At 36.7% G+C, this 57,671-nt stretch carries 52 protein-coding genes, 1 pseudogene and 1 other annotated feature (2 of these 54 running past the window's edge); of the genes and pseudogenes, 50 read left to right on the top strand and 3 right to left on the bottom strand.

The window, feature by feature from the left end; all coding sequences use genetic code 11:
- From ftsZ to ACTXGU_RS10515, 26 genes are all read left to right on the top strand, one after another.
- Positions 1-1,126: the 3' portion of a cell division protein FtsZ gene (ftsZ, locus tag ACTXGU_RS10640; protein ID WP_443481490.1), read on the top strand. The gene continues 35 nt to the left of window position 1, outside the view; 1,126 of the gene's 1,161 nt are visible here — the last part of the coding sequence; its start codon lies off the left edge, out of view; its stop codon occupies positions 1,124-1,126.
- Positions 1,127-1,601: 475 nt separating this feature from the next.
- Positions 1,602-2,537 (top strand): sigma-E processing peptidase SpoIIGA, encoded by a 936-nt coding sequence (gene spoIIGA, locus ACTXGU_RS10635; protein ID WP_443481489.1) that lies wholly within the window; start codon positions 1,602-1,604, stop codon positions 2,535-2,537.
- Between the two features lie 43 nt (positions 2,538-2,580).
- Positions 2,581-3,300: an RNA polymerase sporulation sigma factor SigE gene (sigE, locus tag ACTXGU_RS10630; protein ID WP_443481488.1), complete on the top strand. Its 720-nt coding sequence runs from the start codon at positions 2,581-2,583 to the stop codon at positions 3,298-3,300.
- A 142-nt stretch (positions 3,301-3,442) separates the two neighbouring features.
- Entirely contained in the window at positions 3,443-4,222 is a 780-nt protein-coding gene (gene sigG, locus ACTXGU_RS10625; RefSeq protein ID WP_443481487.1) for an RNA polymerase sporulation sigma factor SigG, read from the top strand.
- Between the two features lie 157 nt (positions 4,223-4,379).
- Positions 4,380-4,643 carry a YlmC/YmxH family sporulation protein gene (locus tag ACTXGU_RS10620; protein ID WP_443481486.1) on the top strand — a complete coding sequence of 88 codons (264 nt, stop codon included), beginning with the start codon at positions 4,380-4,382 and terminating at the stop codon, positions 4,641-4,643.
- An 88-nt stretch (positions 4,644-4,731) separates the two neighbouring features.
- The gene (pgeF, locus tag ACTXGU_RS10615) at positions 4,732-5,559 is read left to right on the top strand and encodes a peptidoglycan editing factor PgeF (RefSeq protein WP_443481485.1); all 828 of its coding nucleotides are present in this window, start codon (positions 4,732-4,734) and stop codon (positions 5,557-5,559) included.
- 1 nt (position 5,560) lies between these two features.
- A complete protein-coding gene (locus ACTXGU_RS10610) occupies positions 5,561-6,238 on the top strand; it encodes a YggS family pyridoxal phosphate-dependent enzyme (RefSeq protein WP_443481513.1) in 678 nt (225 codons plus the stop codon).
- A 10-nt stretch (positions 6,239-6,248) separates the two neighbouring features.
- Positions 6,249-6,722 carry a cell division protein SepF gene (locus ACTXGU_RS10605; RefSeq protein WP_443481484.1) on the top strand — a complete coding sequence of 158 codons (474 nt, stop codon included), beginning with the start codon at positions 6,249-6,251 and terminating at the stop codon, positions 6,720-6,722.
- Between the two features lie 6 nt (positions 6,723-6,728).
- The gene (locus ACTXGU_RS10600) at positions 6,729-6,992 is read left to right on the top strand and encodes a YggT family protein (RefSeq protein WP_443481483.1); all 264 of its coding nucleotides are present in this window, start codon (positions 6,729-6,731) and stop codon (positions 6,990-6,992) included.
- 290 nt (positions 6,993-7,282) lie between these two features.
- A complete protein-coding gene (locus ACTXGU_RS10595; protein WP_443481482.1) occupies positions 7,283-8,056 on the top strand; it encodes a YlmH family RNA-binding protein in 774 nt (257 codons plus the stop codon).
- Between the two features lie 238 nt (positions 8,057-8,294).
- Positions 8,295-8,792 (top strand): DivIVA domain-containing protein, encoded by a 498-nt coding sequence (locus ACTXGU_RS10590; protein WP_443481481.1) that lies wholly within the window; start codon positions 8,295-8,297, stop codon positions 8,790-8,792.
- A 61-nt stretch (positions 8,793-8,853) separates the two neighbouring features.
- Positions 8,854-9,088: a binding site (T-box leader), on the top strand.
- A gap of 135 nt (positions 9,089-9,223) precedes the next feature.
- Positions 9,224-11,995 (top strand): isoleucine--tRNA ligase, encoded by a 2,772-nt coding sequence (ileS, locus tag ACTXGU_RS10585; protein ID WP_443481480.1) that lies wholly within the window; start codon positions 9,224-9,226, stop codon positions 11,993-11,995.
- A gap of 266 nt (positions 11,996-12,261) precedes the next feature.
- The gene (locus tag ACTXGU_RS10580) at positions 12,262-12,543 is read left to right on the top strand and encodes a hypothetical protein (RefSeq protein WP_443481479.1); all 282 of its coding nucleotides are present in this window, start codon (positions 12,262-12,264) and stop codon (positions 12,541-12,543) included.
- A 232-nt stretch (positions 12,544-12,775) separates the two neighbouring features.
- Positions 12,776-13,288, top strand: a complete 513-nt coding sequence (lspA, locus tag ACTXGU_RS10575) for a signal peptidase II (RefSeq protein ID WP_443481478.1) — start codon at positions 12,776-12,778, stop codon at positions 13,286-13,288.
- Positions 13,257-14,168: an RluA family pseudouridine synthase gene (locus ACTXGU_RS10570; protein WP_443481477.1), complete on the top strand. Its 912-nt coding sequence runs from the start codon at positions 13,257-13,259 to the stop codon at positions 14,166-14,168. Before lspA ends, ACTXGU_RS10570 begins: the two co-directional genes overlap by 32 nt.
- A gap of 170 nt (positions 14,169-14,338) precedes the next feature.
- Entirely contained in the window at positions 14,339-14,881 is a 543-nt protein-coding gene (pyrR, locus tag ACTXGU_RS10565; protein ID WP_443481476.1) for a bifunctional pyr operon transcriptional regulator/uracil phosphoribosyltransferase PyrR, read from the top strand.
- 172 nt (positions 14,882-15,053) lie between these two features.
- Positions 15,054-16,361 (top strand): solute carrier family 23 protein, encoded by a 1,308-nt coding sequence (locus ACTXGU_RS10560; protein WP_443481475.1) that lies wholly within the window; start codon positions 15,054-15,056, stop codon positions 16,359-16,361.
- Between the two features lie 342 nt (positions 16,362-16,703).
- Entirely contained in the window at positions 16,704-17,645 is a 942-nt protein-coding gene (locus ACTXGU_RS10555) for an aspartate carbamoyltransferase catalytic subunit (RefSeq protein ID WP_443481474.1), read from the top strand.
- Positions 17,608-18,894, top strand: a complete 1,287-nt coding sequence (locus ACTXGU_RS10550) for a dihydroorotase (RefSeq protein WP_443481473.1) — start codon at positions 17,608-17,610, stop codon at positions 18,892-18,894. Before ACTXGU_RS10555 ends, ACTXGU_RS10550 begins: the two co-directional genes overlap by 38 nt.
- On the top strand, positions 18,891-19,988 hold the full coding sequence (locus ACTXGU_RS10545) for a carbamoyl phosphate synthase small subunit (protein WP_443481472.1): 1,098 nt from the start codon (positions 18,891-18,893) through the stop codon (positions 19,986-19,988). The genes ACTXGU_RS10550 and ACTXGU_RS10545 overlap by 4 nt, the downstream gene beginning before the upstream one ends.
- Positions 19,975-23,187, top strand: a complete 3,213-nt coding sequence (carB, locus tag ACTXGU_RS10540; protein ID WP_443481471.1) for a carbamoyl-phosphate synthase large subunit — start codon at positions 19,975-19,977, stop codon at positions 23,185-23,187. Before ACTXGU_RS10545 ends, carB begins: the two co-directional genes overlap by 14 nt.
- Positions 23,187-23,963 carry a dihydroorotate dehydrogenase electron transfer subunit gene (locus tag ACTXGU_RS10535; protein WP_443481512.1) on the top strand — a complete coding sequence of 259 codons (777 nt, stop codon included), beginning with the start codon at positions 23,187-23,189 and terminating at the stop codon, positions 23,961-23,963. Before carB ends, ACTXGU_RS10535 begins: the two co-directional genes overlap by 1 nt.
- Complete coding sequence (locus ACTXGU_RS10530; RefSeq protein WP_443481470.1) at positions 23,960-24,901, top strand: dihydroorotate dehydrogenase; 942 nt, start codon at positions 23,960-23,962, stop codon at positions 24,899-24,901. The genes ACTXGU_RS10535 and ACTXGU_RS10530 overlap by 4 nt, the downstream gene beginning before the upstream one ends.
- Positions 24,873-25,589 (top strand): orotidine-5'-phosphate decarboxylase, encoded by a 717-nt coding sequence (gene pyrF / locus ACTXGU_RS10525; protein ID WP_443481469.1) that lies wholly within the window; start codon positions 24,873-24,875, stop codon positions 25,587-25,589. Before ACTXGU_RS10530 ends, pyrF begins: the two co-directional genes overlap by 29 nt.
- Complete coding sequence (gene pyrE / locus ACTXGU_RS10520) at positions 25,586-26,212, top strand: orotate phosphoribosyltransferase (protein WP_443481468.1); 627 nt, start codon at positions 25,586-25,588, stop codon at positions 26,210-26,212. Before pyrF ends, pyrE begins: the two co-directional genes overlap by 4 nt.
- A 108-nt stretch (positions 26,213-26,320) precedes the next feature.
- Positions 26,321-27,226: a nuclease-related domain-containing protein gene (locus tag ACTXGU_RS10515; RefSeq protein WP_443481511.1), complete on the top strand. Its 906-nt coding sequence runs from the start codon at positions 26,321-26,323 to the stop codon at positions 27,224-27,226.
- A gap of 697 nt (positions 27,227-27,923) precedes the next feature.
- On the opposite strand, the gene ACTXGU_RS10510 is transcribed toward ACTXGU_RS10515, so the two are convergent.
- Together ACTXGU_RS10510 and ACTXGU_RS10505 are read right to left on the bottom strand one after the other, a co-directional pair.
- Entirely contained in the window at positions 27,924-28,832 is a 909-nt protein-coding gene (locus ACTXGU_RS10510) for a DMT family transporter (RefSeq protein WP_443481467.1), read from the bottom strand.
- Between the two features lie 79 nt (positions 28,833-28,911).
- Positions 28,912-30,627, bottom strand: coding sequence for an Rqc2 family fibronectin-binding protein (locus tag ACTXGU_RS10505; RefSeq protein WP_443481466.1), 1,716 nt, complete (start codon positions 30,625-30,627; stop codon positions 28,912-28,914).
- 644 nt (positions 30,628-31,271) lie between these two features.
- Between ACTXGU_RS10505 and ACTXGU_RS10500 the strand changes: the two genes are divergently transcribed.
- The 16 genes from ACTXGU_RS10500 to spoVM all read left to right on the top strand — a co-directional run bounded on the left by ACTXGU_RS10500 (position 31,272) and on the right by spoVM (position 49,139).
- A complete protein-coding gene (locus ACTXGU_RS10500; RefSeq protein WP_443481465.1) occupies positions 31,272-33,950 on the top strand; it encodes a calcium-translocating P-type ATPase, SERCA-type in 2,679 nt (892 codons plus the stop codon).
- Positions 33,951-34,341: 391 nt separating this feature from the next.
- Positions 34,342-35,217 carry a YicC/YloC family endoribonuclease gene (locus ACTXGU_RS10495; RefSeq protein ID WP_443481464.1) on the top strand — a complete coding sequence of 292 codons (876 nt, stop codon included), beginning with the start codon at positions 34,342-34,344 and terminating at the stop codon, positions 35,215-35,217.
- Positions 35,218-35,491: 274 nt separating this feature from the next.
- A complete protein-coding gene (remA, locus tag ACTXGU_RS10490; protein WP_443481463.1) occupies positions 35,492-35,755 on the top strand; it encodes an extracellular matrix/biofilm regulator RemA in 264 nt (87 codons plus the stop codon).
- 9 nt (positions 35,756-35,764) lie between these two features.
- The gene (gene gmk / locus ACTXGU_RS10485; protein WP_443481462.1) at positions 35,765-36,379 is read left to right on the top strand and encodes a guanylate kinase; all 615 of its coding nucleotides are present in this window, start codon (positions 35,765-35,767) and stop codon (positions 36,377-36,379) included.
- Between the two features lie 2 nt (positions 36,380-36,381).
- Positions 36,382-36,600 (top strand): DNA-directed RNA polymerase subunit omega, encoded by a 219-nt coding sequence (rpoZ, locus tag ACTXGU_RS10480; protein WP_443481461.1) that lies wholly within the window; start codon positions 36,382-36,384, stop codon positions 36,598-36,600.
- Positions 36,601-36,800: 200 nt separating this feature from the next.
- Positions 36,801-38,009 (top strand): bifunctional phosphopantothenoylcysteine decarboxylase/phosphopantothenate--cysteine ligase CoaBC, encoded by a 1,209-nt coding sequence (gene coaBC, locus ACTXGU_RS10475; RefSeq protein ID WP_443481460.1) that lies wholly within the window; start codon positions 36,801-36,803, stop codon positions 38,007-38,009.
- A complete protein-coding gene (gene priA, locus ACTXGU_RS10470) occupies positions 38,006-40,420 on the top strand; it encodes a primosomal protein N' (RefSeq protein ID WP_443481459.1) in 2,415 nt (804 codons plus the stop codon). The genes coaBC and priA overlap by 4 nt, the downstream gene beginning before the upstream one ends.
- An 88-nt stretch (positions 40,421-40,508) precedes the next feature.
- Positions 40,509-40,994, top strand: a complete 486-nt coding sequence (gene def / locus ACTXGU_RS10465; protein WP_443481458.1) for a peptide deformylase — start codon at positions 40,509-40,511, stop codon at positions 40,992-40,994.
- A complete protein-coding gene (gene fmt, locus ACTXGU_RS10460; protein WP_443481457.1) occupies positions 40,991-41,947 on the top strand; it encodes a methionyl-tRNA formyltransferase in 957 nt (318 codons plus the stop codon). The genes def and fmt overlap by 4 nt, the downstream gene beginning before the upstream one ends.
- Positions 41,937-43,283 carry a 16S rRNA (cytosine(967)-C(5))-methyltransferase RsmB gene (rsmB, locus tag ACTXGU_RS10455; protein ID WP_443481456.1) on the top strand — a complete coding sequence of 449 codons (1,347 nt, stop codon included), beginning with the start codon at positions 41,937-41,939 and terminating at the stop codon, positions 43,281-43,283. The genes fmt and rsmB overlap by 11 nt, the downstream gene beginning before the upstream one ends.
- 2 nt (positions 43,284-43,285) lie before the next feature.
- Positions 43,286-44,374 (top strand): 23S rRNA (adenine(2503)-C(2))-methyltransferase RlmN, encoded by a 1,089-nt coding sequence (gene rlmN, locus ACTXGU_RS10450; protein WP_443481455.1) that lies wholly within the window; start codon positions 43,286-43,288, stop codon positions 44,372-44,374.
- Positions 44,375-44,379: 5 nt separating this feature from the next.
- Positions 44,380-45,138 carry a Stp1/IreP family PP2C-type Ser/Thr phosphatase gene (locus tag ACTXGU_RS10445; RefSeq protein ID WP_443481510.1) on the top strand — a complete coding sequence of 253 codons (759 nt, stop codon included), beginning with the start codon at positions 44,380-44,382 and terminating at the stop codon, positions 45,136-45,138.
- Positions 45,135-47,114 (top strand): Stk1 family PASTA domain-containing Ser/Thr kinase, encoded by a 1,980-nt coding sequence (gene pknB / locus ACTXGU_RS10440; RefSeq protein ID WP_443481454.1) that lies wholly within the window; start codon positions 45,135-45,137, stop codon positions 47,112-47,114. The genes ACTXGU_RS10445 and pknB overlap by 4 nt, the downstream gene beginning before the upstream one ends.
- Before the next feature lie 15 nt (positions 47,115-47,129).
- Positions 47,130-48,011 (top strand): ribosome small subunit-dependent GTPase A, encoded by an 882-nt coding sequence (rsgA, locus tag ACTXGU_RS10435; protein ID WP_443481453.1) that lies wholly within the window; start codon positions 47,130-47,132, stop codon positions 48,009-48,011.
- A 304-nt stretch (positions 48,012-48,315) separates the two neighbouring features.
- On the top strand, positions 48,316-48,963 hold the full coding sequence (locus ACTXGU_RS10430) for a thiamine diphosphokinase (protein ID WP_443481452.1): 648 nt from the start codon (positions 48,316-48,318) through the stop codon (positions 48,961-48,963).
- A 95-nt stretch (positions 48,964-49,058) separates the two neighbouring features.
- Positions 49,059-49,139, top strand: a complete 81-nt coding sequence (gene spoVM, locus ACTXGU_RS10425) for a stage V sporulation protein SpoVM (protein ID WP_032088878.1) — start codon at positions 49,059-49,061, stop codon at positions 49,137-49,139.
- A 300-nt stretch (positions 49,140-49,439) separates the two neighbouring features.
- Here spoVM and rpmB read toward each other — a convergent pair whose 3' ends face one another.
- Entirely contained in the window at positions 49,440-49,628 is a 189-nt protein-coding gene (gene rpmB, locus ACTXGU_RS10420; protein WP_066393509.1) for a 50S ribosomal protein L28, read from the bottom strand.
- A 521-nt stretch (positions 49,629-50,149) separates the two neighbouring features.
- On the opposite strand from rpmB, the gene ACTXGU_RS10415 reads away from it, so the two are divergent.
- The 8 genes and pseudogenes from ACTXGU_RS10415 to fabG all read left to right on the top strand — a co-directional run.
- The gene (locus ACTXGU_RS10415) at positions 50,150-50,512 is read left to right on the top strand and encodes an Asp23/Gls24 family envelope stress response protein (protein WP_443481451.1); all 363 of its coding nucleotides are present in this window, start codon (positions 50,150-50,152) and stop codon (positions 50,510-50,512) included.
- A gap of 19 nt (positions 50,513-50,531) precedes the next feature.
- Positions 50,532-52,217, top strand: coding sequence for a DAK2 domain-containing protein (locus tag ACTXGU_RS10410; protein ID WP_443481450.1), 1,686 nt, complete (start codon positions 50,532-50,534; stop codon positions 52,215-52,217).
- 303 nt (positions 52,218-52,520) lie between these two features.
- A pseudogene (locus ACTXGU_RS10405) lies at positions 52,521-52,646 on the top strand (L-serine ammonia-lyase, iron-sulfur-dependent, subunit alpha); the annotation flags it as partial.
- A 1-nt stretch (position 52,647) separates the two neighbouring features.
- Positions 52,648-54,696, top strand: coding sequence for an ATP-dependent DNA helicase RecG (recG, locus tag ACTXGU_RS10400; protein WP_443481509.1), 2,049 nt, complete (start codon positions 52,648-52,650; stop codon positions 54,694-54,696).
- A 92-nt stretch (positions 54,697-54,788) separates the two neighbouring features.
- Positions 54,789-55,376, top strand: coding sequence for a transcription factor FapR (gene fapR, locus ACTXGU_RS10395; RefSeq protein WP_443481449.1), 588 nt, complete (start codon positions 54,789-54,791; stop codon positions 55,374-55,376).
- A complete protein-coding gene (gene plsX / locus ACTXGU_RS10390; RefSeq protein ID WP_443481448.1) occupies positions 55,373-56,365 on the top strand; it encodes a phosphate acyltransferase PlsX in 993 nt (330 codons plus the stop codon). The genes fapR and plsX overlap by 4 nt, the downstream gene beginning before the upstream one ends.
- 221 nt (positions 56,366-56,586) lie before the next feature.
- Positions 56,587-57,531, top strand: coding sequence for an ACP S-malonyltransferase (gene fabD / locus ACTXGU_RS10385; RefSeq protein WP_443481447.1), 945 nt, complete (start codon positions 56,587-56,589; stop codon positions 57,529-57,531).
- A 2-nt stretch (positions 57,532-57,533) separates the two neighbouring features.
- Positions 57,534-57,671, top strand: partial view of a 3-oxoacyl-[acyl-carrier-protein] reductase gene (gene fabG, locus ACTXGU_RS10380; RefSeq protein WP_443481446.1) — the start only. The gene runs 606 nt beyond the window's last position; 138 of the gene's 744 nt are visible here — the first part of the coding sequence; its start codon is at positions 57,534-57,536; the stop codon falls past the right edge of the window.

Below are 57,671 nucleotides of genomic sequence, written 5' to 3'. Positions count from 1 at the left end.
AACGATAAAAGTCATTGGGGTTGGCGGCGGCGGAAACAATGCTGTTAATAGAATGATTGAACACGGTGTTCAAGGTGTAGAATTTATTGCTGTTAATACAGATGCACAAGCATTAAATTTATCTAAAGCAGAAGTTAGAATGCAAATTGGCGGTAAATTAACAAGAGGATTAGGTGCTGGTGCTAATCCGGAAGTTGGAAAAAAAGCAGCTGAAGAAAGCAAAGAACAAATTGAAGAAGCACTAAAGGGCTCTGATATGGTGTTTGTTACTGCTGGAATGGGTGGAGGAACAGGAACTGGTGCTGCTCCTGTTATTGCCCAAATAGCACGTGACTTAGGAGCATTGACAGTTGGTGTTGTGACAAGGCCATTTACATTTGAAGGAAGAAAACGCTCTAATCAAGCATCAGGCGGAATTTCTGCAATGAAAGAAGCGGTTGATACGTTAATCGTTATTCCAAATGATCGTTTGCTTGAAATAGTAGATAAAAGCACACCGATGCTTGAGGCGTTTAGAGAAGCAGATAACGTATTGCGTCAAGGTGTACAAGGTATCTCTGATTTAATTGCAACACCTGGTTTAATCAACTTAGACTTTGCTGATGTGAAAACAATTATGGCTAATAAAGGATCTGCATTAATGGGCATTGGTGTTGCCTCAGGTGAAAACCGTGCTTCTGAAGCAGCGAAAAAAGCTATTTCGTCGCCATTGTTGGAAAAGTCGATTGATGGAGCACAAGGTGTATTAATGAATATTACTGGCGGTACAAATTTAAGTTTATATGAAGTGCAAGAGGCGGCTGATATTGTTGCATCTGCATCAGATCAAGAAGTAAATATGATTTTCGGTTCTGTTATTAATGAAGATTTAAAAGACGAAATTGTCGTAACTGTAATTGCAACAGGATTTAATGCAGATGCAGTCTCACCACCAACAGCAAGATCTTCATTTGGTGGTGTAAAACCTAATAATGCGCCAACTCATACACGTGAAGTAAATAGAGAAGAGCAGCAACATCAGCAGCATACGAATACGAAAGAAACAACTAGAAGGGATTCTATTCCACAAGGCGAAGAGACCCTTGATATTCCAACTTTTCTTCGTAACAGAAATCGTCGTAGATAAAACGAAAAGCGGAAGCGCCTTGGTCAGCCCCGAAGAAAAAATGTTCTCTTGTCTCAAAAAGTGTTTTTTACTTTTAGAGACAAGAGGTTATTTTTCACAGGGGCTAGGCGTTGGAGCTAGATAACCATCTACTTTCAGAAAAAATACACTTTGTTATCTTAAAAAAAGCAACAAAAAAGTCTAGGAGAAATCCTAGGCTTTTTTGTTTTAACAAAAAATAGCGCTTTATCTGTTTGAAAAAAACTGATAATTAAAGATTAGAATAAGAAATAGTGGCATGCGATAAATAATGACAAAATCTGTTCCTAATAGAGAAAATTTCTGTTTTTTTGATTACAGAAAGTGACACACTTCCATATCCATTGTAGGTTATACTTTTTCGTAACAGATTAATAGAGGAAGGGTTGGCCCTCTCACATCGCTTTTTTTTGAGAGTAAAAACTCATGCTAGTTTTTAGAGAGGAGGCAATGATGGTTGGCCATTTATTTAGATGTAATATGGCTATTAAATTTTTTATTTGACAGTCTGCTACTCTACTTAACCGCCATTGTGTTAAAAAGAAATGCTCGTCTTTGGAGAATCATTTTAAGTGGTTTTATAGGAAGCCTTGTTATTTTATTTGCTGTTAGCCCTTTTCACGAATACACAAGTCATCCTATATCGAAATTATTATTTTCGGTTGTAATGATTTTAACGGCTTTTGGCTATAAAAAATTTCGTTACTTTATTAGTGGGCTGATGACATTTTATTTTGCCACTTTCTTAATTGGCGGCACCTTAATCGGTGTTCATTATTTTATACAATTTGATTTTCAATTATCTTCTTCCGTTTTGCAAGAAAGTGTAAAAGGATTTGGAGATCCTATCAGCTGGTTGTTTGTGTTGCTTGGATTTCCGCTTGCTTGGCATTTTTCGAAAAAGAATGTAGACGGTATTGAAATTACAAAAATAAAGTATGATCAAATGGTGCAAGTCACCTTTCAGCTTGCGAATCAACATTTTTATGTAAGGGGGTTAGTGGATAGTGGAAATCAAGTATATGATCCCATTACGAAAGTACCTGTCATGTTTGTGTCTTTAAATAGCTTAAATGGAGAGATTCCAGAAGATATATTTGCCTTTGCTGAGAATGCGGACGCTATTATTTATGGTGAAAAAAATGTTGCGGAAGAGTGGGAATCGAAAATGCGGATTATTCCATATAAAGTGGTGGGAAAGGAACATCAATTAATTATAGCGATTAAACCGGATAATCTTTTTATAACGGTAAATCAAGAATTAATATTAGTAGAAAAAGGTCTTATTTCTTTTACGAAACAGCAGCTGTCTTCCGATGATTCATTTGATTGTATTGTGCATCCAAAAATGTTAACAGGTAAAAAGATCGTAAATAGTGAAAAGGTTAGTTAATATACTATACTCTTAACATTCATCAATTAGAAGGAGGACAATTATGAAAAAATTAAAGCTTCGCCTCACTTATTACTGGTATAAATTATTAATCAAATTAGGGATAAAATCAGATGAAGTATTTTATATTGGCGGAAGTGAAGCATTGCCACCACCGTTAAGCAAAGAAGAAGAAGAAGAACTATTAAAAAAGCTTCCAAAAGGCGATCAAGCAGCACGATCGATGCTGATTGAAAGGAATTTGCGATTGGTTGTTTATATTGCAAGGAAATTTGAAAATACAGGTATAAATATTGAAGATCTTATTAGCATTGGGACGATTGGCTTAATCAAAGCAGTTAATACATTTAATCCCGAAAAAAAAATTAAATTAGCTACATATGCGTCTAGATGTATAGAAAATGAAATATTAATGTATTTAAGAAGAAATAATAAAATTCGTTCAGAGGTTTCTTTTGATGAACCGTTAAATATTGATTGGGATGGAAATGAGTTATTATTATCCGATGTAATGGGAACGGAAGATGATATAATTACAAAAGATTTAGATGCAAGTGTGGATAAAAAGTTATTAATTAAAGCGTTGCATCAGCTTTCAAAAAGAGAAAAACAAATTATGGAACTGCGGTTTGGGTTAGGAACTGGTGAAGAAAAAACGCAAAAAGATGTCGCAGATATGTTAGGAATTTCACAATCCTATATTTCCCGTTTAGAAAAAAGGATTATCAAAAGACTAAAAAAAGAATTTAATAAAATGGTGTAAAAAAATATTTTTTAGAAAAAAACCCTTGTTTACAAGGGTTTTTTTGATGGGCAAAAAGATTGCAAAATTCGTGCATGCATATTTTTCCTTCGCAAGGAGATACTGTTTTTTGAACAGCAGCTCCTGTAAGGAGGGAAATAGATTGACTCGAAATAAAGTAGAAATTTGCGGTGTGGATACATCTAAGCTTCCAGTATTAAAAAACGAAGAAATGAGACAGCTCTTCAAGCAAATGCATCTGGGTGATATAACCGCGAGAGAAAGTCTAGTAAATGGAAATCTTCGCCTCGTTTTAAGTGTTATTCAGCGGTTTAATAATAGAGGCGAATTCGTGGACGACTTATTTCAAGTTGGTTGTATTGGTCTAATGAAATCTATTGATAATTTTGATTTAAGTCAAAACGTAAAGTTTTCCACCTATGCTGTCCCGATGATTATTGGAGAAATTCGTCGTTACTTGCGGGATAATAATCCGATTCGGGTATCAAGGTCTCTAAGAGATATCGCTTATAAAGCATTGCAAGTAAGAGAGCGTTTGATGAGTAAAACATCAAAGGAACCGACAGCTGAGGAAATAGCAAAAGAGCTGGATATTCCTCATGAGGATATTGTATTTGCTTTAGATGCAATCCAAGATCCAGTTTCCCTTTTTGAACCAATCTATAATGATGGTGGAGATCCAATCTATGTGATGGATCAGTTAAGTGATGAAAAAAACAAGGATATTCAATGGGTAGAAGAACTTGCATTAAAAGAAGGTATGAGAAGATTAAATGATCGAGAGAAGCTAATATTACGAAAACGGTTTTTTCAAGGGAAAACACAGATGGAAGTTGCTGATGAAATTGGTATCTCACAAGCGCAAGTATCACGATTAGAAAAAGCTGCTATTAAACAAATGAATAAGAATATACAAAGTTAATGGTATTTGTATAAATTGGACAAAGATTACTGAATCAACAAAAAAGACTACTTTCAAGGTAGTCTTTTTTGTTGTACTAATTTTTCAGCTATGCATCATATACTTACTATACGATGGTTTTTACTTATCGGGTAAACAGATGGTAGGGGTGAAAATAGTGATGAAAATATCTGACTTTCAAATAAAAGATGTTGTAAATGTTGCCAACGGGAAAAAACTTGGTAATATTGGGGATATTGATATAAATTTACAAACTGGAAAAATCGAATCGATCATAATAGGAGGTCCTGGCAGAGTGCTTGGTTTTTTCGGACGAGATGCAGATATTGTCATTCCGTGGAGCAATATATTAAAAATTGGTGAAGACGTTATATTAGTACGCTACAATAATCATCTCGCATTGGCAGATCAGGAAGAATAACAGCTTCTCTAACAGGTAAATAATGATTTTTTTATGACCAAATTATCATGAGTATGGTACACTATAAAAAAACAATGAGGTTAGAAAAATGGAGCCATTTATTTTACAGGAACAAGAGTTTTTTACGATCGCTGATTGGTGTAAAGCATATCCTAATTTGCTTGCTGGATTTTCCACGAAAAATGGCGGCAAAAGTGAAAAAGAATTACAAAGTTTAAATCTTGCTTTTCACGTGAATGATTTAAAAGAAACGGTTTGTGCTAATCGTAAAATTGTTGCAGACAAATTGGATTTTCCGTTAGAAAAATGGGTGGGAGCAGAACAAACGCATCAAACGAATATTGAAATCGTGACAAAGGAGCATGCTGGCAAAGGAGCCTTTGATTATGAAAGTGCCTGCACAGATACAGACGGTTTTTTTACAATGGAAAAAGGAGTGCTATTAACATTATGCTATGCTGATTGTGTGCCGTTATACTTCTTCCATCCCGCAACAGGTGCAATTGGAATTGCTCATGCAGGCTGGAAAGGAACCGTACAGAATATTGCTAAAGAAATGATTGCCGTATTTAATTCACATCACATTAAAGCAAATGAAATAATGGCTGTGATTGGTCCTTCTATTTCCGAGCGGAGGTATATTGTCGATGATCGCGTAATTGCCGAAGTAGAAAAGATATTGTCAGCAGATGAGGCAAAACCATATTATTTAGTTTCGCCCAATCAATATGCGTTAAATTTACAGCAGCTTAATAAGCAAATTCTAATAAAAGCAGGGGTTTCCGAAAAAAATATACAACTTACAAATTATTGTACCAGCCATCATGAGGACTACTTCTTTTCACATCGCCGAGATAATGGGAAAACAGGAAGAATGATGAGTTTTATCGGTTGGAGAGAGGATGTTACCGTTTAAAATGTTTGTAAAAAATAATTTATTAGAAATAGAAAAGAATATTGAAGAAGCTTGTCAAAAAGCACATCGCTCAAAGGATGATATTACCGTAATTGCGGTGACAAAATATGTTACAATAGAAAGAGCCCAAGAAGCACTTGAGACAGGTGTGAGTCATTTAGGAGAAAATCGGGAAGATGGACTTCTATCTAAATATGAAACATTAAAGGACAAGCCTGTATGGCATTTTATCGGCTCCTTGCAAACGAGAAAAGTAAAAAGTATTATTGATTATGTCGATTATATCCATTCACTTGATCGTTTGAGTTTAGCAAAAGAGATACATAAACGTGCTGATAGAACAATAAAATGTTTTGTACAAGTGAATACTTCACAAGAAGAATCCAAACATGGATTGGCATCTGAAGAAACAATCAGCTTTATAAAAAATTTATCTGAGTATACGAATATTCAAATTGTCGGATTAATGACGATGGCGCCATTTACAGATGATGAAGCACAGCTTCGTTATTGCTTCCGATCATTAAAGCAGCTGCAAACAGAAATTCAAAAGCTGCAGTTATCGTATGCACCATGTAGAGAGCTTTCTATGGGAATGTCAAATGATTACTCGATTGCTATCGAAGAAGGAGCAACCATGATAAGAATTGGCACTGCTTTAGTAGGAAACGACAGATAGGAGGCTTAAAATGAGTATAAAATCGAAAATCAAAACGTTCTTCTTTTTAGAAGATGATTATGATGAGGAACAAGAAAGATACGAAGAAGAAGTAGAACCAGTAAAACAGTATAAACAGCAGCAACAACCACATCATATATCGAATCAATCGCAATCAACTGGGCAGAAACAAAATGTGGTTAGTTTGCAAAGTGTACAAAAATCATCAAAAGTATTTTTAGTAGAGCCACGTGTATATGCAGAGGCACAAGATATTGCTGATCAATTAAAAAACAGACGTGCTGTTGTTGTCAACCTGCAGCGTATTGAAAAGGATCAAGGAAAAAGGATTGTCGATTTTCTGAGCGGCACTGTATATGCTATAGGTGGAGATATTCAAAAAATTGGAACCGATATCTTTTTATGTACGCCTGATAATGTCGAAGTATCGGGAAATATTTCGCAAATTCTCCAAGAAACTGAATTTGAACATTCGAGGTGGTAGCCCTTTATGGTCATGTTATATAATATAATCATCAACTTAATTACAGTCTATTCATATGCCTTAATTATTTATATATTAATGTCATGGATTCCAAGTGCAAAAGAAACGGGATTTGGCAGAATTTTAGCACGTATTTGTGAACCGTATTTAGAGCAATTCAGAAGATTTATTCCTCCGATTGGCATGATTGATATATCTCCAATTGTAGCTATTTTTGTTTTACGATTAGCAATGGGTGGCGTAAGACAACTATTTACCTGGTTCGTTTAATAGAAACAACGGAAAAAGGGCTGGAAGATGGCCTTTTTTCTTTTTGTTTTGGCTGTTTTCTCAAAGTTTGTTGTTTTTACGTAAAAAATGGAAGAAGAAGTACTCAGCAGACTGAATACACGTAGACTCCTGTGGGAATGCGAGGAAGACGAGACTTAAGCAGAGCGTATGCGACGAGGAGGCTCGACGCTCGCTAAACGGACGAAGTGTATTCAGGCTGCGAGTTTAAAAGCAACAAACTATACGAAAACAGCCTTTGTTTTAAACCGTTTTAGAAGGGGGATTAGTTGATGTCAATCTATCAGCATTTTCGACCGGAAGAAAAAGACTTTATTGATCAAGTGTTTGCTTGGCGAAACGATGTAGAAAATTCCTATGCACCAAAGCTGACCGATTTTTTAGATCCTCGAGAACAAAAAATAGTCAGTATGATCATTGGTCAAAATCAGTCGATTAAAGTTGCCTTTTCAGGGGGAACAAAAGAAGCCGAACGGAAAAGAGCGTTATTATTTCCCGATTATTATCAAAAAGAGGAAGATGATTTTCAGCTGACATTAATGGAAATAGAGTATCCTAAGAAATTTATTACCATTGAACATCCTCAAGTGCTAGGTAGTATTATGTCATTAGGATTAACCAGAAGTAAATTTGGCGATATATTAATAAAAGAGGACAGAATTCAGCTTATTTTATGTGAAGAGATGAAAGATTATGTTCGTTTGCAATTAAATTCTATCGGGAAAGCGAAAGTGCAGCTAAAAGAGGAACAGTGGGATAACGTATTACATACAGAAGAAAATTGGACCGAAAGTAGTACGACTCTTTCATCTTTAAGGTTGGATACCGTACTTGCTGGAATTTACAATATATCTAGACAAAAAGCGCAAAATTTTATTACAAATGGTTTAACAAAAGTAAATTTCACGACAGTGGAACAAGTGGCTTTCGTTTGTGAAGAAGGAGATGTACTTTCCGTTAGAGGGCATGGAAGATCCATCATAAAAGTAATTGAAGGAAGAACAAAAAAAGATAAATGGAGAGTCATTATAGGTAGAATCAAATAAGTCCATACGGTACTTCTTGCATTTATAGGACAAACATTTTGCTTTTCTTTCCAAAAAGAATAGTTTTTTTCTATCTTAACTATGTTACAATATTTTCAATAGCAATTATTTTGTCTCTAACTCACTTTTTTTGACGTATTTTCAAAAAAAATAAAGGAATTACGTTGATGTTGTCGAATTGTTGTAAAATGATACATAACGAAAAGGAAAATGAAATAGAAGTTTGGGAGGTGGCGGCATGCCATTAACACCGTTAGATATTCATAATAAAGAATTTAGTAAAGGTTTTCGTGGGTATGATGAAGACGAAGTAAATGAATTTTTAGATCAAGTGATAAAGGATTATGAAAACATTATTCGTGAAAAAAAAGCGTTGGATGAGAGATTAAGCGAATTAACTGACCGAATTGGCCACTATAATAATATAGAAGAAACATTAAATAAATCGATAGTTGTTGCACAAGAAGCAGCAGAAGAAGTAAAACGAAACGCACAAAAAGAAGCGAAATTAATCATTAAAGAAGCAGAAAAAAATGCGGACCGAATAATTAATGAGTCATTATCAAAAGCGAGAAAAATCGCATTGGAAATTGAAGAGCTGAAAAAGCAGTCAAAAGTGTTTCGAACTCGATTTAAAATGCTGATAGAAGCTCAATTGGATATGTTAAATAATGACGATTGGGACCATTTGTTAGAATACGAATTGGACGCTTCTGAGTTAAATTCTGCGAAATAATCGATCTTATCTTGACGAACAGAGCTATTTTAGCCTATAATTTTTTAACAAAAGTATATTCATGTTTGCGTAGACAGGGACAGTACAAATTTCGGGAAACTTATGTAAAAGCGAATCAGGGATGGTGGAAGCCTGGTATAAGTCGGAATTGGAAAATCACCCTCGAGTACCTTTTTTGAACGTGTAAGTAGGAAAAGGCGGTTCATCACCGTTACAAAATGCTCAAAGTGGATAGAAGTTATTTCTGTCTATAAGGGTGGTACCGCGGGATAAATATAAACCTTCTCGTCCCTTTTATGGGATGAGGAGGTTTTTTGTTATGTTCTGATTAACTAACAACTTACAAAGACTATAATAGAAAAGAAGCATACCAACCTGAGGGAAAACCTGTATGAATACAAACAGAATATAATTAATGGAGGAATTAATAAATGGAATACAAAGACACATTGCTTATGCCGAAAACAGCATTTCCGATGAGAGGTAATCTGCCTAACCGTGAGCCAGATATTCAGGCGCAATGGAATGATATGAATATTTATGAAAAAGTACAAGAACGTACAAAAGATCGTCCAAAATATATTTTGCATGATGGACCGCCATATGCAAACGGTGATATTCATATTGGCCATGCCTTGAATAAAATTTTAAAAGATTTTATTATCCGCTATAAATCGATGACTGGTTTTAATGCACCTTATGTACCGGGCTGGGATACACATGGTCTGCCGATTGAACAAGCCCTTACAAATAAAGGGGTAAAGCGAAAAGAAATGACGGTTGCTGAATTTCGCAAACTTTGCGAAGAGTATGCACTTGAACAAATTGACAGTCAAAGAGAACAATTCAAACGTTTAGGTGTACGCGGCGATTGGGAAAATCCATATATTACGTTAAAGCCGGCATATGAAGCGCAGCAAATTAAAGTATTTGGAGAAATGGCGAAAAAAGGCTATATCTACAAAGGATTAAAACCAGTTTATTGGTCCCCAACAAGTGAATCTGCATTGGCAGAAGCTGAAATTGAATACAAAGATAAGCAGTCGCCATCCATTTATGTTGGCTTCAAAGTGAAAGAAGGAAATGGCGTAATTGGAGAAGATGTTCAAATCGTTATTTGGACAACAACTCCATGGACGCTTCCAGCAAACCTTGGAATTTCCGTTCATCCAGAACTAACATATGTCATTGTAGAGGAAAAAGGAAATAAATATTTAGTAGCAAAAGACTTATTAGAGACGGTGACAACAGAATTAGAGTGGACTGATACAACAGTGGTTCAAGAAGTTAAAGGATCGGAGCTTGAGAATATTAAAGCAGTTCATCCTTTCTATGATCGTGAATCCCTTGTTATGTTAGGCGAACATGTTACAACAGACGCTGGTACAGGCTGCGTTCATACTGCTTCTGGCCATGGGGAAGATGACTTCCTAGTTTGTCAGAAGTATGGCTTGGAAGTATTAAGTGTAGTTGATGATAAAGGATTAATGACATCAGATGCACCTGGATTTGAAGGGTTATTTTATGATAAAGCAAATAAACCAATTACCGAGAAATTACAAGAAGTCGGCGCTCTTTTAAAATTAGAATTTATTACCCATTCTTATCCGCATGATTGGAGAACTAAAAAACCGGTTATCTTCCGTGCAACTGCCCAATGGTTTGCTTCTATAAAAGACTTCAGAAAAGAGTTATTAGAAGCAGTTAAAGAAACAAAATGGGTACCTTCTTGGGGAGAAACAAGACTGTACAACATGGTACGCGATCGCGGCGACTGGTGTATTTCAAGACAGCGTGCGTGGGGAGTGCCAATCCCGGTATTTTATGCAGAAAATGGCGAGAGCATTATTACTGATGAAACAATCGATCACATCTCTTCTCTGTTTAGAGAGCATGGTTCAAATATTTGGTTTGAAAAATCAGCAAAAGAATTATTGCCAGAAGGCTTTACACATCCAGGAAGCCCTAACGGTACATTTACAAAAGAAACAGACATTATGGATGTTTGGTTTGATTCAGGTTCATCACATCAATCAGTTTTGGAAGAAAGACCAGAATTACAAAGACCGGCAGATCTTTATTTAGAAGGTTCCGACCAATATCGAGGCTGGTTTAACTCATCACTATCAACTGCTGTAGCGGTTACTGGCAAAGCGCCGTATAAAGGTGTGCTAAGCCACGGTTTTGCTCTTGATGGAGAAGGCAGAAAAATGAGTAAATCCCTTGGAAATGTAGTCGTGCCTGCAAAAGTAATGAACCAGCTAGGTGCAGACATTTTGCGTTTATGGGTTGCTTCTGTTGATTTCCAAGCAGATGTACGTGTTTCAGACGCTATTTTAAAACAAGTAACAGAAGTATATCGCAAAATCAGAAATACGTTCCGCTTCTTATTAGGCAACTTAGCAGATTTTGATCCGCAAAAAAATACTGTATCATATAATGATCTTCGTGAAGTGGATCAATTTATGATGGTTAAATTGAATAATTTAATTAGAAATGTAAATGATGCTTATGATAAATTTGAGTTTTCAACTATTTATCATAATATTAATAATTTCTGCACACTTGATTTAAGTGCATTCTATTTAGATTTTGCAAAAGATGTTTTATATATTGAAGCAAATGATAATCATGAAAGAAGAGCAATTCAAACAGTTTTATATGAAAGCTTAATCAGTTTAACGAAACTAGTTGCACCAATTCTTCCTCATACAGCAGATGAGGTATGGACTCATATTACATCTGCAGTAGAAGAGAGTGTACAGTTAACGGATTTCCCTGAATATGTGGAACATAAAAATAGTGAAGCTCTTTTAGAAAAATGGAATAAATTTATGCAACTGCGTGATGATGTATTAAAAGCATTAGAAGAAGCGCGCAACCAAAAAGTAATCGGGAAATCACTTGCTGCAAAAATCACTTTATATGTTAACGAAGAAACAAATGAACTGCTAAATTCTATTCAAGAGAATTTAAAACAATTATTTATTGTTTCTGGTTTTGAAGTAGCTGGTGATTATGAACTAGCACCTGAAAATGCATTAAAATTGGAGCATGCTGCAATCATTGTTTCAAAAGCAGATGGCGAAACTTGTGAAAGATGCTGGACTGTTACAACAGATATTGGCACGGATGCAGACCATGCAACACTATGTGCTAGATGTGCAAGCGTAGTAAAAGAAAATTACAGCGACTTAGCTTAATAAGATATTTTTTCTTTAAGTTAAAGCCATGGCCTAGTAAGGGTCATGGCTTTTGTTAAGAGAAATATCGTTTTATTATTCCAATTAAATACTTCCACCTCCGTTAATAGTTGTTATGACTGTAAAAAGTTAAGTTGGTTTTTCAATCGCAATCTGGAAAAACTATATTTAGAAGAAGTTCAAAAAGAAATCAAATGATAAGCGGCGAATCTTCGTTGGCTTGCTTTGAACACACATTAATTACAACTTAGAACGGAGGATGGCGTATGAATAAGAATTTAGAAAAGCTTTATACAGAACTCCGTATGACACAAATAGAGTTAATAACTACATTAAGAGTGAAAAGAGAATCGAAAATAAATCATTACATTGAAGCGGAACTTTATGATGTAGAAGAATCAATGAAAAGATTAGAAAGTGGAAACTTTGGAACTTGTGAAATTTCTGGTGAACTTATTCCAGAAGATATTTTAGCCATTATTCCAACAATTAAATCCAAAAAGGATGTACAAGAAATGCAATCATATTATCGAAAATCTCTGCACTAAAAGAAGTAAAACTATGGGCTTGCAAAATGAAAAGCTGACGAAACCATTCAGGCTGATCGAAATCGTTTGCCTTTCAAGGAACGAAGACTTTTGAGGAGCGGAGTTACCGAATTTGGGTAATGAGCATCCGAAAAAGTTGAGTGACGAAGAAAGCGAGCGATTGTCGACAGCCTGAAACGATAACTATCGTTTTTATGTAGATTATGCTAAAATGCTAAAGTAGACTCGAGAATTGGAGGAAACTTTGGTGTTTTATTACATAATTGCACTTGTTATTATCGTAATCGATCAATGGACAAAATGGTTAGTCGCTAAAAATATGGACCTTGGAGAAAGCATAGAAGTAATAAAAAATTTCTTTTATATTACTTCTCATCGAAATTCTGGAGCTGCTTGGGGAATATTAGAAGGAAAAATGGCTTTTTTCTATATTGTTACCATATTAGTCATCGCAGGGATTTGTTATTTTATTCAAACAGGAACGAAGGGGAAAAGATTATTTGGCGTTTCGTTAGGATTGATTTTAGGCGGTGCAGTCGGCAATTTTATCGACCGCATCAGACATCAGTATGTAGTTGACTTTATTAATACGTATATCTTCCGTTATGATTTTCCGATATTTAATATTGCAGATTCAAGTTTAGTAATCGGCGTTATTTTATTGTTATTTGTCATGCTGAGGGAGGAAAGAGAAGCGAAGAAGGAGAAAGAAAATGGAAAAAAGGGAACATATCATTCAAGATGATCAAGTAAATGAAAGAATTGATAAAATTATCTCTACGATAGAAAAAGACTGGTCACGCACACAAGTTCAAGCATGGATCAAAGATGGCCATGTTACCGTAAATGGAAATATTGTGAAAACAAAATATAAAGGGGTATTAAATGATATTATCATGATTGATATCCCAGATCCGACTGAATTGGACGTAGCTGCAGAAGAAATGGATCTTGATATTTATTATGAAGACAGTGATGTTCTTGTCGTAAATAAACCAAAAGGAATGGTTGTTCATCCAGCTCCGGGACATGTTTCCGGCACACTCGTAAATGGATTAATGGCTCATTGCAAAGATTTATCCGGTATTAATGGGGTAATGCGACCAGGTATTGTTCATCGTATTGATAAAGATACTTCCGGATTATTAATGGTGGCAAAAAATGATGCAGCTCATGAAAGTTTAGTCAATCAGTTGGTTGAAAAAACAGTGACAAGAAAGTATAAAGCACTTGTACATGGCAGCATTCCACATGATTATGGCACAATAGATGCACCTTTAGGACGTGATCCAAAAGATCGACAAAGCATGACGGTAGTGGATAAAGGCAAACATGCTGTTACCCATTTTCATGTATTAGAGAGATTAGACGGATTTACATTTGTTGAATGTCAACTGGAAACAGGCAGAACGCATCAAATTCGTGTGCATATGAAATATATCGGCTTCCCATTAGCAGGTGATCCAAAATATGGACCACGCAAAACATTAGATTTAGGCGGTCAAGCACTTCATGCAGGTGTATTAGGATTTAATCATCCAAGAACAGGCGAGTATAAAGAATTCGAAGCACCCTTGCCAAAAGATTTTGAGGAACTGTTAAACAATTTAAGAAATAATCGTTGACATAACCTCCTGTTTGTACTATCATTACAGTAGTTAAATAAGTCCTTTAAATCAATCCCGTGAGGTTGAGAAGGAATCGGATATGCCATGATATGGCTAAGTACACTACAAGTCTGTCCTCTCATCCAAATCGGTTGAGAGGATTTTTTTGTAGAAAGGTGATTTCATACATGTCACAAAAAGCACTTGTATTAGATGATCAAGCAATTAGAAGAGCTTTAACTAGAATTGCACACGAAATTATTGAGAAAAATAAAGGAATTGAAAATTGTATTCTAGTTGGTATTCGGACAAGAGGAATTTTTATTGCAAATCGATTGGCGGAAAGGATTTCGCAAATTGAAGGGAAAAAGATTGCAGTTGGAGAGCTTGATATCACCTTATACCGTGATGACTTATCGAAAAAAACTAATAATAAGGAACCTCTTGTAAAAGGTTCTGATATTCCGACAGAAATACAGGATTTAAAAGTCATTTTAGTGGATGATGTACTGTATACGGGAAGAACTGTTCGTGCAGCGATGGATGCGTTGATGGACATTGGAAGACCTTCTTCTATACAGCTTGCAGTGCTGGTAGATAGAGGTCATAGAGAATTGCCGATTAGAGCCGATTATGTTGGGAAAAATATTCCAACATCCAGTTCAGAAAAAATTGTCGTTGATTTAGCAGAAGTGGACGATCATGATGAAGTAAATATATTTGAAAAATAATAAATAACCCTTTTAATTGCAGTACAGCGAGACTGATAAGGGGTGATAACAGATGAGGTCTTATTTCCTTCTGCTTAAAACCCCTGATATGTCTTGCATTGAAGGGGTTTTTTTAAAGAAGAAAGCACATAATAAAGGTTAAATACATCAATGTAGTGCAAGAGGAGACAGCATGAATAGACATAAACCAGTATTGGATATACAAGATAAACCTTCCGCATCTCAATGGATTACACTAAGTTTACAGCACTTATTTGCGATGTTTGGAGCAACTGTTTTAGTACCTTTTCTCATAGGTTTAAGTCCAGCAGTTGCCTTAATCTCAAGCGGACTTGGAACACTTGCATTTTTGATTATTACGAAATGGCAAGTTCCTGCTTACTTAGGTTCCTCCTTTGCCTTTATTGCACCTGTGATAGCCGCTAAACAATTAGGTGGGCCAGGTGCTGCAATGATCGGAACATTTATTGCAGGCATCGTTTACGGCATTGTAGCATTGCTTATTAAAAAAGTGGGTTATCGCTGGATTATGAACATATTGCCGCCAATTGTTGTTGGTCCAGTCATCATGGTAATCGGATTAGCATTGGCAAGTACTGCAGTAAGTCAGGCAATGAATGACCCGGCCACCCAAACATACAACTTGTTATACTTTTCCGTCGCGTTAGTGACATTACTGGCAACGATACTGTTTACGATCTTTGGAAAAGGGGTATTCAGCTTTATCCCAATCCTTGCGGGAATTATTGTAGGATACTTATATGCCCTTGCAGTTGGTGTGGTGGATTTTCAACAAGTAATAGAAGCAGACGTATTTGAAATGCCAGATTTTATTTTCCCATTTGCTGACTATCAAGTAAATATAAATGCTGCTATACTAGCATTGTTTGTACCGGTCGCAATTGTAACGCTAACTGAACATATCGGACATCAGCTTGTTTTAAGCAAAGTAGTAGGAAAAGATTATATAAAAGATCCAGGATTACACCGAAGCATCCTTGGAGATGGCACAGCAACACTTATTTCTGCGTTAATTGGCGGTCCGCCAAAAACAACTTATGGAGAAAATATTGGCGTACTGGCAATTACGAGAGTATATAGTGTATATGTAGTGGCAGGTGCAGCAATACTCGCAATCATATTTGGATTTATCGGTAAGATTACAGCATTAATCCATTCGATCCCAGTTCCAGTAATGGGAGGGGTTTCCATCTTGTTATTTGGAATTATTGCATCATCAGGCCTTAGAATATTAGTAGAAGCTAAAACAGACTTTAGTAAAAATCGCAATTTAGTGATTGCATCTGTTATTCTAGTAACAGGCATTGGTGGAGCATCCATTCATATAGGCGATCAATTTAAAGTAGAAGGAATGGCGCTTGCAGCAATCATTGGAATTATGCTTAATCTCCTTCTTCCAGGCAGAGAAAAAGCAAAAGAAGATTTATTTGAAGCAAATAAAGTAGAACAAACTAAATAAAGTTACACCTTTTAAAAAAGTACAGAGAGACTTTTAAGGGTGTTGAAGGTTTCACAATTTTGTCTATGTGTTGTTTTAAAGTAAAACGAAAACGGCTTATGTAGGTGTGTAAACTTTTCAACTCTAAGACACCCTTATAAGCCTCATTGGGTGTCTTTTTTTAAAGATAAGAAAGCATAAAATTTTTGAATTTAGATGAGTATCTAGCGCAAGCAGCCAGCCCCTGTGAAAAATAACCCCATGCCTCTAAAAGTAAAAAGCACTTTTTGAGTCATGTGAACATTTTTTCTTCGGGGCTGAGCAAGGCGCTTCCGCTTTTCTTATAACAAGGAGGCAAAATTAATGGAAAACTTATTAACAACAGCAGAATTATCCATATCAGCTATTAAAGCTATCCTTAATGACGCACAAAATTTTGCGAATGGGGCTCAATGGAAACCGACTAAGCAAAGTTTTGTTGCAAATCTTTTCTTTGAGCCGAGCACAAGGACAAAATGCAGCTTTGAAGTAGCAGAAAGAAAACTAGGACTTGAAGTGATTCCATTTGAAACGAATGCATCGAGTGTTGTTAAAGGGGAAACATTATATGATACAGTACGCACCTTGGAATCAATTGGTGTAAATGCAGTAGTTGTAAGACATGAGGAAGATAATTATTTCGAAGAGCTAGTTGGCAAGGTAAATATTCCTGTGATTAATGCAGGAGATGGGTGTGAAAATCATCCGACACAATCATTATTAGATTTATTAACGATTCAACAGGAGTTTAACGGTTTTGAAGGCTTAAAAGTCAGCATAATTGGCGATATAAGACATAGCCGTGTAGCTCGATCCAACGCAGATGCATTAACAAGGCTTGGAGCAAATGTAGTATTCTCTGGACCAGCTGAATGGTTTGATGAAAATCTACTGCAAAATGCAAATTATGAGGACATCGATACAGCAATTGAAACGTCAGATGTTGTCATGCTGTTAAGAATTCAGCATGAACGTCATAGTGAAAATTCGTTAGACATAGATAAAAAGGAATATCTTCAGAAGTATGGACTGACGGTTGAAAGAGAAAAACGCATGAAAGCAGGCAGTATTATTATGCATCCTGCTCCTGTAAACCGCGATGTTGAAATTGCAGATGAACTAGTGGAGTGCAGCCGTTCTAGAATTTTTAAACAAATGCAAAACGGTGTGTTTATTCGCATGGCAGTGTTAAAAAGATCACTACAAAAAGTTGAAGGAGGAAAATTACATGTCAATGATCATAAAAAATGGCCAATTACTTACTAATACTGGGGAACTTGTAACAAAAGATATTTACATTCAAGATGGGGTAATAAAAGAGATAGCTGCTTCTATTACAAATGAAGCAGAAGAAATCATTGATGCAGATGGAAAATTGGTTGCTCCAGGCTTTATCGATGTGCATGTACATTTAAGAGAACCTGGAGGCGAGAAGAAAGAAACGATTGCAACAGGTACGATGGCTGCTGCTAAAGGTGGTTTTACGACAATTGCAAACATGCCAAATACAAGACCGGTTCCAGACTCAGTTGAACATTTACATAGTCTGAATGAACGAATTAAAGAAACAGCAAATGTTCGTGTTCTCCCATATGCGTCTATTACAACTAGACAGCTTGGCGAGGAATTGACAGATTTTGCTGCATTAAAAGATTTAGGGGCATTTGCTTTTACAGATGATGGGGTAGGCGTTCAGGAAGCTGGGAAAATGCTAGAGGCAATGAAACGTGCGGCAAGCTTAAATATGGCCATTGTTGCTCATTGTGAAGATAATAGCCTTATAAATAAAGGTTGTGTACATGAAGGCGAATATTCAAAAGCAAACGGATTAAACGGAATTCCATCTGTTTGTGAGTCGGTGCATATAGCAAGAGATGTTCTGTTAGCAGAAGCAGCAGACTGTCATTATCATGTTTGCCATATTAGTACAAAAGAATCTGTCCGTGTTGTTAGAGATGCGAAAAAAGCTGGCATCCGCGTAACAGCAGAAGTTACACCGCATCATTTATTATTATGCGAAAATGATATTGAAGGAAAAGATCCTAATTTCAAAATGAATCCACCATTAAGAGGGAAAGACGATCGTGATGCTTTAATCGAAGGACTGCTTGATGGCACAATCGATTTTATTGCAACTGATCATGCACCGCATACAGCAGAAGAAAAAGCGCAAGGAATAGAGCGTGCTCCATTTGGAATTGTCGGCTTAGAAACTGCTTTTCCATTAATGTATACACATTTTGTAAAAACAGGGAAAATGACGATTGCTCAGTTAATCGACTTTTTAGCAAAAAAACCAGCAGATACATTCCAACTGGCATCTGGTGAAATTGCAGAAGGAAAAGCAGCTGATATCGTAATCTTAGATTTAGAGAAAACAGAAAAAATCAATCCAGAAACCTTTTTATCAAAAGGAAAAAATACTCCATTTACAGGATGGGAATGCCAAGGATGGCCGATTGCTACTATAGTAGATGGAAAGATTGCTTGGAGAAAGGAAAGTGTAAACGCATGAAAAAACAATTAATTCTTGAAGATGGAACTGTGTTTATTGGCGAAGGTTTTGGCGCAGATAAAAACACAACTGGAGAAGTAGTATTCAATACAGGAATGACAGGCTATCAAGAAATATTATCTGATCCGTCTTATTGTGGACAGATTGTTACATTAACATATCCACTTGTTGGGAATTATGGGATCAATCGTGATGATTTTGAGTCGATAACACCTGCAATTCAAGGATTTATTGTAAAAGAGGTTTGCGATTTTCCATCGAATTGGAGAAACGAACTTTCCCTTGATGAATATTTTAAACAAAAAAATATAGCTGGACTAGCAGGCATTGATACAAGAAAATTAACAAGAATTATCCGCCAGCACGGTGCATTAAAAGGTATAATTTGCAGCATCGAAGAAAATGTAGATAGTGTAGTGGAACAACTGAAAACGACAGCATTAAGAAATGATCAAGTAAAATCAGTTTCAACGAAACAAGCATATCCAAGTCCAGGACGTGGACATCGTGTCGTATTAGTAGATTTCGGTATGAAGCATGGAATATTGAGAGAACTTAATCAACGTGATTGTGATGTGATTGTTGTACCATACAACACAACGGCAGCAGAAATTTTAGCTCTTAGTCCAGATGGAATCATGTTATCAAACGGACCTGGAGATCCAAAAGATGTACCAGAAGCTATTGAAATGATCCAAGGAGTACTTGGAAAGGTTCCTCTATTTGGGATTTGTTTAGGACATCAACTATTTGCACTTGCAAGTGGTGCAAATACAGAAAAAATGAAATTTGGCCACAGAGGATCCAATCATCCTGTCAAAGACTTATTAACAGGAAAGGTTGCTTTAACTGCACAGAATCATGGCTATACAGTACAAGAAGAATCAATTAAGCAAACAAATTTAGAAGTGACACATATTGCTTTAAATGATGGAACGATAGAAGGCTTAAAGCATAAAGAGTATCCAGCGTTTACTGTTCAATACCACCCAGAAGCATCACCAGGACCAGAGGATGCAAATTATTTATTCGATCGATTTATTTCAATGATTTTATCACACAAACAGGAAGGTGCCGCATATGTCAAAGCGTAATGATATTAAAAGTATACTAGTAATAGGGTCAGGACCAATCATCATTGGACAAGCAGCAGAATTTGACTATGCAGGAACACAAGCATGTATGGCGTTAAAAGAAGAAGGCTATCGAGTAATCCTTGTCAATTCAAATCCTGCAACAATTATGACAGATACAGAGATTGCAGATGCTGTATATATTGAACCGATCACATTAGATTTTGTCAGCAGAATTATCCGTAAAGAAAGACCAGATGCTATCCTTCCAACATTAGGAGGACAAACTGGATTAAATATGGCAGTAGAGCTATCTGAAGCAGGCGTGTTGGAAGAATGTGGTGTGGAAGTGCTTGGAACAAAGCTATCTGCTATTCAACAAGCAGAAGACCGTGACCTTTTCCGTAATTTAATGAATGAACTTAATGAGCCGGTGCCTGAAAGTGAAATTATTCATACGATGGAAGAAGCAAAAGCATTTGTGGAACAAATCGGCTACCCAATCATTGTTCGCCCAGCCTTTACATTAGGAGGAACAGGCGGAGGAATATGCCATAACGACGAAGATTTAAATGAAATTGTGGCAAGTGGATTAAAAAACAGTCCGGTAACACAATGTTTATTAGAAAAAAGCATCGCAGGATTCAAAGAAATTGAATACGAAGTAATGCGTGACAGCAATGATAATGCCATCGTTGTATGTAACATGGAAAATATTGATCCTGTCGGCATTCATACAGGCGACAGCATTGTTGTAGCACCTAGCCAAACTTTAAGTGACCGCGAATATCAATTATTGCGCAATACATCACTGAAAATTATCCGTGCATTAAAAATTGAAGGTGGATGTAATGTGCAGTTAGCATTAGATCCTGACAGCTATCAATATTATATTATCGAAGTAAACCCGCGTGTAAGCCGTTCATCAGCACTTGCAAGTAAAGCAACTGGCTATCCAATTGCAAAACTTGCTGCAAAAATTGCCGTTGGTTTAACATTGGATGAAATGATGAATCCAGTTACTGGAAAAACGTATGCGAGCTTTGAGCCAGCGCTTGATTATATTGTAAGTAAAATTCCACGCTTCCCATTTGATAAATTTGAGTCTGCTAAACGTAATTTAGGTACACAAATGAAAGCAACTGGTGAAGTAATGGCGATTGGACGTACGTTTGAAGAGTCCTTGTTAAAAGCGATTCGTTCACTGGAAGCAAAAGTATATCATTTTGCTTTAACATCAGGAGAAGAGATCAGCGATGCTTTACTAGAAAAAAGAATCCGCAATGCTGGAGATGAACGATTGTTCTATATTGCAGAGGCGTTAACAAGAGGCGTATCCATTGAAACAATACATGAATGGAGCAAAATTGATTTATTCTTCTTGAAGAAAATGGAAGGCATTATCTTACTTGAAAAAGAGCTAGTGAAACAGCCATTTGATCTCGAACTTGCTAAAAAGGCGAAGGAAAAAGGTTTTGCAGATGTTCAGTTAGCGAAGCTTTGGAATACAACAGAGCTTGAAGTGTATAACTGGAGAACAGAAAACAAGCTTGTTCCGGTTTATAAAACGGTTGATACATGTGCAGCAGAGTTTGAATCGGAAACACCATATTTCTATGGAACATATGAAGAAGAAAATGAATCGATTGTGACAGATCGCAAAAGCATCGTAGTTCTTGGTTCGGGTCCAATTCGAATTGGCCAAGGAATTGAGTTCGATTATGCAACGGTTCATTCTGTATGGGCAATTAAAGAAGCTGGATATGAGGCAATTATCATCAACAATAACCCGGAAACTGTTTCAACAGATTTTAGTATTTCGGACAAATTATACTTCGAACCGTTAACGATTGAAGATGTAATGCATATCATTGATTTAGAAAAACCTGAAGGTGTTGTCGTGCAGTTCGGTGGACAAACTGCCATTAATTTAGCAGATCAATTAGTTCAACGCGGTGTGAAAATTTTAGGAACAACACTTGAAGATCTAGATCGTGCAGAAGATCGTGACAAGTTTGAACAGGCTCTTCGTGAGTTAGGAATTCCACAGCCTGAAGGAAAAACAGCTTTATCTGTTGAAGAAGCAGTAGAGGTTGCAAAAAACATTGGCTACCCAGTCCTTGTTCGCCCATCTTATGTATTAGGCGGAAGAGCAATGCAAATCGTCTATAAAGAAGCAGAATTAATTCCTTACATGGAGAATGCTGTAAAAGCAAGCCCTGGCCAACCAATCTTAATTGACCGTTATTTAACAGGAAAAGAAATAGAAGTTGATGCAATTTGTGATGGCAAAGATGTAGTGATACCAGGAATTATGGAGCATATTGAACGTGCAGGTGTTCACTCAGGAGATTCCATTGCCGTGTATCCACCACAAAGTTTATCGAATGAATTAAAACAAACATTAATCGACTATACAACAAAGCTTGCTAAAGGGCTGAACATTATTGGATTGCTAAATATTCAATATGTTGTGTCAAAAGGAGATGTGTTTGTACTTGAAGTAAATCCTCGTTCAAGTAGAACAGTGCCTTTCTTAAGTAAAATAACAAATGTACCGATGGCAAAAATCGCAACAAAAGTTATTTTAGGAGAAACATTAGAAGGTCTTGGATATTCTTCAGGGTTAGTACCGGAAAAAGATGGAGTTTATGTAAAAGTGCCGGTATTCTCTTTTGCTAAATTAAGAAGAGTTGACATTACGCTTGGACCGGAAATGAAGTCAACTGGTGAAGTAATGGGTAAAGATTATACATTGGAAAAAGCTTTATATAAAGGTTTAGTAGCATCTGGAATGAAAATCCAAACATTTGGAACAGTCTTAATGACCATTGGGGATAAAGATAAGGAAGAAGCATTGCTGCTTGCAAAAAGGTTTGCAAACATCGGCTATAGCTTAATGGCAACAAGTGGTACGGCAGCATTTTTAGAGAAAAATAATATTCCAGTGAGAGTAGTAGATAAAATCGGTGGAGAAGGTACGACGTTAATTGATGTTATTCGAAATGGACAAACACAATTTGTGATCAATACTTTCTCAAAAGGCAGCCAGCCAGCACGTGATGGATTTAGAATTAGAAGAGAATCTGTCGAAAATGGTATACCTTGTTTAACTTCATTGGATACAGCAGAAGCGATTTTGCGTGTTGTCGAAAGCATGACTTTTTCTGCTGAAGCGATGAACGCAGACCAAAAAAGCTTGGAGGCAGTGTTCTCATGATAAAAAACGAACTATGTACGGTCGTAAAACATACGGAAATTGCCGAAAATATAATGGAGCTCACCCTTAGAGGTGAGCTTGTTCATGAAATTGGAGAACCGGGAAGATTTGTGCATTTAAAAGTAGGAGATACATTGGAGCCGTTGTTAAGAAGACCAATTAGTATTTCGCGAATCGATGACAAAAATCTTACTTTTACGATGATTTACCGAAAAGAAGGAAGAGGGACACAGCTTTTAGGTGAGAAAAAGGCTGGAGAGTTAGTGGATGTACTCGGACCGCTTGGAAATGGATTTCCAGTAGAGGAAGCAACTGCTGGTGAAACAGCCCTTTTAGTTGGCGGTGGAATTGGTGTACCACCTTTGTATGAACTTGCACACCGCTTAGTAGAAAAAGGCGTAAATGTAATCACCGTGCTTGGTTTTCAAACTTCGTCTGTTGTTTTTTATGAAAAAGAATTTCAAGCATTGGGAAATACATATGTTGCTACTGTCGATGGAACACATGGAACAAAAGGTTTTGTAACGGATGTAATTGCACAGCAAGGATTAAACTTTGATATTTTATATTCTTGTGGACCAACACCGATGCTTCGCAACCTTGAAAAATCGTTCCCTGATAAAAAAGTATTTATTTCATTGGAAGAACGAATGGGCTGCGGAATCGGTGCATGTTTTGCATGTGTGTGTCATAAAGCAGATGATCCAACTGGATACACGTATAAAAAAGTTTGTACAGATGGACCGGTATTTAAGGCAGGGGAGGTAGTAATATGAATCGATTACAAGTAGAACTTCCTGGTTTAAACTTAAAAAATCCAATTATGCCAGCATCCGGATGCTTTGGGTTTGGAAGAGAATTCAGCAATCTTTATGATTTAAGCAAACTTGGCGCCATCATGATTAAAGCAACAACAGCAGAACCTAGATTTGGCAATCCGACACCACGTGTTGCGGAAACAAACTCTGGCATGCTAAATGCGATTGGACTGCAAAATCCTGGTTTAACAAAAGTTCTTGGGGAAGAGCTGCCATGGCTTGCAAATTATGATGTTCCTATCATTGCAAATGTAGCTGGTTCCTTAGAAGAGGATTATGTAGAAGTTGCAAAAGAAATTTCAAAAGCGCCAAATGTACATGCGTTAGAACTGAATATTTCTTGTCCAAATGTTAAAACAGGTGGAATTATGTTTGGAACGGTACCAGAAGTGGCAAAAAACTTGACGAAAAAGGTAAAAGAAGCTTCACAAGTACCTGTTTACGTTAAGCTGTCTCCTAATGTAACAAATATTGTAGAAATGGCGAAAGCAGTAGAAGCAGGTGGTGCAGACGGTATCACCATGATTAATACGCTGCTTGGGATGCGTTTGGATTTAAAAACAGGCAAGCCGATTTTAGCAAATAAAACGGGCGGTTTATCTGGACCTTCCATTAAACCTGTTGCCATTCGGATGATTTATGAAGTGAGCCAAGCAGTTGATTTGCCGATTATTGGCATGGGCGGCGTTGCGACAGCAGAAGATGTTCTAGAATTTTTCTATGCTGGTGCTAGTGCAGTTGCGGTAGGTACTACCAATTTTGTCGATCCTTTTATTTGTCCAAAAATCATTGACGAATTGCCTGCATTATTAGATCGTTATGGATTTGAACATATATCTGAATGTACGGGAAGGAGCTGGGGAAAAAATGAACAACTCACTTATCATCGCCCTTGATTTTGCAGAGAAGGAAGAGGTTTTTTCCTTCTTAAAAAAATTTAATGGAGAGCCGTTATTTGTAAAAGTAGGCATGGAGTTATTTTACAAAGAAGGGCCTGGCATCATCGAACGCTTAAAAGAGCAGAACCATCAAATTTTCCTAGATTTAAAGCTTCATGATATACCGAATACTGTAAAAAGTGCGATGAGAAATTTAGCAGGATTAGGTGTGGATCTTGTCAACGTGCATGCCGCTGGGGGAGTGCCGATGATGGAAGGTGCATTAGAAGGATTAGAAGCAGGAACACCGGCTGGAAAAATTCGTCCTCGTTGTATTGCAGTAACGCAATTAACGAGCACTTCTGAAGCACAAATGCAAAACGAGCAATTAATCAAAGTGCCGTTGTTACAATCGGTATTACACTATGCAACAATTACAAAGCAGGCAGGACTTGATGGAGTAGTATGCTCCACATTGGAAGCTGCAAGTATTCGAGAGCAATTAGGACATTCTTTCTTAACAGTGACACCTGGAATTCGCTTAGACTCAGACAACGTCCAAGATCAAGTGCGTGTAGCAACACCGAAAACGGCTAGAAATAATGGTGTATCCGCGATTGTTGTCGGAAGATCTATTACAAGAAGTGATAATCCATATGAAAGTTATGTACGTTTTAAAAATGAGTGGGAGGGTGTTACACAATGAAACACAACATCGCAGAGCAATTGTTAAAAATCAAAGCTGTATTTTTACAGCCAAATAATCCATTTACATGGGCTTCAGGCATAAAGTCACCAATATATTGTGACAATCGATTAACACTATCTTATCCAGAAGTTCGTAAAGAAATTGCAAATGGACTTGCAAACTTAATTAAAGAAAAATTTCCGGAAACAGACGTCGTTGCTGGAACTGCAACCGCAGGAATACCTCATGCAGCTTGGGTAAGTGATGTACTTGATCTTCCAATGTGTTATGTTCGTTCCAAAGCAAAAGAACACGGCAAAGGAAATCAAATTGAAGGAAAAATTGAAAAAGGGCAAAAAGTAGTTGTAGTAGAAGACCTTATTTCAACAGGTGGAAGCGTCATTACAGCAGTGAACGGCCTTCGTGAAGCAGGATGCGAAGTGTTAGGTGTTGTATCTATTTTTACATACGAGCTTCCAAAAGGAAAAGAATTATTAGAAGATGCAAATATTGAGGCATACTCTTTGACCGATTATTCTAGTTTGTTAGAAGTAGCACAAAAAAGCGGTTATATTAAAGAGGAAGATTTAGCAAGCTTGCAAGCTTGGAAAGAAAACCCTGCTGAATGGGCAGGGAAGTAATAAATAATGGGTGCATCTCTTGCGTGGATGCACCTTTTTTTAACAAAATATTCATTGGATATACCAGTAGATTTTAATAAAATAGATTTAGAAGAAAGGATGTGTACGATGCTCTATAAATCTCGTGCTGAATCTAGTGAACAACTAATTTTGCAATTTTTAAACACTCGAATGGATTTGTTTGCGAAAGACAAGCAATATTTTTTCAATCTCAAAAAGGGCTATGAAGGGGAGAAAATGTTTGATATTTTAACAGAAAAGCTTGAGTGTGAATGCTATATTTTAAATGATTTATTGTTTAAAATAAATAACACTTTATTCCAAATTGACTCCCTGATTATTATGTCTGAAGCCATTTATTTTTTCGAAGTGAAAAATTATGAAGGGGATTATTATTACGAATCAGATCGATTATACAAAATACCAAAATCTGAAATTATTAATCCACTACATCAATTAAGGAGAAGCGAATCTTTGTTGCGCCAGTTGTTAGACAATCTTGGCTGTAATTCTCCTATTAATGCATCGGTCGTTTTTATTAACCCCGAATTCACCCTCTACCAAGCACCTCAAGGCAAGCCATTTATTTTCCCTACTCAGGTCAACCGCTATTTGCAAAAACTTCAGAAAACATTTTCACAGTTAAATGGAAAACATAAGATGATTGCTGATAAATTAATTTCTCTGCATATAAAAGAATCTCCTTATAAACAACTGCCATTCTTTGAATATAATCAGCTGCAAAAGGGAATCACTTGTGCAGGGTGCAGCTCATTTTCCATATTGGTTGAAGGAAAGAAATGTATCTGTGAAGAGTGTGGACACGAAGAAGAGATTGAAGCTGCGGTACTTCGAAGTGTAAACGAATTTAAGCTCCTTTTTCCTGATCGAAAAATAACTACTAATATTATTTATGAGTGGTGTAAAGTGGTAAAGTCTAAGAAGAGGATCAGTAGAATTTTAGAAAAAAACTTTAAAATTGCAGGGACCAGGCGATGGTCCTTCTATGAATAGAAAACCTTGATGGAGAGTGTTTACCCAGTACTCATTGAGCATGTCCTTAAAGGACGTAACCACTAGCTACTATACAAAGTTTTTCCAATAGAAGGCTTCTCAAAGACAAAACAAAGTAAAAAGCAAGAATTTAGTCTAATAGAAGACCTCTCAAAGACAAAACAAAGTAAAAAGCAAGAATTTTGTCTAATAGAAGACCTCTCAAAGACAAAACAAAGAGAAAAGCAAGAATTTAGTCTAATAGAAGGCTTCTCAAAGACAAAACAAAGTAAAAAGCAAGAGTTTTTGTCTAATAGAAGGCTTCTCAAAGACAAAACAAAGTAAAAAGCAAGAATTTTGTCTAATAGAAGACCTCTCAAAGACAAAACAAAGTAAAAAGTAAGAATTTAGTCTAATAGAAGACTTCTCAAAGATAATACAAAGAGAAAAGCAAGAATTTAGTCTAATAGAAGACCTCTCAAAGACAAAACAAAGGAAAAAGTAAGAATTTAGTCTAATAGAAGACCTCTCAAAGACAAAACAAAGAGAAAAGCAAGAATTTAGTCTAATAGAAGGCTTCTCAAAGACAAAACAAAGTAAAAAGCAAGAGTTTTTGTCTAATAGAAAGCTAACAAAGATAATACCAAGCACAAACTCAAAAATCTCCTTCAGCACTTATATAAAGTCGGCTCCTTGATATTATTTGCAGTAGCCTTTTTCAGAAAGTACGGCGATGTTCAAGATGCTTGTGCTTTATTTTCAATCCAGACGTTAAAATAACACCAAGAAAAACAAAAGCTCCCCCTACAATTTGCTGACTAGAGATGCTTTCCCCTAAAAATAGTCCAATGATGGCAGTGAAAACAGGAATTAAGTTAAGAAATATTCCTGCCTGGTTAGGGCTAACTTGTTTTAATGCCATATTCCAAAATACAAAAGAACATGCGGAAGGAAATAATACCATATAGATAATGCCTATTATTCCTATCGTTGTGATTTTACTGAAATCTATTCCTTGATAAAAAGCAAATGGAGCAAGAATCATCATCGCAAAAAGAGTAGAAAATGCAGTAGTTGTAATGGGCGGAAGTGGTATTCTTCTTCCTAGTAGCGAATAAAATGTCCAAACGATAACAGCACCGATCATCAAGATGTCACCAGCATTATAATTATCATGGAGGATTTGGATAATATTTCCCTTTGTTAAAACCACAATCGCTCCAAATAAAGAAAGCAATAATCCTAAAATCTGTGTTGTCGTCATTTTTTCTTTTAAAAGAAGAAAAGAAAAGAAGACAATAACTCCTGGGTTAATGGTATTCACGAGCGCAGCATTTGTCGCTGAAGTGTAACGTAATGCTTGATAGAGAAATAGATTATAAGCGATGACGCCAAGTATTCCTTGAATAACTAGCAAGTGCCAATTTTTACGTACTAATTTCCAATCTGGTTTTTTTTCAAGAAAAAAAGCAAGCGGAAAGAGAATAATTAATGCCAAAACCCATCTTGAAAAAGTAATCCATAAAGGGGAAAGTTCAGAACCTACCATTTTTCCAAATACAAAGTTACCTGCCCAAAATAAGTTAGTTAAGATTAGGAGTATAAAAACTTTTCCTTTTATTTTCATATGTAGCTCCTTCTATCTAAAAATAAAATCGTGGGAAAGGAGTAGATTACCAATTCCCACGAGGCCTGCAAAATCTAGGCTATTTGTCTTTTTTTAAAGAAATAACCGTTTCTTCATCTGGAGTTACATAAACCGTTTGCTGGTTATCGTAAATGACAAATCCAGGTTTAGCGCCGCTAGGCTTTTTTACATGCCGGACTAATGTATAGTCAACTGGTACAGCGCTGGAATGTTTTGCTTTACTAAAATAGGCTGCTAAGTTGGCTGCTTGCAAAATCGTTTCCTCCGAAGGCTCTTTGCTGCGGATGACAACATGAGAGCCAGGAATGTCCTTTGTATGCAGCCAAATTTCATCGCGTGCAGCGAGTTTATTTGTTAAATAATCATTTTGTTTATTGTTTTTGCCAACTAATATTTCCGTCTGATCATTTGCATAATATTGATCTAAAATAGGTTTATTATTTTGCTGCTTTTTCGTTTGCTTTTTCTGTCTTTCCCTTAAGTATCCTTCTTCAACCAATTCCTCGCGAATTTCCTGAATATCTTTAGGAGAAGCGGAGATGATTTGCTGCATCAATGTTTCGAAATACATTAATTCTTCTTCTGCAAGGCTAATTTGTTCCTTAATAATATCAATTGAATTTTTTGCTTTTTGATATTTTGTAAAGTACTTTTGGGCATTTTCAGATGGAGATAGCCGAGAATCAAGAGGAATCGTCATGACTTCTCCTTCAGGATGATAGTAGTTCACTACTTCCGCTTTATCCATACCTTTTTGAACAGCATATAAGTTGGCTGTTAACAGTTCCCCAAGTAATTGAAACTGTTCAGCGTTTTCGGCATCTGCAAGTGATTTTTGCAGTTTCGTTATTTTTTTCTTATTTTTATCCCGTTCATTGACAATAAATCGTTCTAAATCATTGCTTTGCTGTTTAACACGATCTCGCTCTGCTTTTCCAAAATAAAAGCGGTCGAGCATTTTGCTTAAGGAAGGAAACGATCTTGTTTCTCCATTAACATGATGTAATGGTTGAAAATAAAAGTATTCTTTATTTGATGTAAACATAATAGCTGGATCGTATGTTTCTTTTTTTATGTCTTCCATTTGCTCGATAAATGCTTTTGGTAAAGTAATTCGGTTGGCAATCTTTGCACGAAATAAAATTTCTTTTGCAAGAAGTGGCGAAATTCCGGAAAATTGTTGCACGATTTGTTTGTCTAATTTTCCGCTGTTAAAATCAATTGTTTTTACTACATCTTCCGCTACTGCTGTTAATGGATCGAGTTTATCTTGAGCTGGAGGCGCTTTATATTCATACCCAGGAAGAATAGCTCTGTGGCTGTTAACTGCATAAGAAACATGTTTAATGCTATCAAGGATAGTATTTTTTTCCTGATCAACCAAGATGATATTGCTGTGCCGTCCCATGATTTCTATCATGAGTTTTTTATAAGAAATATCGCCAATTTCATTTCTTCCTCTTATTTCTAATACGATAATTCGATCATTTCCTATTTGGTATATATTCTCAATAAAATAACCTTCCAAATGTTTTCGCAATAACATACAAAACATTGGAGGTTCTTTTGGATTCTCATATGTTTCTTCTGTTAATTGAATACGAGCATAGCTAGGGTGAACAGAAAGCAGGAGTTTTTGATTTTTTCCGTTTGCCCGAACAACCAGTACTATTTCGTTTGAGAATGGCTGCTGTACTTTGTTTATTCGACCACCTTTTAAATTATCTAGTAATTCAGTAGTCATTGCTTTTGTAAATAAACCATCAAATGACATGATAAACATCCTTTTCTTTTTGTATCCATAAAACAGACACTTGTTTCTTTTATTATAATGCATCTTTTATATTATCTATAAATTATTGCTTATAAATGGATCTGCAGGTAAGTACGGTTCCGACTTTCCTCTGACCAAGCCGATTCCGCTTTTCATTGTCTAGCTCCAGCGCCTAGCTCTTGTGAAAAATAACCCTTTGCCTCTAAAAGTAAAAAGCACTTTTCGAGTCAAATGAACATTTTTCTTCGGAGCTGTTCAAGCCGATTCCGCTTTTCTAATTGTCCAGCTCCAAAGCTTAGGTCCTCGAGACATAAGCCAATCGTCTGTGGAGGTAAAGAGCAACCTCCTTTAGCCGCTCGTCTTATGTTTTTCGGACCTGAACAAGGCTTTTCCGCTTTTCTAATAATAATAGCATTTTTTTATCTTTGGTTGAATATGATTTCTTTAGAGTGGTGTTGGGACAACTCTGCAGGTTAGTTAATGTTTGACTTTTATTCAGAATAACTACGTTTTTTCTTCGCCTTTTAATAAAAGTAAAGAAATTATCGAAGGTAAACAAGTGTCTAGCTTCAAAACTGACCAAGGCGCTTACGCTTTTCTTAATTGGCGAGTGGATTTGAAAAAGGGGGAAGTGAGATGGCCGGATGAACTATCATGAAATGAATGAAAAAGAAGTGGAACGAACATTAAATACTGATTTTTCGGCTGGGCTGACAAATGATGATGCTAGTAAGCGAAGCAAGCAGTTTGGGAAAAATGAGCTTGAAGAAGGAGAAAAGCAATCTGCTCTACTTTTATTTTTTAGTCAATTCAAAGATTTTATGGTGCTTGTCCTACTAGCAGCAACGTTAATATCAGGGCTTTTAGGTGAATATATTGATGCGATTGCGATTATTGCGATTATCATCCTAAATAGCTTTCTTGGTTTTTTCCAGGAAAGAAGAGCAGAAAAATCCTTATCGGCATTAAAAGAGCTTTCGCAGCCACAAGTTCAAGTTTTAAGAGACGGGGAATGGATAAAAATTCTTTCGAAAGAATTAGTTCCTGGTGATGTACTTAAATTTTCAAGCGGAGATCGGATTGGTGCAGATGTACGCATCATTGAATCAAGAAGCCTGGAAGTGGAAGAATCTGCTTTAACAGGAGAGTCTGTCCCTGTACCAAAAACAGTACCTCCAATTAAATCAGCGAATTTGACTCTCGGTGATATGGAAAATATGGGATTTATGGGTACAATGGTATCAAGGGGAAGCGGCGTCGGTGTTGTTATTGCAACAGGAATGAAAACGGCAATGGGACAAATTGCGGATCTATTGCAAAATGCTGAATCACAAACAACACCATTACAGCGAAGATTAGAACAACTTGGAAAAATTTTGATTGTTACTGCATTATGTTTAACCGTTCTCGTCGTAGCAATTGGTGTTTTACAAGGAAATGATTTGTATGAAATGGTGCTTGCCGGTGTATCATTAGCAGTAGCAGCCATTCCAGAAGGGCTGCCAGCCATTGTTACCATTGCTTTGTCACTCGGTGTTCAAAAAATGATTCGCAAAAATGCGATTGTACGAAAGCTGCCAGCAGTTGAAACATTAGGTTGTGCCAGTGTCATTTGCTCAGACAAAACGGGTACACTTACTCAAAATAAAATGACCGTGACAAAGGTTTGGAGCGGCGGGAAAACATGGACAGTTGATGGCATTGGATATGAACCACAAGGACATTATTATGAAGATAATAAGGTAATAGATCCCCGAAAAGATAAAGTTCTTCAGCAGTTATTAACATTTGGCATCCTTTGTAATCATGCGGAAATATTGCAAAAAGACGGTGAGTATGTATTAAATGGAGACCCTACGGAAGGTGCTTTGCTTGTTGCCGGGATGAAAGCAGGCTACTCACGAAGTCAACTATTAAATCATTTTACAATAACGAAGGAATTTCCTTTTGATTCAACTCGTAAAATGATGAGTGTTATCGTAAAAGACCCGTCTGGCAGACAATTTGTAGTGACAAAAGGTGCACCAGATGTATTAACGGGAAAAAGCATATCTATTTTGCTGGGAAATAAAACACAAGTATTTGCAAGTGGATCGAAAAAAATGGTCCAGGATGCTATTAACGGTTTAGCATCACAAGCACTTCGCACGATTGCGATTGGTTTTAAAGAAATATCTCCCAATACAATTATTTTACATGAAAATGAAGCCGAAAAAGATTTAACTTTTATCGGTTTACAAGGGATTATTGATCCGCCGAGACCAGAAGTGAAAACAGCGGTAAAAGAATGTAAAGATGCTGGAATAAAAACAGTAATGATTACAGGAGATCATGTGATAACGGCAAAAGCCATTGCCATGCAGCTGGGGATAGCGAATAAACGCTCTAAAGTGTTAGAAGGTAAAGATTTATCAAATATGAACTTATCTCAATTAGAAGATGTCGTAGATGAAGTTTCTGTTTTTGCAAGAGTATCGCCAGAACATAAATTAAAGATCGTACAAGCGTTTCAAAATAGAGGACATGTAGTGGCGATGACAGGTGACGGTGTAAATGATGCTCCTGCCATTAAAACAGCAGATATCGGCATTGCGATGGGGGTCACTGGTACTGATGTCGCAAAAGAAGCCTCTTCTTTAGTGTTAATGGATGATAATTTTGCATCTATTAAAGCGGCCATTATTGAAGGCAGAAATATTTATGAAAATATTCGTAAATTTATTCGCTATTTATTAGCTTCCAATGTAGGGGAAATACTAGTGATGTTATTTGCAATGGTGCTTGACCTGCCACTGCCGCTTGTGCCAATACAAATATTATGGGTCAATTTAGTAACAGATGGTTTGCCTGCCATGGCATTAGGACTCGATAGACCAGAAGATAATGTAATGAAAAGGGATCCGAGAAATCCGAGTGAAGGCGTCTTTGCAAGAGGTTTAGGCTGGAAAGTTGTCTCACGTGGTTTTTTGATTGGCATATCTACCATTTTAGCGTTTATTTTTGCCTATAATAATAATCCGGACAACTTGGCATATGCCCAAACGGTTGCTTTTGTTACGTTAGTGTTAGCGCAACTGATCCATGTATTTGATTGCCGCAGTGAAAAATCGATTCTATCTCGAAATCCATTTGGTAATATGTATTTAGTATGGGCTGTTATTTCTTCCTTATTGTTAGTACTTGTTGTTATTTATGTACCTATCTTACAAAATATTTTTCATACACTGCCAATTCACTCAAAAGATTGGCCAATGATCATCGGTTTAGCATCAGTTCCAACTTTTTTACTGGCAGGATCATTTTTATTAAGTAAATCAAAATAAAATATGTTATAATCCAAAAGGTATCAGAGACAACTCTATACTTCAGATAATTGACAAAGTTGAATTTGCAAACTTCAGGCTAATCGAAAGCGTTTGTCTTTCGAGGCACGAAGATTTGTGAGGAGCGGCGGGTAACAGGATGTTGGTCAGAACGACGTTGTCACAGGACGTGACGTATTTAGTCGTTCATCCTCATTTACCTGGTAATGAGCATCCGAGCAAAGCGAGTAACGAAGAAAGCAAGCGTTTGTCGATAGCCTGGGTATCAGAGACAACTCTATACCTTTTGTTTTTGAATAAATATTTATATATGTTTTTCAACCTTAGAAGCTTTGTATCCAGGAGATGGATACGTATTGCTTTAGTTTTATAAAAAATGGATGTGTGAAAAATGGTTAAAAGTATGACTGGTTTTGGCAGGAGCAATAAGCAATTAGAAGATTTTAACGTATCCGTTGAAATAAAAGCGGTCAATCATCGCTTTCGTGAGCAAACAATTCGAATGCCTAAACAGTTTTTAAACATAGAGGAAAAAATAAAAAAAACCATTTCAAACGATATACATAGGGGCAGGGTAGAAGTTTTTATAATGGTAGAGGGAGATCGATTTAAAAATCAAAAAGTTATCGTTGATTATAAATCGCTCGACCATTATCATCAGCTATTAACGGAAATAAAAAATAGATACTCTATACAAGAACCAATTTCTATTGATGACTTGTTAAAGAAAGAAGATTGCTTTCAGTTAGTTGATGAAGAAGTAAACGAAAATGAAGTGGAGCAAATTATTTTAGACGTTGTCGAAGAAGCTATAATCGAATTAACGAAGATGCGAACGGCAGAAGGTATTGCATTACAACATGATATTCTTCACTTGTTAGGAAAGGCAGAGCAGACAATTACCCGTCTCCATCAGCTGGCTCCACAAGTTATCACGGCATATCGGGAAAAAATAAAAGCAAGAATAGAAGACTATTTACAAGATAAGGTGGAAGAGACGAGACTATTAACGGAAGTAGCAATATTTGCGGATAAAGCGGATATAAATGAGGAATTGATTCGGTTAAAAAGTCATATTCAGCAGTTTCACCATATTCTTCAAGCAAACGAAGCAATCGGTAGAAAACTAGATTTTCTTCTTCAGGAAATGAATAGAGAAGTAAATACGATTGGTTCGAAAGCAAACTCAGCAGATATCAGTAAAGAAGTAGTCGAAATGAAAAGCTTTTTAGAAAAAATAAAAGAGCAAATCCAAAACATAGAATAAAACAAGTTTAGATTAATGCTGCCTCGTCAAAAATAAATAAAAGTGTGTGTTCAAAAAGGGAACAAATTAGAAGCAAGAAGGTCGAGGCGGTTTAGCTCCCGGCAACTGACTTCCACAGGATGTGGTGACTTCAACGTTGCTCACAGGACGTGAGTGTTTTTAGTTGAAGATCCTCTGTTGGATACGTGAGTAGCGGAAAAGGAAACCAACGAAGAGATTCGCCGCTTATCATTTGGTGACTTTTTGAACATCCGCTGTAAGATTGGAGATAAACATGAGCATCAAGTTAATAAATATTGGTTTCGGAAATATTGTATCTGCAAACCGAATTATATCGATAGTAAGTCCTGAATCTGCTCCAATTAAACGTATTATCCAAGATGCGCGGGATCGAGGTTCACTAATTGATGCAACGTATGGAAGAAGAACAAGGGCTGTTATCGTGATGGACAGCGACCATGTGATTCTTTCGGCTGTACAGCCAGAAACGGTTGCTCATCGACTAAATGATCGCGATGAAATAATGGATGAAGGGTAGGAAAGTAAAGTGGTAGATAAAGGGCTGTTAATTGTGTTATCAGGACCTTCTGGTGTTGGGAAAGGTACGGTGCGCAAACAAATTTTTTCACAAAAAAATAACGCATTTGAATATTCGATTTCAATGACAACAAGACTTCCTCGTGATGGAGAAGTTGATGGTGTCGATTATTTTTTCAAAAAAAGAGAAGAGTTTGAAGCGTTGATTAAAGAAGGCAAACTACTGGAATATGCAGAGTTTGTCGGCAACTATTATGGAACACCTGTTGATTATGTAAAAGAAACAACGGAAAAAGGAAAAGATGTTTTTTTAGAAATAGAAGTAGAAGGTGCAAAGCAGGTAAGAGAAAAATTTCCTGACGGCTTATTTATTTTTTTAAGTCCGCCTAGTTTATCGGAGTTGAAAAAACGTATTGTCACAAGAGGGACAGAAACGGAAGAAATTATTAACAACAGAATGAATGCGGCAAAAGAAGAAATAGAAATGATGCATCTGTATGATTATGTGGTAGAAAATGATACAGTAGAGAATGCATGTGAAAAAATAAAGGCAATTATTATTGCTGAACATTGCAGAAGAGAAAGAGTAGAACCAAAATACAAAAAAATGCTGGAGGCTAATTAACTATGTTATACCCATCTATTGATTCATTAATGACAAAAATTGATTCTAAATATTCTTTAGTATCTGTGGCAGCGAAAAGAGCGAGAAAAATGCAATTGAATGCAAAACCACAATTAAATAAATATGTATCTCATAAAAATGTCGGAAAAGCATTAGAAGAAATTCATGCAGATCAATTAACATACCGTGTGAATCTAGAGGAAGCGGAAAAAGGCGAATAATACACCATCATAAACATCAAAAGAAAGACTTGATCGGAAGAGAAATTTCTCCTTCCTGATCAGTCTTTTTTCATGAGGGCAGATTGATGCATGAAATACTATTTCTACACTCTGACATATGTTTTTGTTTGATTTAGATGAAATATCTCTATTTTTTTTGCATAATAAAAGAAGCGAAGGATTTGGAATGGAGGAACATCATGTTACAGGGAAAAAAGATATTGTTATGTATTACCGGTGGAATTGCTGTGTACAAAATGTGTGCATTAACAAGTAAATTAACGCAAAAGGGTGCAATTGTAAAAGTCATCATGTCTGAAGCAGCAACAGAGTTTGTGGCTCCATTGACATTTAAAGCACTTTCAAAAAATGAAGTATATACAGATACATTTGATGAAAAGGATGCAAAAGTAATTGCTCATATCGATTTAGCAGATTGGGCAGATTTAATTCTTTTAGGTCCGGCAACAGCTAATACGATTGGAAAGCTTGCGAATGGCATTGCTGATAATATGGTGACAACTACTTTACTGGCGGCAACAAGTGATGTCTGGATTGCGCCAGCCATGAATGTTCATATGTATGACCATCCTGCAGTGCAAAAAAATATTCAGACATTATATGATTATGGCTATCGTTTTATCAACCCTAGTGAAGGCTATTTAGCATGTGGCTATGTTGGTAAAGGTAGATTAGAAGAGCCGGAAATTATCATTGAACATATGGAAGAACATTTTTCTAGCAAAAAACAATTTTTACACAATAAAACCGTCCTAGTTACGGCTGGACCTACAAGAGAAAAAATCGATCCCGTGCGTTTTATCTCCAATAGTTCAACAGGAAAAATGGGGTATAGTATTGCAAAACAAGCGATGAATCTAGGTGCAGACGTTATCCTTATAACAGGTCCAACTGCAATATCTCCGCCAAAAGGAGTAAAGGTGATTGCTGTTGAAAGCGCAGACGAAATGTACGATGCCGTAATGGAGTATAGCAGTTCTGCTGATATTATTATTAAAACTGCGGCAGTTAGTGATTATAAGCCGGTTAAAACGTATGATCATAAAGTAAAAAAACAGCCGGGATCGGAAATAATAGAGTTTACTAGAACAAAAGATATTCTTGCAGAATTAGGAGCAAGAAAACACAAACAAGTGCTGATTGGATTTGCAGCAGAAACGCAAAATATGGAAGAATATGCAAAAGAGAAGCTAGAAAGAAAAAACGCTGATATGATTGTAGCGAATAATGTAAACAGGAAAGATTCTGGTTTCGGAACAGATACTAATCTAGTCACTTTTTATATGAAAAATGGCGAGAAAAAAGAGCTGCCATTATTAACAAAAGATGAAGTAGCCTTGGAGTTGTTAGAACAAGCTTTTTTATTGAAAGAAGATGATAATGGATGACCGTTGCAAAAGTGGTGGTAGATGTACCGGCTAAACAAACAGATAAACCATTTGATTATCTTATACCAGAACATTTAGAAAACATCATTCAGCCAGGAATGCGTGTTATTGTGCCGTTTGGTCCGAGAAAAGTACAAGGGTTTGTTGAATCAATTGAGCAGGAGTCCTCTTATCATTCGTTAAAAAAAATCACGGAACCGATGGACCTTGTTCCTGTATTAAATAAGGAACTGCTGCATTTAGCAGATTGGTTATCTGTACAAACACTTTGTTATAAAATATCCGCTTTTCAAGCAATGCTGCCTCCTGCTTTGAAGGCTAAATATGAGCGGAAAATAAGGCTGCTTGCAAATGGCGATCAACAAGAATTGCCAGAAAGTTTCTATCCACTATTTAATGGGAAAGAAGAAGTGTTATGGGAGGAAGCAATAAAAACCACCTCCCTTTCTGCTATTCAAAAAGAGGTCAAAAAGGGAAAGCTCGAAGTGGTATATGAAGTACAGTCCCGAGCCAACAAAAAAAAGGTAAAGCATATTTATTCTCTTCTAAATAGGACACAATTACAAGAAGTCGCTAAAAACTTAAATAAGCAGGCAAAAAAGCAGCAACAAATAATCGAATATTTTATGCAAAAAAACGAGTCTGTTGAACAGAAAGTATTATTAGGAGAGCTGAAAACATCAAGTAGCGTTATAAAAGGATTAATCGAAAAAGGCATCTTAGCGGAAAAAGAAGTTGAAATGTACCGTGATCCGTATAAAGAAAGAGAATTTGAGAGAACATCCCCTTTGCAGTTGACAGAAGAACAACAGCAGGCAATCGAGCCAATCCATCATAGCATTGATGATTCATTTCACAAAGTATTTTTATTATATGGAGTAACAGGAAGCGGAAAAACGGAAGTATATCTTCAATCCATTGATAAAGTCTTAAAAAAAGGCATGGAAGCGATTTGTTTAGTGCCTGAAATTGCGTTGACACCACAGATGGTCCATCGCTTTAAAGGCCGATTCGGCGATCAAGTAGCCGTTCTTCACAGTGGCCTTTCGGTTGGCGAGAAATATGATGAATGGCGGAAAATACAGCGAAAAGAAGTGAACGTAGTAGTAGGGGCGCGGTCAGCCATTTTCGCTCCATTTGAAAATTTAGGCATTATTATTATAGATGAAGAACATGAAATGACGTATAAACAAGAAGAAAACCCGCGCTATCATGCAAAGGATGTAGCCATAAAGCGAGGAGAAACGTATCATTGCCCAGTCATTCTTGGCAGTGCCACTCCTTCTTTGGAAAGCTTTGCTCGTGCGCAAAAAGGTGTTTTTTCTTTGTTGACATTAAAAAAGAGAATGAACAATAATCCGTTGCCAGCTGTTCAAATTGTTGATATGCGAGAAGAACTGCGCGCCGGAAATCGTTCCATGTTTTCAAGCGTGTTATTGGAAAAGTTAAAAGATCGAATTGAAAAAAAACAGCAAACGGTTTTATTTTTAAATAAACGAGGTCATTCATCTTTTGTAATGTGCCGTGACTGCGGTTATGTAGTGAAATGTCCTCATTGCGATATTAGCTTAACTTATCATCAATACAATAATCAGATGAAATGCCATTATTGCGGATATGAAGATAGGACACCGAACAATTGTCCGGAATGCAGCAGTGAACATATTCGCTATTTTGGAACGGGAACGCAAAAGGTAGAAGAAGAGCTTGCTAAAATCATGCCGGAAGCTCGTGTAATTCGTATGGATGTGGATACGACAAGTAGAAAAGGAGCCCATGAAAAATTATTAAAACAATTTCAAGACGGCAAAGCAGATATTCTTCTAGGTACACAGATGATTGCTAAGGGACTGGATTTTCCAAAAATTACTCTTGTAGGTGTATTATCAGCTGATACGATGCTACATTTACCTGATTTCCGCTCATCAGAAAAAACATTTCAGCTGTTAACACAGGTCAGCGGCCGTGCAGGAAGGCATGAATTAGAAGGAGAAGTTGTTTTTCAAACATACACTCCAGAGCATTACAGCATTGAGCTTGCAAGTCAGCAAAATTATGATATCTTTTACGAAAGTGAAATGATGATAAGAAGAAGCCACTCCTATCCTCCTTATTACTATATAACACTTATCACAGTAAGCCATGAACAATTAATGAAAGCAGTTGCTGTAACGGAACAAATTTCTCATGTTGTAAGGCAAAAGCTCTCTCCTAAAACGGTCGTCTTAGGACCTGTTGCTTCCCCTATTTCCAGAATAAAAAATAGATATCGGTATCAGTGTCTGATAAAATACAAGCAAGAACCTAACTTAAAGTCAGTATTAAAAACAATAATGGACCATTATCAAGGTGAAATTACTACAAACGGTTTACAAATTTCCATTGATGTTAATCCTTATATTCTAATGTAGGAATACAACATGCTTGTGTTCTTGAAATAAACAGTTTAAAATAGAACGTTGCATTAAATAATGGAGAAGAAGATTTGGAGGAAATGAAGTGGCAGTAAAACAAATTGTACTGTTTCCAGCAGAAATATTAGAACGTCCATGTGAAACAGTTACAGTATTTGATAAAAAATTAGCAAAACTATTAAATGATATGTATGATACGATGATTGAATTTGATGGAGTAGGACTTGCTGCACCACAAATAGGAATTGGTAAAAAAATTGCCATTGTTGATATAGATGATGAGATGGGAACGATTGAATTAATCAATCCACAATTACTATCTGCGAATGGAGAACAAAATGGACCAGAAGGCTGTTTAAGTTTTCCAGGAGTGTACGGAGAAGTGAGCCGTCCGTTTTCCATTAAAGTAAAAGCTCAAAACAAAAAAGGAAAACCTTTTATTATCGAAGCAGAGGATTTTTTAGCAAGAGCTATTCTTCATGAAATGGATCATTTAGACGGCGTTCTTTTTACGACAAAAATTACCCGCTATTTAGAGGAAGAAGAGTTAGAAGGAGTGGAATCTGAATGACAAACATTGTATTTATGGGTACGCCAGATTTTTCTGTACCAGTACTGCAGCAGCTATTGAAGGATGGCTATCATGTAATTGCAGCGGTAACACAGCCAGATCGTCCAGTTGGCAGGAAAAGAACATTAACACCGCCGCCTGTAAAAGTAGAAGCATTAAAACATGGGATTCCTGTTTACCAGCCGGAAAAAATCCGCCAGTCAGAAGAATTAGCAAAAATTATAGAGTTGCAGCCGGATTTAATTGTAACAGCTGCATTTGGCCAAATTTTGCCGAATGAATTATTAGAAGCGCCGAAGCATGGATGCATTAATGTGCATGCGTCCCTATTGCCTGAACTTAGAGGTGGTGCGCCGATTCATTACAGTATTATCCAAGGAAAAGAAAAAACAGGGATTACCATTATGTATATGGCAGAAAAGCTGGATGCTGGAGATATTTTAACACAAGTGGAAGTACCGATTGCAGAAGAAGATACAGTTGGTACGCTGCATGACAAATTAAGTGCAGCCGGAAGCTCGCTTCTTTCTGAAACATTGCCAAAGCTGTTGGCAGGCGAGATTACCCCAATTGCTCAAAAAGATGAGGAAGCAACTTTTGCCTCTAATATAAAACGTTCAGATGAAAAAATCGATTGGTCTCTTTCTGGAGAAGAAATCTACAATAAAATCCGCGGCTTGAATCCTTGGCCCGTTGCATTCACCACGTATCAAAACGAAGTGATGAAAGTATGGAATGCAAAAAAGGTGACAACCTCTAATAATGCTGCACCTGGAACGATTGTTGAGGTTCAAAAAGATGGCATTGTCGTTGCGACTGGCAATAAAACATCGATCAAAATAACGGAGCTTCAGCCTGCAGGCAAAAAGAAAATGGCAGCAGAAGTATTTTTAAGAGGCGCAGGTGCAAAAATAGCTGTATTAGAAGTAGTAGGAGCAGAAAATGACAAGTAAAAAAAACGTTCGAGAAACAGCGTTAGATATATTAGAAACAATCAATAATAATCAAGCATACAGCAATCTGTTATTAAATACGAGCATTAAAAAAAATGAACTTCCTGCAAAAGACATCGGACTTTTAACAGAAATCGTTTATGGCACGTTGCAAAGAAAAATAACCTTATCTTATTATTTACAGCCTTTTTTAAAAAATAGCCATAAAATGCAAAGTTGGGTAGTATCTTTGCTGCAATTAACGCTTTATCAAATTCTTTATTTAGATCGCATTCCAGATCATGCTGCTATTCATGAAGCGGTGGAGATTGCAAAAAAACGCGGTCATAAAGGAATTTCCGGTTTAGTCAATGCTGTATTAAGAAATATCCAAAGACAAGGTGTACCATCATTAGATAAGATTGTGGATCCGATTGAAAGGCTGGCAACGGAAACAAGTCATCCGCTTTGGCTAGTAACAAGATGGGTAAATCAATTCGGACTAGAAGAAACGAAAAAAATGTGTGCATTAAATTTAACAGCTCCTGTTCAAACAGCACGTGTAAATACCACAAGAATATCAAAAGAAGAATGTATATCTTTGTTAGAAGAAGAAGGATATCAAGTCGCAGCAAGTGATGTTGTACCAGAAGGAGTTCAATGTTTAAAAGGAAATATTGCTCATTCGGTTTGTTTTCAAAAAGGGTTTTTAACGATCCAAGATGAAAGCTCCATGTTAGTTGCCTATGCATTGGATGTAGAAAAACCGTTAGCGGTATTGGATGCCTGTGCAGCACCAGGTGGAAAATCAACTCATATTGCAGAGAAAATGAATAATGAAGGACAAGTGTTATCCGTCGATCTCCATAGCCATAAAGTAAAGCTAATTCGCCAAAATGCAGACAGATTAAATCTTCATAATATAGAAACAAAAGCAATGGACTCAAGAAAGCTGAATGAAGTACTTGAACACGAGTCATTTGACCGAATTTTGCTGGACGCGCCTTGTTCTGGATTAGGTGTAATGAGAAGAAAACCAGATATTAAATACACAAAAGAAGAACAAGATATGGATAGGCTGCACACTATTCAACTACAGCTATTAGAAACGATGTCGTCTTTATTAAAAAAAGGTGGATTATTGATTTATAGTACATGTACAATTGATGCAAAAGAAAACGAAGAAGTAGTGGAACGTTTTTTAGAACAGCATGCAAACTTTTATAAAGATACAACATTAGTAGAACGTATGCCAGAACCAGTTCGTTCCTACGTTAAGGAACATGAGCTGCAAATATTGCCACAATATTTTGGATCAGACGGCTTTTATATAGCCGCATTAAGAAAGCAGGTGTAAGAATGGAACAAATAAAAACAGAAAAGAAACAAGTTACTACAGAAACGTTGCCATCTATCTACTCGTTACAATTACAGGAGTTAAAAGACTGGTTAAAAGAGAACGGTGAAAAACCATTCAGAGCAGACCAAATTTTTGAATGGCTATATAAAAAACGTATTACAAGTTTTGAAGAAATGTCGAACCTGTCGAAAAGTTTACGTCAATTATTAACAGACCATTTTACGATTACGACGCTTAAAACGATTATTGAACAAACATCCAGTGACGGTACGATTAAATTTTTATTTGAACTGCATGACGGATATTCGATTGAAACGGTTTTAATGAGACATGAATATGGCAATTCTGTATGTGTAACAACACAAGTCGGCTGCCGAATCGGCTGTACATTCTGTGCGTCTACTCTTGGTGGGCTAAAAAGAAATCTAGAGGCAGGCGAAATTGTTGCCCAAGTTGTTAAAGTACAACAGGCACTGGATAAACTAGATGAGCGTGTAAGTTCTGTTGTTATTATGGGAATTGGGGAACCTTTTGATAATTTTGCGAATATGTTAAGCTTCTTAAAAATTATTAATCATGATCAAGCATTAAATATTGGTGCTAGACATATTACCGTTTCTACTAGTGGGATCGTTCCAAAAATTTATGAATTTGCCGATCAGAATATGCAAATTAATTTTGCCGTTTCCTTGCATGCCCCTAATACGGAGCTGAGAAGCCGTTTAATGCCAATCAACAGAGCGTATAAACTCCCGCAGTTGATGGAATCTATTCGATATTATGTAGAGAAAACCGGACGAAGAGTAAGTTTTGAGTATGGATTATTTGGAAATGTAAACGATCAAGTAGAACATGCAGAAGAATTGGCTAAACTTGTAAAAGGAATCAAATGTCATGTTAACTTAATTCCAGTTAACTATGTTCCGGAAAGAGACTATGTTCGTACACCAAGAGATCAAATTTTCTTATTCGAAAAAACATTAAAAAATCATGGAGTAAATGTAACAATACGCAGAGAACAAGGCTCCGATATTGATGCTGCTTGTGGACAGCTGCGTGCAAAGGAGCGACAAGAAGAGACGAGGTGACAATGTTGAAAGAAATTTTTATGACAGACAAAGGAAAAGTACGTCATCATAATGAAGACAATGGAGCCATTGTCTTTAATAAAAGTGGTCAACGCCTTGCCATCGTAGCAGATGGCATGGGCGGACATCGTGCTGGTGATGTAGCGAGCAGATTAACGGTGGAAAAACTAACAGAATTATGGAATGTAAATGACCATATTTCTACTGCAGATGAAGCAGAAAAATGGTTGCGAACGAATATTCTTCAAGTGAACCATTATGTTTTACAACACGCTTTAGCACATCCTGAATGTGATGGAATGGGAACGACCATTATTGCTGTTATTAGTACTGAAAATTTCTCAAGCATTGCACATGTTGGAGACAGTCGTTGTTATTTATATAATGAAGACGGTTTTAAACAATTAACGGAAGATCATTCATTAGTAAATGAATTAGTAAGAATGGGCCAAATTACAAAAGAAGATGCTGAAAATCATCCGCGAAAAAATGTTGTATTAAGAGCTTTAGGAACAGATGAAAACTTAAGCATTGATATTATGACCATTATGTTTGAGCAAGGTGACATGATGTTAATTTGTTCAGACGGATTAACAAACAAAGTGACCGATGATCAACTGATAGAGGTTCTTAAACAAGAAGCTTCTCTCGAATCGAAGGCAGCGGCATTAATCAATACTGCAAATGAAAATGGCGGAGAAGATAATATAACCGTTGTTATTTTAGAATATTTTTATAGTAATCGAGCAGGTGAAGCTACATGATGATCGGCAAAAGGATAAATGGTCGTTATAAAATATTAGATATGGTCGGCGGCGGTGGAATGGCGAACGTCTATCTGGCTCATGATATGATCCTTGATCGGGACGTTGCCGTAAAAATGCTACGCCTTGATTATGTCAATGATGATGAATTTGTTCGACGATTTCATCGGGAAGCACAGTCTGCAACAAGCTTAACGCATCCTAACATTGTCAGCATATATGATGTTGGAGAAGAAGACTCTATTTATTATATCGTGATGGAATATGTAGATGGATATACATTAAAACAATACATACAAAAACATTCTCCTGTTCCGGTGGAAACGTCAATTGAAATAATGAAACAGTTAACGTCAGCTATTTCCCATGCCCATCAAAATAATATTGTCCATCGAGACATTAAACCACATAATATTTTAGTTGATAAGTTTGGTAATGTGAAAATAACCGACTTTGGCATTGCGATGGCATTAAGTGCTACGAGTATTACGCAAACAAATGCTGTGCTTGGCTCTGTTCATTATTTATCACCAGAGCAGGCTCGTGGAGGAATGGCGAATAAAAAATCAGATATATATTCACTTGGGATTGTTATGTTTGAATTATTAACAGGAAGACTTCCTTTTTCTGGAGAATCTGCCGTGTCGATCGCATTAAAGCATTTACAGTCAGAAACTCCTAGTGTAAGAAGATGGAATGAAGACATTCCACAAAGTGTAGAAAATATCGTATTAAAAGCAACAGCCAAAGATCCCTTTCACCGCTATGCAAGTGTAGAAGAAATGGAAGATGACTTAAGGACAGCTCTTGATCCAGAAAGAAGCAATGAACCAAAATTTGTTGCACCAATTGATGAGGAAGCAACAAAAGCAATCCCTATTATCACAAACGACCGATCAAACCAAGATTTTGATGAAACGATTATTCATGGCAAAGAAGAAAAAATAAAACAAGCAACAAAACCAGTAGCAATAAACCAAAATACTAGCAGCCAAAAACCAAAAAAGAAAAGCAAAAAAGTCACGGTATTATTAGTTTCTGTTTTTTTACTGTTGTTATTAGGAGTTATATTTATTATTACCGTTCTTCCAAATATGCTTATTCCTGAAGATGTTGCAATACCCGATGTTACTGGTGTTGAATTAGAAGAAGCTATTTCGGAACTGAAGTCATCTGGATTTGTCATTGGAGAAACGATTTCATTAAATGATGAAGAAATAAAAGAAGGCGCCGTTATTCGCACTAGTCCGAAGGCTGGGAGAAATGTAAAAAAGGGAACGGAAATTGATATTTATGAAAGTAAAGGAAAAGAGCAATATGAGCTGGATGATTATGTTGGACGACAGTATGAAGATGTTGCCAAACTGCTTGAAAAAGAAGGGTTTAAACGTATAAAAAAGATAGAGAAGTTTGATGAAAATGAACCGTCTGGAACGATTCTCTCCCAAGATTTTTTGGAAGGGGATGAAGTAGTGCCGGAAGAAACCGATATTGAGTTTACGATCAGTAAAGGTGCTGAGCTTGTCCGTTTAAGGGATTTAACCGATTTAACTAAAAAAGATGTGAACGAATATGCAAGTTCTGTTGGCATCACAGTAGATTTCACTAAGGAATATAGCGATACGGTGGATGAAGGGCTTGTTATTTCTCAATCTCCTGAAGCAGGTACAAATGTTGAGGTAGGATCTAATATTTCGATTGTGATTTCAAAAGGTGTAAAAACCATCCGTACAAAAGAAATAACGGAAGAAATTACGATTCCCTATGAACCAGCAGAAGAAGGACAGCCACAAGAAGTAATCATATACGTACAAGATCTTGATCATAATATGACGGAACCGTATGATACCTTTACGATTCAGGAAACAACGAAAAAAACAATACATTTACGGATTTCGAAGGATGATAAAGCAGGGTACAAAGTGTTGAGAGATACAAGTGTTATTCTTGATCAAGTTGTCCCATATCCAGATTAAGGAGCGTAGCTATTTATGCCAGAAGGCAAAATTATTAAAGCGTTAAGTGGATTTTATTATGTGTTAAGCGATGGAGCTGTTACACAATGTCGAGGTCGCGGAGTGTTTCGTAAAAACAAAGTGACACCTTTAGTAGGCGATGAAGTTGTTTTTCAAGCAGAAAACGAAACAGATGGCTATATTTTGGAAGTGAAAGAAAGAAAAAATGAATTGGTGAGACCTCCGATTGCTAATGTTGATCAAGCCATTCTTGCTTTTTCTAGTGTTGAACCAGACTTTAGCACGGCATTATTGGACAGGTTTCTCGTATTAGTCGAATATAATCAAATTGATCCAATTATTTGTATTACAAAAATGGATTTAACTTCTGCTGAACAAGCAGAAAAAATGAAAAAATATGCGGAGTATTACGAAAGAATCGGCTATCCAGTCATTTTGACCTCATCGGAAACAGATGAAGGAATTCACTTGTTTACACCTTATTTAAAAGGAAAGATTTCCGTATTTGCTGGTCAATCAGGCGTTGGCAAATCTTCTTTGCTTAATGCTATTCGTCCAGATTTAGAATTAAAAACGGATGAAATATCTTCCCATCTCGGCAGAGGAAAGCATACAACACGTCATGTTGAACTAATATCTATTGGAGATGGTTTAGTTGCCGATACACCAGGTTTTAGTTCATTAGAATTTACCGATTTGCAAGTAGAGGATGTAAATTACTGTTTTCCTGAAATAGAGAAAACAAGTGACAACTGTAAATTTAGAGGATGTCTACATCTTTCTGAACCAAAATGTGCGGTAAAAGCAGAAGTGGACGCTGGATTAATCGCGGAATATCGCTACGAGCATTATAAAGATTTTTTGCAGGAAATAAAAGATCGAAAACCAAAATACTAATAGAACAAATCAATGAGCATTCATATAATGCTCTTTTTTACTATTTAAGATAGGCCATTTTCTAAAAGTTTGATGTTTTTGCATAAAATAATAAACATGGCTGAAGCACGGAGCAGCCTGAATACACGTAGACTCCTGCGGGAAAAGCGAGAAAGACGAGACCCCACAGGAGCATAGCGACGAGGAGGCTCGGCACTCGTCCGCGGAAAGCGAAGTGTATTCAGGCTGCGGGTTAAATAACAACAAACTATACGAAAAGAGCCTTAAGATAAAATGTGGCTTACTTAAAACGGAGGGGAGAAGTATGGATATTCATATTATGGCAGGAGGTCCTGAAAATAATATTCCAATGCTTGCAGAATATTTATATGAGGATGCTATTTGGATTGGAGTAGACAGGGGCGTTTTGTATTTATTGCAAAGGGGAATTCCAGTGGATACAGCATTTGGTGATTTTGATTCAGTAAATGAACAAGAATGGCTAGAAATAAAACAACAGGCTGCCACTATAAAAAAATTCAAACCTGAAAAAGATGAAACAGATATGGAGCTTGCCCTTAATTGGGCCACACAAAAACAGCCGAATACTATTCGTCTGTTTGGAGCAACAGGAGGACGCCTCGATCATACGATTGCAAATCTTCAGTTATTATTAAAAGAAATAGTAGAGAATGAACAAATACATATAGAAATAATTGATCATCAAAATATCGTATATTTAGTGAAAGAAGGTACATATTCAATAAAAGGAAAAGAAAACTATCCTTACGTTTCCTTCTTTCCGTACAGTACAAATATTATAGGTCTAACATTAGAAGGTTTTAAATATCCTTTAAATGACAGGCATATTCCTATCAGCAGTACATTATGTATTAGTAATGAACTTATTAGTGATTATGGTACTTTTTCTTTTACTAAAGGCATATTAATGGTAATAAGAAGTCATGATTAAATCATCCAATAAAAAGTACTTATTTGTTTTTTTTGAATAGGATATTAGTGGTGTTGCTGGTTTTAATATTGGGCCATGAAGGAGGGGCGGTATGCATGAGATTTTATACCATTAAGTTGCCTAAATTTTTAGGAGGACTTGTCCGCGCGATGTTGGGAACGTTTAAAAAAGAATAAAGGCATAAGAAGGATGTCTTTTTGTACAGACAATCTTTATTTTGAACCGTTTCACAAAATGTACAAATAAAAAAGGACATGAAAATGTCCTTTTTTATTTGCCAATTAGTATCAGCATGTCGCCGAATATTTAGCCTTGCGCTTTTCTAATTAGAAATTAAATCTGAAGTTAGATAACTGTCTAGCTCTGGCGCCTAACCCCTGTGAAAAATAACCCCATGCCTCTAAAAGTAAAAAGCACTTTTTGAGTCATGTAAACATTTTTCTTCGGGGCTGAGCAAGGCGCCTGCGCTTTTCTAATTATACGCGTTCAACTTTACCAGATTTAAGAGCTCTTGCAGAAACCCAAACACGTTTAGGTTTACCGTCTACTAAAATACGAACCTTTTGAAGGTTTGCTCCCCAAGTACGCTTGTTAGCATTCATCGCATGGGAACGAGCATTACCTGTAGTTGTTTTTTTACCAGTTACAACACATTTACGTGGCATGTATATTTCCCTCCTTATAACCAAAACTCTAAGATAAGAGTTTTTAAATTCATAGTTAGCAATTACTTTTGAGAAATATCCGAAATAATCCTCATTAAAGATACTTTAATAATTTATCATACAACTACTTTGATTGCAATAGTTGTATGATAAGCTTTCAAGAAAATTTCCTTGACATGCAGATTTCACTTTATTTTTTATAAAAAAAGCTATGTTAAAGCTCATTGTTGATTTTGGCACTATGTTGATTTTCGTTCCAGGCGTGAGACTCCTGCGGGAAAAGCGAGTCAGAGGGAGACCCTACAGGCGCTATGCGCCGAGGAGGCTCCCGGACCGCGAACTCCTGAAGCGGAAATCAACAGGCAAGTTTAACAAAGCCATAAAAAAAGTATAGGATTTGAAGCTAGTTAGGTGTCTAGCTTCAGTGCTGACTATGGCGCTTCCGCTTTTGTTGCTTTCAAAAATTATTATGTTATAGTAAAATGTCAGTAGTTAAGAGCAATTCCAAAGGAGGAAAACGCATGTCCATTGAACTGAAAACGAATTACGGACAAATAGATATTTCAACAGATGTAATAGCAACAATTGCAGGTGGAGCTGCTGTAGACTGTTACGGCATTGTTGGAATGGCGTCTAAAAATCAAATTAAAGACGGCCTTACTGATATTTTGCGTAAAGAAAATTTTACTCGTGGAGTAATTGTTCGAAATGTAAATGAAGAAGTGCAAATTGACATGTACATCATTGTTAGTTATGGAACGAAAATCTCCGAGGTTGCCCATAATGTTCAATCAAAAGTGAAATATACACTCAATAAGACAGTTGGACTTGATGTAGACTCGGTTAATATTTACGTTCAAGGAGTTCGTGTGACGAACCTGTAGTATGTGAGGAGGAAACATAGTGCCAATTACAGTTTTAGAAGGAAAGCGTTTTGCTGAAATGGTGATCAAAGGAGCAAACCTATTATCCTCTAATGCTAAATATGTAGATGCGTTAAATGTTTTTCCAGTACCGGATGGCGATACAGGGACAAATATGAATTTGTCGATGACATCGGGTGCCAAGGAAGTTCAAAATAATATTCAATCACATATCGGTAAAGTAGGCCAATCCCTTTCGAAAGGATTGCTTATGGGAGCGAGAGGAAATTCTGGTGTTATCCTTTCCCAATTGTTTCGTGGATTTTCAAAATCGATAGAGCAGAAGGAGAGCATTACAGGAAAAGACTTTGCAAATGCTTTGCAATTTGGGGTTGAAACGGCATATAAAGCAGTAATGAAGCCAGTGGAAGGAACGATTTTAACAGTAGCGAAGGATGCTGCGAAAAAAGGTGTCCAATCAGCAGAAACGAATGACGATATTATTGCTATTATGGAAGATGTCGTGAAAGAAGCTAAAGCTTCCTTAAACAGAACGCCTGATTTATTGCCAGTCTTAAAAGAAGTTGGGGTAGTAGACAGCGGCGGACAAGGTCTTGTCTTTGTATATGAAGGTTTCCTTGCCGAGCTAAAAGGGGAAGTACTCCCTGATGGAGTGAAAGCGGTTGTATCCATGAATGAACTTGTTAATGCAGAACATCATAAAAATGTTCACAGTTATATGCGTACGGAAGATATTGAATTTGGTTATTGTACAGAGTTTATGGTTCGTCTCGAAAAAGACAAATTAGGTAATAAACCTTTTTCAGAAGAAGACTTTAGACAACAATTAAGTCAATATGGCGATTCTTTATTGGTGATTGCAGATGATGAGATTGTGAAAATACATATTCACTCTAACCAGCCTGGCGAAGTATTAACATTTGGTCAAAACTACGGCAGCTTAGTTAAAATGAAAATCGAAAATATGCGGGAACAGCATAGTAATTTAGTTGACGGTGGAGCAAAAGAATTATTTGATGCTACACCAGTTCAACAAGAAGAAGTGCAAAAAGAATACGGAATTGTTACGGTTACTATGGGGAGCGGAATTGCCGAGCTTTTCCGCAGTATTGGTGCACACAGTGTTATTGAAGGCGGACAAACGATGAATCCGAGTACAGAGGATATCGTAAAAGCGATTCAACAGGTTAATGCCAAAAAAATATTTATATTACCAAATAATAAAAATATTATTATGGCGGCTGAACAAGCTGTAGATGTATTAGGGAATCATGTTGCAGTTATTCCTTGTAAAACCGTGCCACAAGGTATAGCTGCGCTGCTTGCTTTTAATCCATCTAACGAGATGGAGGCAAATGCAAAAAGCATGACTGCTGCGATGGAGCATGTGAAAACGGGTCAAATAACCTATGCGGTAAGAGATACAAATATTGATGGGCTTCACATTGAAACCGGTGATTTTATGGGCATAGCAGACGGTAAAATTGTCGTAAAAAGCAAAGAAAAACTGGAATCTGCTAAAAAATTATTAACAGAGATGCTCGATGAAGAGGCAGAAATTTTGACGATTATTAAGGGAGAAGATGCTTCTAATAAAGAAGTAGAATCACTTGCTGCCTTTATCGAAGAAGAATTTGATTATGTGGAAGTAGAAATACACGACGGGAACCAACCATTATATGCGTTTATTTTTTCAATAGAATAAAATAGTGACATAGAAACTGTATGCCCTTTTTAAAGTCGGCATACAGTTTTTTTAATGGCTCTGTAAAACGATATTGTTGTTTTTGTCTATATTTGAAGCACCGAGCAGCAGGAATACACGAAGACTCCTACGGGAAAAGCGAAATAGGCGAGACCCCGCAGGAGCGCAGCGACGAGGAGGCTTGGCATTCGCCCGTGGAAAGCGAAGTGTATTCCTGCTGCGGACCTTCTTTTAAAATCAATAAAGCCTTTTAAATAAGAAATGAGCGTAAAGATAGAATCATATGGTATGATTAAGAGAAATGACAGCATGTATCGCATGGGTTTGTCGATGCCGAATATATTAAAAGAGACTGCACAAGGAGGGTTGGCAGCAACACCAACTGCAAGGAAATTAAAAGCAGAAATCTTTGGGAAAGCTGCGTTATAAAGTGAACGAAGTATTGCATCAATCACTAGATCATATTAAAGGAATTGGCTCCGAAACAAAAAAACAACTGGAAGAGATGAATATTCGTACTATTTATGATTTGCTGGAATACTTCCCCTATCGTTATGAAGACTATCGGCTCCGCAACTTAGAGGAAATCAAACATGAAGAGAAAGTGACGGTAGAAGGGAAGGTTCATAGTGAACCGTCCCTTGTTTATTACGGAAAAAAAAGATCAAGATTAACGATTAAATTATTAGTAGAGAATTATTTAATCAGCGTTGTATTTTTTAACCAGCCTTATTTAAAAAGCAAATTAGCAGCAAATCAACTTGTTACAGTTACAGGGAAATGGGATCAGCATCGTCAGACTATAACAGCAAACGAGATGCAAATTGGCAGCAACCAAAAAGCACAAGATTTTGAACCAGTATATGCAGTAAAAGGAAATGTTAAGGTTAAAGGGTTGAGAAAGTTTATTTCGATAGCTCTAGACCAATATGATAACAAAATAGAAGAAATATTTCCAAGCTCCATATTAACAAAATACCGACTTCTTCCTAGAAAAGAAGCTCTTCGCACGATTCATTTTCCCGCTAGCAGAGAAGAGTTAAAACAGGCGAGGCGACGCTTTGTTTATGAAGAATTTTTACTGTTTCAGTTAAAAATGCAGGCGCTGAGAAAATATGAGCGGGAACACTCACAAGGGATCGAGCAGCATTATCAATTGGATTCATTAAAAGAATTTATTCATCAATTGCCATTTCCGTTAACGAATGCGCAAAAAAGAGTAGTAAATGAAATCTTAAAAGATATGAAAAGTCCTTTTCGAATGAATCGCCTTTTACAAGGAGATGTTGGTTCAGGGAAAACGGTAGTTGCAGCAATTGTTCTCTATGCGACTATTCTTTCAGGCTATCAAGGGGCATTGATGGTGCCAACAGAAATTTTAGCGGAACAGCATGCAGATTCGCTGCAAAAAATGTTTGAGCCTTTTGGCGTTTCATGTGCATTGCTTACAAGCTCAGTGAAAGGGAAAAAAAGAAAAGCATTATTGCAGGAATTAAAAGAAGGAACGATTCATGTATTAATTGGTACACATGCTCTTATTCAAGAGGATGTGGAATTTCAATCATTAGGGTTAGTTATCACAGATGAGCAGCATCGTTTTGGGGTGAATCAAAGAAGGGTGTTGCGGGAAAAAGGGGAAAACCCGGATGTGCTGTTTATGACAGCAACTCCTATTCCAAGAACGCTTGCAATCACAGTGTTTGGCGAGATGGATGTCAGCATCATTGATGAAATGCCTGCAGGAAGAAAAAGTATTGAAACGTATTGGGCTAAACACGATATGTTAACACGAATTCTGCAATTTATGGAAAAAGAACTTTCTCAAGGTCGACAAAGTTATGTTATTTGTCCTCTTATTGAAGAGTCAGAAAAATTAGATGTTCAAAATGCGTTGGATGTACATAGCACCCTTTCTACCTTCTTTCAAAATCGCTACAAAGTTGGATTAATGCATGGAAAACTTCCCCCTGATGAAAAGGATGACATCATGAAAAAGTTCAGCAGCAATACGATTCAAATTCTTGTCAGTACAACCGTAGTAGAAGTGGGGGTAAATGTGCCAAATGCAACGTTTATGTTAATTTATGATGCAGAAAGATTTGGCTTATCTCAGCTTCATCAGCTTCGGGGACGTGTAGGCCGTGGAGACGCACAGTCATACTGTGTATTAATGGCAGATCCGAAAACAGATGTCGGCAAAGAAAGAATGAAAATAATGACCGAAACAAATGATGGTTTTGTCCTTAGTGAAAAAGATTTAGAACTACGAGGACCAGGTGATTTTTTCGGCAAAAAGCAAAGTGGGCTGCCAGAATTTAAGATGGCAGATATGGTTCACGATTATCGAACATTAGAAACTGCCAGAAATGATGCAGCGATGCTCATTCAGTCAACCGCTTTTTGGGAAGGGACAGAATATAAGCATTTGCGAGATTTGTTAACCGAAACAGGCGTGTTTTCTGGTGAGAAATTAGATTAAATAAAAAAAGGTAGATGCTAACTTGCAATCTACCTTTTTTAATTATATACTACTATTAGTACCTAGTCTTAATATCATGGACGGTGTTGCAAATGAGAAGAAATAAAAAGGAACGCCAACTGTTGTTGGTGAAGACAATTAAAGACACTCCTTTTATTACAGATGAAGATTTAGCAGAAAAATTCTCTGTTAGTGTGCAAACCATTCGTCTTGATCGTTTGGAATTATCGATTCCTGAATTAAGAGAACGGATAAAAAATGTTGCAGAAAAAACATTTGATGACGAAGTAAAGTCGTTGCCACTAGAAGAAGTAATTGGCGAAATCATTGATATGGAACTGGATAAATCTGCAATTTCCATATTTGAAGTAAATGAAGAACATGTTTTTAAACGTAACGGCATAGCGAGAGGACACTATTTATTTGCACAAGCCAACTCATTGGCAGTTGCATTAATTAATGTGGATGTTGCGCTTACAGCTAAAGCAAATATTCAATTTACACGATCTGTTAAAATAGGAGAAAGAATTATAGCAAAAGCGAAAGTGGTTCATATAGATACAGAGCATGGCAGAACCTTTGTGGAAGTAAATAGCTTTGTTAATTCAGAACTAGTTTTTAAAGGCGAGTTTGAAATGTATCGGGCAAAAAATAACGGTAAACAGGAGATACAAATATGAAAATTGCAATTGATGCAATGGGTGGGGATCACGCACCAAAGGAAATAGTTTTAGGCGCAGAAAAAGCGATTCAAGCTTTTAGTGATGTGGAGCTTATCCTTATTGGGGACGAAAAGCAGATCCAATCCTACTTAACAACGAACGAAAGAATTAAAATTATCCATACAGAGGAAAAAATTCTTGCAACAGACGAACCGGTACGTGCTGTACGCAAAAAAAAGAATGCCAGTATGGTACTTGGTGCCAACCAAGTAAAAGAAGGAAAAGCAGATGCGTTTATTTCTGCCGGAAACACAGGCGCCTTAATGGCGGCAGGATTATTTATTGTTGGAAGAATTGACGGCATTGAGCGGCCCGCCCTTTCCCCTACTTTGCCGACTATTGCTGGTGATGGTTTTCTTTTATTAGATGTTGGAGCAAATGTGGATGCAAAACCGATTCATTTAGAACAATACGCGATGATGGGCAGCATTTATACAGAAAAGGTTCTTGGCATAAAAAATCCAAGAGTAGGGTTGTTGAATATTGGCTCGGAAGACACAAAGGGAAATGAACTAACAAAAAAAACGTTTGAACTTTTACAGCAAAACAACAATATTCATTTTATCGGAAACGTGGAAGCAAGAGATTTATTAGACGGGGTTTGTGACGTCGTGGTTACAGACGGATTTACCGGAAATATGGTATTAAAAACAATTGAAGGAACAGCATTATCGATATTTAAAATGTTGAAAGCTGCCCTTACAAGCAATTTAAAAACTAAACTTGCTGCAGGCATTTTAAAGCCAAATTTAAAAGAGCTCCGCAATAAACTCGATTACTCGGAATATGGAGGCGCTGCACTATTTGGTTTGAATGCGCCTGTTATTAAAGCTCATGGCTCTTCTGATAGCAATGCGATATATAATGCGATTAGGCAGGCGAGAGAAGTCGTGCAATCTGAAGTAATTGATACGATTAAAGCAACGATTGAAACAACAAAAGTATAGTAGAGGTTGTTCAAAAAGGCACTAAACTAAAGCTTCTAATCTCTTCGTTGGCTTGCTTCTAATTTGTTACCTTTTTGAACACGGACTAGTGGCAGAATTTAGAGAAAGTTCCATTTTTAAGTTTTCATGACTAATCGAAAGAGTTTTCTTTTGACCGTGAGCAACAAAAAAGGTGGTAAATTGTCTATAGTTTGCATATTTATGAAAGGATGATTTTTTTTATGGGTAAAATTGCGTTTGTTTTTCCAGGTCAAGGTTCCCAAACAGTAGGGATGGGAAAAGAATTAGCAGAGAATTTTGCTAAAGCTGCATCCCTTTATAAAACAGCAGATGAAAAGCTTGGTTTTCCATTAAGCAAGCTGATTTTTGAAGGGCCTAAAGAAGAATTAACATTAACATATAATACACAGCCAGCACTATTAACAACAAGTATTGCTTTATTAGAACATTTTAAACAATTTGGCATAGAAGCAGACTATGTTGCTGGACATAGTTTAGGAGAGTACTCTGCGCTTGTAGCAAGTGGTGTATTAGCATTTGAAGATGCTGTTTATGCAGTTCGCAAACGCGGTGAATATATGCAAGAAGCGGTACCTTCAGGTCAAGGTGCAATGGCTGCTATATTAGGTTTAGACAGAAACATTCTTACAGAAGTAACGGAAGCTGTTACAAATGAAGGAAATGCAGTGCAGCTGGCAAATTTAAATTGCCCAGGACAAATTGTTATTTCTGGTACAGCAAAAGGAATCGAACTTGCATGTGAAAAGGCAAAAGAAGCTGGTGCTAAACGAGCAATTCCTTTAGAAGTGAGCGGACCGTTTCATTCGGAATTAATGAAGCCTGCAGCAGTTAAATTTTCTAAGATTTTAGATGATGTTAATATGAACGATGCAAAAGTGCCGGTTTTTGCAAATGTAACGGCTGCTCCGGTTGAAAACAAGGAAACGATTCAGCAGCTTTTAATCGAACAATTATATTCCTCGGTCTTATGGGAAGATTCTGTTAACAAGATGATGGAATTAGGGGTAGATACCTTTATTGAAATCGGCCCAGGTAAAGTATTGGCAGGATTAGTGAAAAAAATAAATCGGAAAGCACAAATTTTCTCAATTTATGATGAAGAAACGAGTAAATCAGTTGCAGATGCATTAAAGGGGGAGAATTAACCATGAAATTAGCAGGGAAAACAGCTTTAGTAACAGGTGCTTCAAGAGGCATAGGAAAGTCCATTGCACTAGAGCTTGCAAAACAAGGAGCAAACATTGCCGTAAACTTTGCTGGAAGTGTAGATCGTGCGAACGAAGTC

The organism is Niallia sp. 01092, from assembly GCF_052318935.1.
GTDB lineage: Bacteria > Bacillota > Bacilli > Bacillales > Cytobacillaceae > Niallia.
Note: the sequence above shows the minus strand (reverse complement) of the source record. Positions and strands in the feature narration are given on the sequence as shown.

Excerpts from the sequence above, each read along its gene's own strand:
- sigE (WP_443481488.1), top strand. The coding sequence starts at position 2,581 with ATGAAAAAATTAAAGCTTCGCCTCACTTATTACTGGTATAAATTATTA.
- pgeF (WP_443481485.1), top strand. The coding sequence starts at position 4,732 with ATGGAGCCATTTATTTTACAGGAACAAGAGTTTTTTACGATCGCTGAT.
- ACTXGU_RS10610 (WP_443481513.1), top strand. The coding sequence starts at position 5,561 with ATGTTTGTAAAAAATAATTTATTAGAAATAGAAAAGAATATTGAAGAA.
- ACTXGU_RS10605 (WP_443481484.1), top strand. The coding sequence starts at position 6,249 with ATGAGTATAAAATCGAAAATCAAAACGTTCTTCTTTTTAGAAGATGAT.
- ACTXGU_RS10600 (WP_443481483.1), top strand. The coding sequence starts at position 6,729 with ATGGTCATGTTATATAATATAATCATCAACTTAATTACAGTCTATTCA.
- ACTXGU_RS10595 (WP_443481482.1), top strand. The coding sequence starts at position 7,283 with ATGTCAATCTATCAGCATTTTCGACCGGAAGAAAAAGACTTTATTGAT.
- ACTXGU_RS10590 (WP_443481481.1), top strand. The coding sequence starts at position 8,295 with ATGCCATTAACACCGTTAGATATTCATAATAAAGAATTTAGTAAAGGT.
- ileS (WP_443481480.1), top strand. The coding sequence starts at position 9,224 with ATGGAATACAAAGACACATTGCTTATGCCGAAAACAGCATTTCCGATG.
- ACTXGU_RS10580 (WP_443481479.1), top strand. The coding sequence starts at position 12,262 with ATGAATAAGAATTTAGAAAAGCTTTATACAGAACTCCGTATGACACAA.
- ACTXGU_RS10570 (WP_443481477.1), top strand. The coding sequence starts at position 13,257 with ATGGAAAAAAGGGAACATATCATTCAAGATGATCAAGTAAATGAAAGA.
- pyrR (WP_443481476.1), top strand. The coding sequence starts at position 14,339 with ATGTCACAAAAAGCACTTGTATTAGATGATCAAGCAATTAGAAGAGCT.
- ACTXGU_RS10560 (WP_443481475.1), top strand. The coding sequence starts at position 15,054 with ATGAATAGACATAAACCAGTATTGGATATACAAGATAAACCTTCCGCA.
- ACTXGU_RS10555 (WP_443481474.1), top strand. The coding sequence starts at position 16,704 with ATGGAAAACTTATTAACAACAGCAGAATTATCCATATCAGCTATTAAA.
- ACTXGU_RS10550 (WP_443481473.1), top strand. The coding sequence starts at position 17,608 with ATGTCAATGATCATAAAAAATGGCCAATTACTTACTAATACTGGGGAA.
- ACTXGU_RS10545 (WP_443481472.1), top strand. The coding sequence starts at position 18,891 with ATGAAAAAACAATTAATTCTTGAAGATGGAACTGTGTTTATTGGCGAA.
- carB (WP_443481471.1), top strand. The coding sequence starts at position 19,975 with ATGTCAAAGCGTAATGATATTAAAAGTATACTAGTAATAGGGTCAGGA.
- ACTXGU_RS10530 (WP_443481470.1), top strand. The coding sequence starts at position 23,960 with ATGAATCGATTACAAGTAGAACTTCCTGGTTTAAACTTAAAAAATCCA.
- pyrF (WP_443481469.1), top strand. The coding sequence starts at position 24,873 with ATGAACAACTCACTTATCATCGCCCTTGATTTTGCAGAGAAGGAAGAG.
- pyrE (WP_443481468.1), top strand. The coding sequence starts at position 25,586 with ATGAAACACAACATCGCAGAGCAATTGTTAAAAATCAAAGCTGTATTT.
- ACTXGU_RS10515 (WP_443481511.1), top strand. The coding sequence starts at position 26,321 with ATGCTCTATAAATCTCGTGCTGAATCTAGTGAACAACTAATTTTGCAA.
- ACTXGU_RS10510 (WP_443481467.1), bottom strand. The coding sequence starts at position 28,832 with ATGAAAATAAAAGGAAAAGTTTTTATACTCCTAATCTTAACTAACTTA.
- ACTXGU_RS10505 (WP_443481466.1), bottom strand. The coding sequence starts at position 30,627 with ATGTCATTTGATGGTTTATTTACAAAAGCAATGACTACTGAATTACTA.
- ACTXGU_RS10500 (WP_443481465.1), top strand. The coding sequence starts at position 31,272 with ATGAACTATCATGAAATGAATGAAAAAGAAGTGGAACGAACATTAAAT.
- ACTXGU_RS10495 (WP_443481464.1), top strand. The coding sequence starts at position 34,342 with ATGGTTAAAAGTATGACTGGTTTTGGCAGGAGCAATAAGCAATTAGAA.
- remA (WP_443481463.1), top strand. The coding sequence starts at position 35,492 with ATGAGCATCAAGTTAATAAATATTGGTTTCGGAAATATTGTATCTGCA.
- rpoZ (WP_443481461.1), top strand. The coding sequence starts at position 36,382 with ATGTTATACCCATCTATTGATTCATTAATGACAAAAATTGATTCTAAA.
- coaBC (WP_443481460.1), top strand. The coding sequence starts at position 36,801 with ATGTTACAGGGAAAAAAGATATTGTTATGTATTACCGGTGGAATTGCT.
- priA (WP_443481459.1), top strand. The coding sequence starts at position 38,006 with ATGACCGTTGCAAAAGTGGTGGTAGATGTACCGGCTAAACAAACAGAT.
- fmt (WP_443481457.1), top strand. The coding sequence starts at position 40,991 with ATGACAAACATTGTATTTATGGGTACGCCAGATTTTTCTGTACCAGTA.
- rsmB (WP_443481456.1), top strand. The coding sequence starts at position 41,937 with ATGACAAGTAAAAAAAACGTTCGAGAAACAGCGTTAGATATATTAGAA.
- rlmN (WP_443481455.1), top strand. The coding sequence starts at position 43,286 with ATGGAACAAATAAAAACAGAAAAGAAACAAGTTACTACAGAAACGTTG.
- pknB (WP_443481454.1), top strand. The coding sequence starts at position 45,135 with ATGATGATCGGCAAAAGGATAAATGGTCGTTATAAAATATTAGATATG.
- rsgA (WP_443481453.1), top strand. The coding sequence starts at position 47,130 with ATGCCAGAAGGCAAAATTATTAAAGCGTTAAGTGGATTTTATTATGTG.
- ACTXGU_RS10430 (WP_443481452.1), top strand. The coding sequence starts at position 48,316 with ATGGATATTCATATTATGGCAGGAGGTCCTGAAAATAATATTCCAATG.
- spoVM (WP_032088878.1), top strand. The coding sequence starts at position 49,059 with ATGAGATTTTATACCATTAAGTTGCCTAAATTTTTAGGAGGACTTGTC.
- rpmB (WP_066393509.1), bottom strand. The coding sequence starts at position 49,628 with ATGCCACGTAAATGTGTTGTAACTGGTAAAAAAACAACTACAGGTAAT.
- ACTXGU_RS10415 (WP_443481451.1), top strand. The coding sequence starts at position 50,150 with ATGTCCATTGAACTGAAAACGAATTACGGACAAATAGATATTTCAACA.
- fapR (WP_443481449.1), top strand. The coding sequence starts at position 54,789 with ATGAGAAGAAATAAAAAGGAACGCCAACTGTTGTTGGTGAAGACAATT.
- plsX (WP_443481448.1), top strand. The coding sequence starts at position 55,373 with ATGAAAATTGCAATTGATGCAATGGGTGGGGATCACGCACCAAAGGAA.
- fabD (WP_443481447.1), top strand. The coding sequence starts at position 56,587 with ATGGGTAAAATTGCGTTTGTTTTTCCAGGTCAAGGTTCCCAAACAGTA.